The following is a 57,671-nucleotide window of genomic DNA, read 5'->3' on the forward strand; positions in this document are numbered from 1 at the left end:
TGCGGCTGGCCGGCAGCCGAGCCCACGTAGCCCTGCACCCGCAGGCGGTTGTTGCTGTCCTTGGAAATGTTGGTAATTACCGGGTAGTCGATGCCGCCGTTGGCCTGGCGGTAGGGCGGAATCTGGGTAGTAGGAGTGCCGGCCACGTCCAGCAGCCCGTCGTTGCCCGTTACCCCGTCGCCCTGGCCGTAGTTGGCGTCGCCCCCCACGCGGCCGTTGGGGCCGGTGAAGTCGATGGACAGCAGGCCGGCCGCCCCGGCAATGGAGCCGTCCCCGTTCAGGAAGAGGGCGTTCTGGCTGATCTGCACGTTGCGCTGGCCATAGTTGAGCACGATGCCCGACGACTGGTTGCGGGTTATTACGTTGCGGGTAATCAGGTCGGTGTTGGTGCTGTTAACGGTACCGTTGCGGGCCAGGTAGTGAATGCCCGAGCCCTCCAGGCGCGAGTTGGTGCCGCCCGTGCCATTGCCGCTGATGGTGTTGTTGCGGATGAGGTTGTTGCTGAGGCTGCCAATCTCCAGCTGAATACCGCTGCTGTTGCTGAGGTTGATCAGGTTGCCTTCAATAAGCAGCGGACCTGCCGCCCCGGCATCGCCGATGGAAAGCGCGTCACCCCCGGCCGTCACCTGGCCATTCTGCACAAACTCGTTGTTGCGGATAACAGCCCCGGTGGTGTTGCGGCCCACCGAGTACTTCAGACCCGAGTTGCCGGCGTAGCCAATCAGGTTATTCTGCACGGTGGCCGTGGGCGCGTTCAGAGCCAGTACCACGCCCGAGGTACGGGCTGTGGCGGGCAGCCCAACGGCCGTAGGCGTGATGCCCAGGGCATTGCCTTCCAGCAGAATGCCGTTGCCACTCATCTGAACGCTCGTAGCGGCCCCGTGCACCGACAAGCCGCGCAGGGTGCTGGAGTCGGCGGCCATAATCAGGGCGGTGCCCCCGGTCAGGGTTACGCCCAGCTCCACCTCGGGGCCGTTTACCTGGCTTAGCGGTAGGGCATCAGTGCCCACGGTACCGCCCGTGCCGAGCAGTACGGTATTGGAGTTGCCCACCAGCGTGGTTTGGGTGGTGCCATCGAGTACGGTGCCGGGCCCCGTGATGGAGGGCAGCGCCGAGGCCGGTGAGTACCGCGCCACACGCTGGCCGGTAGAGCCCGTGAGCTGATCCGTGAGACCCGCCCGCAGACCGGGGTGCGCCTGTCCGTCCGGAATCATGAACAGGGAGGTTTCGCGGCGGGCAGCGCGGCCTTGCTGCCGGAGTGTAGTGTTATCCAGGGCGTTGGCATTCAAGATAAACTGCCGCAACGAGCCCTGGCCCGCATCGTTGACGTTGGTAATGACGTCGAAGTTAAAGCCGAAATCTACCCCCGTAACGGCGGTAGTGCCCGTTACCGTCACGGGAGCTAGGCTGTGCGGCGTAAGGGAAGCCAGGGTATTGGCGCTGCCCACGGTGAATGATGATGTGGTATAGGTGGTGTACGAGCCCTGGGGTGGCGTCACAATAGCCACCTGAGTACCGTTCACCAGCACCTGTACGCTCTGGTTGTTGGTAGTGCGCTGGGTCGACTGAAACCGGATGGTGTAGGTACCCGGAGCCAGTACCAGAGTCTGCTGTGGGGCGCCCTGGTTTTGGATGAAGGCTACCTGGTCGCCCGCTCCGGCCGGAGCCGTGGAGTTGAAGCCGCTACCGTTGGCCGCAATACCCGAGCTATTGAGAAATTCCCAGTCACCACCACTGGTATTATAACTGAAGTTAGTGCCTAAGTCAGGGGTTTCGAAGCTATTGTTGAGCACCGCACCGGCCACGACAGCGTTGCTGCTGTTAAGCACTTGCACCTGGTCAATAAACGCGGTGTTGTCGCCGCTGGAGCTCACGCCTTGAAAACGCAGCAGTACTCCGCTGGCTGCGTTGGCGGGCCCGTCGGCCTGGGCAGGGTTTTCACCTCCCACCCGGTTGCCATCTGCCGCGCCGTTGCGCACTATAAAGGTCTGCACCGGTATCAGTGCTGCTGTGCTGCCTGTGCGCGTGGAGCGCACCGTGCTGCTGACTACCCGCACCTGGTAGGTGCCGGCCGCCAGACCGGTAAAGGAATACTGCCCCAAGCTGCCGGCGGCTGTGCTGGTGGTGGTAGAGGTCAGGAAGTTGCCAGCGGCATCGTAAAGCTCTACCGTGGCGGCCGTTGCCAAGGGTGTGGCCGAACCCGCACGGACGGCATTGGCCGCTGCCAGGCTGCGGCCGGCACCTCCGCCGTAGTTGAGGTCCTCAAACAGAGTGCCGCTGATGGATTGAGCCTTGCCAAAGGTAGGCGCAGCCAACAGTCCGGCCACGAGAAACAGGCGGAAATGTGTAGTCATATTAATGAAGCAAAAAGACCAGCCGTGATGGCAGGCTTCAGCTTACATGCCTCTGCACCACACTACCACGCGTCAAAGGTAGGGGGCGACCACAGAATCATTTGATTCTTTTTGGGAATATTCCGGTTTCAGGAGATTATCCGCCCGGCTTACTTCGCCCGGTGAATGATGGCCACACTCACCAAGATAATTACCATGCCCAGCAGGTGCCAGAGGTTGAAGTTTTCCCCGTCGAGTAAGCCCCAGCCCAGGGCCACCACGGGCACCAGGTAGGTGTTGGAAGAGGCAAACAGGGCCGTGGAGCTTTGAATAAGCTTGTTGAAGAGCACCATGGCTACGGCCGTGCTCATGGTGGCCAGCAAAGCAATGTAACCAAAGGCCGCCCAGGCTCCCGGCACGTGCTGCAGCTTGTGCACGAACTCCGTGCCCAGCAGCAGAAACGCCAGCGCCGGCCCCCCAATGAACAGCAGCAGCAACCCCGTCACAGCCAGTGCCGGAATGCCCTGGAAGTAGTGCTTGATTACATTCACGCTCACGCCGTAGCCCAGCGTGGCCAGCACAATGTAGAGGCCGTACCAGGCATTGCTTTCACCCGAGGGCGTGGCGTCGCCGCCGCTGCCGCCCAGCAGCATCAGTACCACCGTGCCCAGCAGCCCCAGCCCGATGCCCAGTACCCGCAGGCCCGTGAGCCGCTGCCCGAAAAAGGCCGCGCCCACCACCAGCGTAAACACGGCCGTGAGGGCGTTGAGCACGCCCGCCAACCCCGAGGCCAGCCGGGTTTCGGCGTAGGCAAACAGGAAGGCCGGAATGAGGGTGCCCACCACGCCGCTCAGCAGCAGCCACTTAAAACGGCTGCGGTCCACCCGGGCCACGTGCCGCAGCGCAAACGGCAGCAGCAGCAGGGCCGCCACGCTTACCCGCGCCGCCCCCAACTCCAGCGCCGAAAAAACCACCAGCCCCTTCTTCATCAGAATAAACGATGTGCCCCAGATGCTGGCCAGCACCAGCAGCAGCACCCAGGCCGAAGCCGGCGTGCGGTGGGGCGGGGGCGGAGCCACAGGGGGCACTTCGGGTGCGGCCGTCACGGCCGGGGCAGGAGTAGTGGTGGGCATAGGAGTGGGAAAGATGCAGGAAAGAGGACAAACAGATAAAAACTGTCATCCTGAGTGGAGCGAAGGGCCTTATCACGTTGAGACGATGGATGTAACAACGTGATAAGGCCCTTCGCTCCGCTCAGGATGACAACGGGATACTCAAAACAATACCTACCAGTGCTACCCTACCAGCATCGGCTCGGCGGCAATGATTTCGTCCATGATGGCGTGGATTTCCAACGGGTCGTTGCTGTCCACGAGGCGGGTGCGCCACTGGCGGGCACCTTCCAGGCCCCGGAAATACTGGGCGTAGTGGCGGCGCATTTCAAACACACCGGCCCGCGGGCCCTTCCACTCCAGGCTTTTCTCGAAGTGCATGCGGCAGGCCTGCACGCGCTCCTCCACGGTGGGCGGGGGCATCAGCTGGCCGGTGGCGGCGTAGTGCTTCACCTCCCGGAAAATCCAGGGGTAACCGATGGCCGCGCGGCCAATCATCACGCCATCCACGCCGTAGCGGTTTTTGTACTCCACAGCCTTCTGGGGCGAGTCGATGTCGCCGTTACCGAAGATGGGGATTTTGATGCGAGGGTTGTTCTTGATGCGGCCAATCAGGTCCCAATCGGCCTCGCCCTTGTACATCTGCACGCGGGTGCGGCCGTGTACCGTGAGGGCCTCAATACCAATATCCTGCAGGCGCTCGGCCACGTCCTCCACGTTCTTGGTGGAGTCGTCCCAGCCCAGGCGGGTTTTCACCGTTACAGGCAGGTGGGTGTTGCGCACCACGGCGGCCGTCATTTCCACCATCTTCGGGATGTCGCGCAGCAGGGCCGCGCCGGCTCCTCGGCAGGCCACCTGCTTCACGGGGCAGCCGTAGTTGATGTCGATGAGGTCGGGGCCGGCCTCGGTGCTGATACGGGCACATTCGCCCATTGTCTCCACGTCGGAGCCAAACAGCTGGATGCCGATGGGCCGCTCGTAATCGAACACGTCGAGCTTCTGGCGGCTTTTGGCAGCGGCCCGGATGAGGCCTTCCGAGGAAATAAACTCGGTGTACATCAAATCGGCCCCGCCCTGCTTGCACACGGCCCGGAACGGCGGGTCCGACACGTCCTCCATGGGCGCGAGCAGCAGCGGGAAATCGGGCAGAGCAATGTTACGGATGTGAACCACGGCAGGCTATTCTAGTATTTTGCGCAAATTTACGACAATAGGATTTAGTGCCTGGGGTATAGTGCCGGGTGCCTAGGTCGTTCAATAACTGCGCACCGTTGGTTTTGCCGGCCACTACGCACTAAAATCCAAGCACTAAGCACTAAAACGCCATGAAAGGTTTCGTTTCCAGTAAGCTGCACCCCCTGACCAACATCGGGCTGCTGCTGCTGCTGCTGCTGGCTACCTTCTGCGTGGGTAGTTTTCTGGTGATGGTGCTCAACTCCCTGTTGTTTGGAGTGGGCATGCAGGATATGGGCAACGTAACCCAGCGCCCGGCCGATTACCCCAACGGCTGGGCCGTATCCATGCTCAGCCAGGGCGTGCTGCTGCTGGGCGGATTGGGCGGCGCGGCCCTGGCCCTGGCGGCCCTCACCGGCAACAAGCTCACCGATTACTTTATACCCCGCCGCCCGGTGCCGCTGAGCTGGCCCGTGCTGGCCGGCCTCATTATTGTAGCCAGCCTGCCCGCCATGTCGGTGCTCATTGCCTGGAACGCCAGCTGGCACCTGCCGGAATGGGCCACGGCCAAAGAGGCCCAGGCCACGGCCATCCTGAAAACCCTCACTAACTTCTCCTCTCCGCTGCGCTTCTGGGTGGCCGTGCTGGTGATGGCCGTGGTGCCGGCCGTGAGCGAGGAGCTGTTTTTCCGGGGCGTGCTGCAGCGTAACCTGGTGCAGTGGCTGGGCCGTCACGGCGGCGTGTGGCTGGCGGCCATCATCTTCAGCGCCATTCACATGCAGTTTCAGGGGTTCGTGCCGCGGTTTGTGCTGGGGTTGGTACTGGGCTACTTGTATGAGTGGAGCCGTAACATTCTGGTGCCCATGGCGGCTCACTTCGCCCAGAATGCCTTTCAGCTGGTGCTGCTGTACGTGCAGCAGCGGCAGTGGACGGCCACCGAATTCGACCCAGATTCTACGGAGGTACTGCCCTGGTACTGGGTGCTGCTGTCGTTAGGGCTGTGCGCGGCCGGGCTGTGGTACCTCTACCAGCAAACCCAGGCTCCGCGCCCCGATGAGCTACCCACCGAAATGCACACCCTGGGCAGCCGTGGCGTGGCCGTGCGCCGCGCCGATGCCCCAACTCCTGCCGCCCGCACCCTCAGCCACGACGGCGTGGACGCTACTAAAGCCAGCTAGCTGCCCGTTTTGGTTGGCTTTCTCCCTACTCTCTCTTTTTATTTTCCGTTGACTACCTCTCCCGCCCCCACGCCCGCTACCACCGAACCGCCCGCCGATAAGCCCGGCATGTCCAATCTGTCCCAGCGCATCATCTTCGGGCTGATTGGGGCCGCCCTGCTGCTGGGCAGCGTGTGGTACAGCGCCTGGACGTTTGCCCTGTTCTTCGGGGCCGTGCAGATGCGCATGCTCTGGGAGTTCTACCGCATGATGCGGCAGGCGGGCTACAAGCCGGCCGCGCTGCTGGGCGGGGCTATAAGTGCGCTGATTTTTATTGGTGTGCTGGGAGTAGTGGTGGTGAATAATGTAAATGATTCCATTGGGCAGGGCATGCACTACTTGGTAGGTGATGCCCACTCAGCTGGTATCATTCTGACTGGTATTCTATTGCTACTACCTACCATCCTCATCCTGCGGGAAATGATGGCTTGGCCTCGTGAAAATCAGCAGCTTGCACCGTTTGCAAACGTGGGTGTGGCCCTGCTGGGCCTGCTGTACGTGAGCCTGCCCATGAGCCTGCTGAGCGTAGTCGCCTTCACCGAAACCGGCTATGATTACCGCCGCATCTTCGCGCTGCTGCTGCTGGTGTGGGCTTCCGATACGGGAGCTTACGCAGCCGGCAAAACCTTCGGCAAGCATAAGCTGGCTCCCAAAATCTCGCCTGGTAAAACCTGGGAAGGCGCTATCGGCGGCTTCGTGTTGACGCTGGTGGTGGGCTGGGGCCTAGGCTATTTGCTGCCTGAGCTGTCCCTGACCTACCGGCTGGTGGCGGCCGGCGCAGTGGCCGTGTTCGGGCCGCTGGGTGATTTGGCCGAGTCCATGCTCAAGCGTAGCGTGGGCGTGAAGGATTCCGGCCGCATCATGCCCGGGCACGGCGGTCTGCTCGACCGGTTCGATGCTTTCCTGTTTATTCTGCCGGTACTGGCGCTGCTGCAACTGCTGTTTGGTTAGGCCCCGGCAACGGGTAACCTGCTGACTATCGGGCGACTTTCCATCAAAAGTCGCCCGATTCTTTTATGGCAGAAAACCGGCGGCTGCATTGCGAAGAATAGCAGAAATAGAATAATTAAATACTAAACTTCCCGGTATTTCGCACGGAGTTTGCTACGCCGCTAACGCTGCCGCCGGCTGCTAATGACTCCAACGCAACGGCCGTGCCGCGTATGCAGTAAACCGCTTACCTTTGACCACCCAAAATTCCCGCTTCCGGCCGGCTTGCCCACCATTCCGGCCGAGGCGTTCATTTCCTCAACCCACCCCAACCCCACCTCCGTATGGCTGCCACCACGGTGTACAAAGAACCGGCTCCCCGCGTGGATGCTGAGAATCCCCTGGAATCGATGATGTCGCGCTTCAACGTGGCCACCGAAATCCTCGGCCTCGATGAAGAAACCTACGACGTACTGAAAGCGCCCGACAAGCAGATCATCGTGCACATTCCCGTGACGATGGACAACGGCAAAGTACGCGTGTTCGAAGGCTACCGCGTGGTGCACAACACCATTCTGGGCCCCTCGAAAGGCGGTATCCGCTACGATAAAAATGTGCACCTCGACGAGGTAAAGGCGCTGGCCGCCTGGATGACCTGGAAGTGCGCCGTGGTAGATATTCCCTACGGCGGTGCCAAAGGCGGTATCATCTGCGAGCCAACCAAAATGAGCGCCGGCGAAATCGAGCGTCTTACCCGGGGCTACACCCTGGCCATGAAGGACGTATTCGGCCCCGACCGTGACATTCCGGCTCCCGACATGGGTACCGGCCCCCGCGAAATGGCCTGGCTGATGGACGAATTCAGCAAAACTGTGGGTGCTACCTCGCCCGCCGTGGTAACCGGCAAGCCGCTGGTAATGGGAGGCTCGTTGGGCCGCACCGAGGCTACCGGCCGCGGCGTAATGGTGTCGGCACTGGCCGCCATGAAAAAACTGGGTATGGACCCCGCCCAGACCTCGGCCGCCGTGCAGGGCTTTGGCAACGTGGGCTCCTGGGCGGCTAAGCTGCTGAGCGAACAGGGCGTGAAAATCAAGTGCGTATCCGACGTGTCGGGCGCGTACTGGAACGAGAATGGCATCAACATCGATGAGGCTGTAGCCTACAAAAACGCCCACAGTGGCCGCCTCGACGGTTTCACCGGTGCGACCCTGATGGACAACGCCGACGACCTGCTGACTGCTGATGTGGACCTGCTGGTGCCCGCCGCCGTGGAGGACGTCATCACCGAGCACAACGCCCACGATATCAAAGCCAAGCTGATTGTGGAGGGTGCCAACGGCCCCACCTCGGCCTCCGCCGACCCCATTATCAACGAGAAAGGTATTATGGTGGTGCCCGACATCCTGGCCAACTCAGGCGGCGTGACGGTATCCTACTTCGAGTGGGTGCAGAACCGCCAGGGCTTCAAGTGGAGCGAGGAAATGGTAACCGAGCGCGCCGACCGCATCATGAACGATGCCTTCGAGAAAGTGTACGCTACCAGCCAGAAGTACAACATCCCGATGCGCATTGCCGCCTACGTGGTAGCCATCGATAAAGTAGCCCAGACCTACAAGTTCCGCGGTGGCTTCTAAAATCAGTAGAAAAGGAGTTAGGAGCTGGAGAATACGGGAATGTCTGAGTGAAGGACCGAGGTAGCAGCAGGAGCATTGCTGCACACTTTCTGCTCCTGAATTCTAACTCCTGCCGTCTGCCTCCTATCTCCTAACTCCTCCTTATATTTGCTTTTGAATAGCCCGGGCCGGTGGCTCGGGCTATCTTTATGCCTGTTGTGCCCGGTGCACAGTAGAGCAAACGCAGGGGCAGACGAGTACTTTTATTTTTGGAAAGTCGTCTGAATCAGCGAAATCAACGTAATCAGCGCAAATCTGCGATACATGAAGATCCACAAAGAAGGACGACGAATTCTGTTCTTTACCCTGTTGGCCCTGTTGGCTGCAAACCTGCTGCTGTTCCGCTATAATGCCGAAAACGATGGGGTGAACAAGGTGTTTGCCGGTATTTCCGTCATCGTGTTCCTCACGCTGCTGCAGTTTTTCCGCAGCCCGGCCCGCCGCCTCTTCACCCATGAGGACCTGGTTATTGCCCCGGCCGATGGGAAGGTGGTGGTAATTGAGGACGTGCACGAACCGGAATACTTCGACGACGTGCGCAAGCAGATCAGCATCTTCATGTCACCGATTAACGTGCACATCACCCGCAACCCCATTTCGGGTATCGTGCGCTACTTCAAGTACCACCCCGGCAACTACCTGGTGGCCTGGCACCCCAAAAGCAGCACCAAAAACGAGCGGACCACGGTGGTAGTAGAGTCGGAAGCCGGCCCGTTTGTGCTGTTCCGGCAGATTGCCGGGGCTATGGCTCGCCGCATTGTATGGTACGTGAACGAGGGCGACGAAGTAAGCCAAGGTGAGGAGTTCGGCTTCATCAAGTTCGGCTCACGCGTGGATATTTTTGTGCCCGTGGATACCGAAGTGAAAGTGCAGATTGGCGAGAAGGTGAAAGGTGGCCAGACCATTATTGCCCAGCTCAAAACCGACGCGCCCAGCCTATTCTAATCACGGATTTAGATGAATGTTGAGGAGTACGCGGATTCGTTCCGCTCTTAAACAGCAACGGCCGCTCCGGATATCCGGGGCGGCCGTTGCTGTTTAAGAGCGGATATCGGAGTTTCAGCTCACCGGCTGCGCTACCTCCGAGAGGCGGTAGTGCAGCAGCGTCATGCCATCGGGCCAGGTCTGGGTACGCAGCAGCTGCAGCGGCTGCGTGTGCTCCTGGTGGCGCCACAGCGGAATGCCGGCCCCGATCAGGCGCGGCACTACGAACAGCATCAACTCATCTACCAGCCCTTCGGCCAGCAGGGGCGAGGCCAGCGTGCTGCCCCCGATCAGCCAGATGGTGCCGCCGGGCTGCTGGCGCAGCTCCCGCACAAAGCGGGTCGGGTCGTCGGTGATAAACTGCACCGAGGGGTGAGCCGCTTCGTAGGGCGGGCGGCGGGTGAACACGTAGTTGGTGAGGGTAGGATAAGGCCACTCGCCGAAGGTGGTAATCTGCTCATAGGTGGCGCGGCCCAGCAGCGTGGCATCGGCGGTGGTCAGAAAGTCGGCGTAGCCATAATCCTCGCCGGGTGGCGGGGAAGGGAGCCACTCCACCGAGCCATCGGGCGAGGCGATGTACCCGTCGAGGCTGGTGGCAATGTAGAGAACAACTTTACGCATGTGAAAAGTGGTGGGATGGTTGGGTGGGAAAGAAGCGGAACGGTAAACGGTACCAGTCGAAACAGGTAGAAGCTGCATACGGCAGCCTAAGGCCATCGGACTGCGTGCGGTGGCCCCGGCCAGAGAAAACGGTGCCGCAGCTACGGGTAACTGCCTGACTACTTGGGTTTCTATAGCGGTGTAAAATACAACATCTTTCGCCCCCGCAAATACCCCAGGATTGCCTACTATTGGGGCATGGATGCTGCCACGTTGCTCACCACCATTCTGCAGTCCCGGAGTTCGGCAGACGTATTCAGCCGCCGCCGCTACCGCCAGCAGTACCTGGCGTACCTCAAGCTGCTGCACCCCGATGTGTGCGCCCTACCCGGAGCCGCCGATGCCGTAGCCCGCCTCAACAGGTACGCCGAACAGCTGAAAGCCCTGGACACGGTGGAAGACGATGCCGGCCTGATTCGGCGTCTCGATGAGCGCACCCTGCGGCTGGAAGGCGACCCTGACTTATTGAGGACTTCGGAGCAGCACTACCGCCGGCTCATGGCCCTTACCGATGATGCGGCCCGCAACTTTCAGCGCTACCTGCCCACTCGCCTGGAGTGGCAGCCGACCGGGTTGGTAGCCAGCGCACCGCACTATCTGCTCCCGCTCAGTGGCCTCACTCTCGCCCCCGAGCACGTGGCCTGGGTAATCAGCCGGGTGCTGGAGTTTACGGCCTGGCTGCACCAGATGGGGCTGTGCCACGCGGGCTTCAACCCAGAGTCGGTGTGCGTGGTGCCGGAAACCCACGGCATCGTGTGCCTCTCTTTTTATCACCTCACGCCGCTGGGTGCGCCGCTGCGCACGGTGTCGGGACGGTACCTGAACTGGTACCCGCCGGCCGTTTTCAGCCAGAAGCAGGCCAGCACATACCTCGATGTGGCGCTGGTGCAGCGCACGGCGCTCTACCTGCTCGGCGACCCTTCGGGCCACGGCGTAAAGCTGAAAAAAACCGTAGATGAGCGTCTGATTGACTTTCTGCTCACCCCGCATACCAACGCCCTGCATACCCTCCACGAATACCGGCAGCTGCTCACCCGGATTTTTGGGAAGCGCCAGTTTCACCCATTGGAAGTGTAGGCTTCTCCGAACGAAAACTCACTATTTCACCATCTCACTATTTCTCCTTATGGGCTACACTCGCTGGTCAGACGACGCGTACGAATACCTGCGCGACTCCCGCTCCAACTCGGGTACCGACGACATCTTCGCCAATAACCGCCTAGGCCGCGCCGATGCGCGCATGCTGCCTCACGGCGTGAAATTCCGGGAAAGCCGCGACTCCGACATTCACCCCGAATCGTTGGCGGTGGCCGTATTTCTGGACGTGACGGGCAGTATGGGCCGTATTCCGGAGGTGCTAGTGCGCGAGAAGCTGGGCGCGCTCATGAACACGCTTATCGACCACGGCGTGGCACATCCGCAGATTCTGTTCGGCGGTATCGGCGACCATATTTCCGACCAGTATCCGCTGCAGGTAGGGCAGTTTGAAAGCGGCACCGACGAGCTGGACCAGTGGCTGACCGGGCTGTATCTGGAAGGTGGCGGTGGCGGCCAGAGTATGGAGTCGTACACGCTGGCCTGGCTGTTCGGGGCCCGGCACACCTCACTCGACTGCTTTGAGAAGCGCGGGCAGAAGGGGTTCCTGTTCACCATCGGTGACGAAGCCTCCTGGCCCACGCTGGAGAAAAAAGCCCTGCAGGCCCTCATGGGCTACCCCGAAGCCACCGACCTCACCGACCGGCAGTTGCTGGAGGAAGTGCAGCGCAGCTACCACGTCTTTCACATCCACATCAACGAGGCCTCCTACAAAGACGACCCCAAGGTACTGGGCTATTGGAAGAAGCTGCTAGGTGAGCGGCTCCTCATCCTCAACGACTACAACGCCCTGGCCGAAACCATTGCCGCCACTGTGGCCGTCATTCATGGTGTGAAGCTGAGCCAGATACTATCTTCCTTCGATACGCAGACGGCCGGCACGGTGAAAGATGCGCTGGTTCACGTGAGCTCCGCCCTCACCACCACGCCCAAACCCGCTAGTGGGGGCAGCCTGCTCAGCCGGATTTTCAAGCTGTAAAAACGCCGCCGCCTGTCATCCTGAGCAGCGTGAAGGATGACAGGCGGCGGCACATCAACTACTCCGTTACTCCGCTACTCAGTTACTCTTTTCATGCCGGAAATACCCGTTTGGGTGGTGGTGGGCCTGGGCTTCGGCGACGAAGGCAAGGGTCTGGCCACCGATTATCTGTGCCGGGAGCTGCCTGGGGCATTAGTGGTGCGCTTCAACGGCGGGCCGCAGGCGGGTCACACGGTAGTAGCCGCCGATGGCCGGCGGCACGTGTTTTCCAGCTTCGGGGCCGGCACGCTGCGCGGCTGCCCCACCTACTGGTCGAGGTACTGCCCGGTGGCCCCGGGGCCGATGCTGCGCGAGTACGCGGCCCTGCGGGAGCTGGGCGTGCAGCCCCGCCTGCTGCTGGACGGCCGCTGCCCCGTCATCACACACTATGATGTGCTCTGGAATCGGGCGCAGGAAGCGGCCCGGGGTGCGGCCCGCCACGGCAGCTGCGGCCTGGGGTTCGGGGCCACCATCGAGCGGCAGGAAACTACTCCGCTCCGCCTGTATGCGCAGGATCTGGCGTTTCCGGAAGTGTACCAGCACAAGCTGCACCAGATTCGGGCGCACTACCGCAGCCGGTGCCAGCAGGAAACCAGCATCCCCTTCGACCAGCTCGACCACGACGCGGAAGACCAGCGCTTTGTCGACTACGCCCGGCAGCTGCAGGCGCTCCGGCAACAGGAGGCGGTAGAGCTGGTGCAGGAAGCTGAGGTATTGGCCCCGTTAGCGCCTTGGCCGGCGCTGGTGTTTGAGGGGGCGCAGGGCGTGCTGCTGGACCAGGAGTTTGGCTTATTTCCGCACGTGACGCGCAGCTACACCACTTCCCGCAATGCGCTGGAGCTGCTGGCCTGGCACCGGCCGGGGGCGGCGGCGCGGGTGCTGTACGTGTCGCGGGCCTACCACACCCGGCACGGGGCCGGCCCGCTGCCCCACGCCGACGTGCCGGTGCCGCTCATCCACCACGAGCAGGAAACCAACCAGTTCAACGACTACCAGGAACATTTCCGGCGGGCTCCGCTGTCGGTGAACCTGCTGAACTACGCGCTGCAGTGCGACGCAAATTTCTCCGCCGGCCTCGAAAAACACCTGCTCCTGACCTGCCTCGATCAGCTGCCCGATGGCCGGATTCCGGCTTGCGTGGAAGGGCAGCACCGGCCGTTGGCGGCCACTGAGCTGGGAGGTTTACTCGATGAAGGTCTGGCCAATTACGTGTTCAGCTATGGTCCCTGTGCCGACGACCTGCCGCCGCTGCCTACCTTTGCTGCCCGGTGACAAAACCGGCCGCTACCGGTTATACCCACCGGACGGTCCTGCGCCGTTATTCCTATTGCTTCTTTTCTCACTCGCATGGCCGAAGAACTGCACCTCGATACCACCCTCAGCAAAGCCGAGCAATACCGGCAACTACTGCCTCAGATTGAGGCCCTCACCACCGGCGAGCCGGACTTGGTAGCCAATCTGGCTAATACCGTAGCCGCCCTGCGCCAGGCCTTCGGGTTCTTCTGGGTGGGCTTCTATCTGGTGAAAAACGATGAGCTGGTACTGGGTCCGTTTCAGGGGCCCATTGCCTGCACCCGCATTCGGCATGGCAAAGGAGTATGCGGCGCCAGCTGGGCCCAGGCTGCCACGCTGGTGGTACCCGATGTGGAGCAGTTCCCCGGCCATATTGCCTGCAGCTCCGACTCCAAATCCGAAATAGTAGTGCCTGTGCTGAAAGATGGCCAGGTAGTGGCCGTGCTGGATGTAGACAGTGACCAACTCAACGACTTTGACGAAGCCGACCAACAGGCCCTGGAGCAGCTGATGCCCCTGGTGGCTTCCTGGTTCTAACCGGCCCGATATGGGCGCAGCAGGCCCGCCACTCTTCCGTCCGGAAGAGCGGCGGGCCTGCTTTTTATTCGAATGGTTGACAAAAACAGCTACCAGAGCCGGGTATCGTGGAGGCCGGGCGGCAAGGGCGGCAGCTCACTGAAACCCAGCACACACCAGCCTGCTGCAATGCCAAAGCAGCCGCCATTCAGCACGTAGCTGATCCAGCGCGTGGTTGTTCGGCCGCTGTACTGCTCATTTTCGGGCTCGTATTCGCGTAGCACCACCATATCCCCAACCCGGAAATACCGGTCGTTTTCACGGACATCGAAAGGCTTAGTGCCGTTTTCAACCGCCGCGAAGCAGGCGGGCCATACGTTCAGTTCGTGTGTGCCGGGCACTGACAGCACAGCAGTGGTATGAGGGGCAGTGTAGTGGTAGGGCATGATGTTGAAGGATAAGGCCGCCGGCAGGCAGCGGCAAGTAACAGCGTTGCACCTCCGCCAAGTGGAGACATGACAGGTAGTGCGCCACCACCCAGGTTGGCAATAGAAGATACGGTAGTCAGAGGTATCGTGTTATAAATGAGAGAAGTAAGCTACGGCTTGCGCTGCCGGGGATACAGGCTGCCCGATAGGGTACAGCCTGTATCCCCGGCAGCCTGGTCCGCACTGAGCTCAACAGCACTGCTACCGCCGAAGAGAGTTGCTTCACGGCCTATGATGTCATATCAGGACCCGGTCGCGCCAGGCGACGGATCTGGCGGGTAGCTTCCGTATCAGCAAGCCACAACGAAAAAGGCCAGACAATTCCGAAGAATCATCTGGCCTTTGTAGGTAGCGGGGACTGGACTCGAACCAGTGACCTTTGGGTTATGAGCCCAACGAGCTACCAACTGCTCCACCCCGCACTGTTTGGTAATACAAATGTACAAGCCTTTTTGACAAACGTAGCATTTGGGGGTGCAAAAATACTGAAATAGTTGGCTACTGACTGATTATCAGGAGTGAAAATTTTGGCTAAGGCGCTGAAAAAGAAGAGCGGGGTATAGAATTTAGGGTTTTTACCTCTTCCAAAAAATGCTTGTCGTAAGGTAAACCATTGTTTCGTTCTATTACCTGCAACCAACATCTGCATGACTACGCTTTTCCACACTTCCCTCCGTTGGGGCGCGGCCGCTCTGCTGGCCGGCACTACCCTGGCCGCCTGCAACACTGCCCAAACCAGCGAATCGGATTCCGCCACCACGGCCACGACAACTGATTCGATGGCCACTGCCCCGGCTGCTCCGGCTGGTCCTACTCCCATCCGGCCAACGGGTCCGGCCCCGGCCTGGGCTACGGGTATCAAGCCTGAAATGCAGGCCGTTATCGAAACCCTGGTCAGCCTGGGAGGTAAGCCTATTGAAACGCTTTCGGCCCAGGAAGCCCGGCAGCAGCCCACCCCGGCCGATGCCGTGATGAAGCTGATGCAGACCAACAACATGCCAATGCCACCCGTAACGGCCGATACCATGAGCCGGATGGTGATGCCCGGCGTGAAAGTGCGCATCTATACGCCCAAGGGTGCAACCGGAACGCTGCCGGTAGTAGTGTACTACCACGGCGGTGGCTGGGTAATTGCCAACCTGGATACGTATGATGCCTCGGTGCGCGGGCTGGTGGAAAAAACCGGGGCCATCTTTGTGTCGGTAGCCTACCGGCAGGCACCGGAGCACAAGTTTCCCACGGCGCACAACGACTCGTTTGCGGCATATCAATGGGTACTGCGCAATGCGGCTTCCTTTAAAGGTGACCCGCAGAATGTAGCCGTAGTGGGCGAAAGTGCCGGCGGCAACCTGGCTGCCAGCGTGAGCATGATGGCCCGCGACAAAAAGGTAACAATGCCCAAGCATGAGGTACTAGTGTATCCCATTGCGGGCTACGATATGAATACCCCTTCGTATCAGAAAAATGCTCAGGCCAAGCCCTTGAACAAGCCGATGATGGCATGGTTCTTCGACAAGTACCTGCGTAACGCCGCCGATGGCAAGAACCCGATGATTTCGCTGGTGAATGCCAACCTGAAAGGCCTGCCTCCCACCACCGTCATCACCGCCAGCCTTGACCCCCTGATGAGTGACGGACAAATGCTGGCTGACAAGCTGAAAGCTGCCGGCGTAGCAACCAAATACCAGAACTTTGACGGCGTAACTCACGAATTCTTCGGTATGGCACCACTGGTGCCCCAAGCTTCCGAAGCGCAGGATCTGGCGGCTGGTGAACTGAAAAATGCGCTGATGAAATAAGCTTCAAACCGTAGCTTGTTAAAAGCCAGAAGTGAGCCGTTCGTGCTGAAACCCCACTGGGGCATCGGCACGAACGGCTCACTTCTGGCTTTTAACAAGCTACCCCTTACGTTATAAATCCTAAAACCGGCTGGTTATACCGAAATGGATTTTGCCGGAGCTGAGTGAAAAGCCCTGCTGCTGACTACGGCCCAGCGCATACACAAACTGAAACTGGCCGGCTCCGGTCCGGAAGCTGAGGCCGGCCCCCACGCCCGTGGGCGAATCCTTCGGGTAGGGGTCGTTGGGAATGTCGCGGCGCAGGTAGGCCTGGTCAGCAAACAGGAACACGTACGTATCGGGGCCGGTGAACTGGCGGAACTCGGCCGTGCCTACGGCGTACTGGCTGGCGTAGAAGTTCAGCTCATTAAAGCCGCGCAGGGTAGCCAGGCCACCTAAACGGAACAAGTCATTCAGAAACAAGCGGTTATTAAGCAGGGCCTCGCCGCGCAGGCGGGTCAGTAGTACGCCCTGCCGGCCTACCTGGAAATAATACTCGGCCCGTAGCCCCAGCGTAATCTGGCGGGTGGTGAGCGGCACACCATCATAGAATCTCTCCTGCAGATCCGGGTTCTTGCTGATGCGCTTGGTGCCAATGGCACCCTGGGCACTGGCCAGCAGCCCTCGGCGCGGAAAGTACGGGTCGCTGAGCGTGTTCCAGGTATAGTTGAGGCCGTAGGAAGCGTAGCGGCTATCCACATTTTCGGGCAGGGCCGTGGCTTTCTTGAGCGAAGCCGAAATGAGCCGGGAGTTGCGCCACTCGGCAAACACGGCCAGCCGCCCGGCCAAAGCGGTAGGGTAAGCAAACTGCAGGCGAGGCCGGGTATTCAGGAACAGTGTATCCTGTTTCAGCAGGTTGAAAGAGCCGCTTAGCTCCAGGGGTGTCCCGAAAAAAGCCGGGTGCACGTATTGGCCGTCCAGCAACTGGGAGGTGGCGTCCAGTTTGCGCCATTGAATCCCCACGCCCTTGCCGCCCCCATTAATGTTGCGCAGGTTCAGGGTAACGTCGCCGGTTATCTGCACACGCTTCTGGCCAGCCAGTGGGTTGGAGTTGGGCAGCACCCCCACAATGGCATCAAACTGATTGGCGGTCCGGTCTTCGAGTAGAAAATATACCCGGGCGCGGCCCCGGGCAAACCGTACTTCGGGCTCGGCTTTCAGCTGCAGATACGGTAGCTGGCGCAGCCGGCGGGCGGCCTCCTCCACGCGCTGCTGGCTGTATGGCTGCTCAGGCTCCAGCTGCAGATAATCAATCAGGAAACGGGCGCGGGTTTTGGTTTTGCCGATGATCTGCAGCGAGTCGAATACCACGGGCGGGCCCCGGCGCAGCACTACGCGGCCGGTTACCTCGGTGCTGGTGAGGGCCACGGAATCCAGCTGCAGCGTGGCAAACGGGTAACCCTGGTTTTCGGCTTCGTGCAGAATGTTCTCTTGTAGGCGGGCCCACTCCTGCGGCCGCAGGGGCTGCTGCCGGAAGAGTTTGTCGCGGAAGCCGGCGCGGGTGAGCAGCCCGTCGCCGAGGTTGCCGTTGCGCAGCCGGGCCCATCGGAACGGCTCGCCCACAAACAGCTGCACCTGCAGCGTATCGTGGTGCCAGCGCAGCTCGTCGACGGAGGCAGTCAGGTACGCATCGGCCTGCAGGGCCAGCACCAGGCTGCGTACTTCGCGCAGGGCGGCCAGGGAGTCGGGTAGGGTAGTGCGGTACCGATAGGGCCGCAGCACAGCCCGGTCAGCGGCCTCCGTGCGGAGCTGCAGTGTTACCGGGTGCACCGGCCGTACCGGCGGCGGAGCCTTGCGGCGGGCCGAATCGGGCGGGGCAACGCTGGGAGCCGCTGAAACCGGGGGCGCGGCGGGGTTGAGCGGAGTAGTGCCCTGCGCCCTGGCCGCCGGGCGGAGCAACCCGCTCAGTAGTAGTATCCAACAGAAAACGAAGGCGCGGGCGTACATTTGCAGTCTGAAACGCGAAACCCCGCGTTTAATTTCCCGAAAGTAGCGTTTCCTGTTGCGGTGGCCGTTTGCCGGGGCCGGAAACCCGCTGCTGACACCCCTTCCCCATGGCCGGTCTGTATCTTCATATCCCGTTCTGTAAGCAGGCGTGTCATTACTGTGACTTCCACTTCAGTACCTCCATGGGCCTGAAGAGCCGGCTGGTGGATGCCCTGGTGCAGGAAATGGCGTTGCGCCACTCGTATCTGGGCTCTGAGGCTACGCTGAATACCATTTACTTCGGGGGCGGCACTCCTTCCCTGCTTACGGCGGCAGAGCTGGATACGCTTTTCACGGCCATTCACCGCCACTTCCGGGTGGCGCCCGATGCGGAAATTACCCTGGAAGCCAACCCCGACGACCTCACAGCCGACAAGGTGCGGGAGTTGGGGGCGTCCCCCATCAACCGGCTCAGCATCGGGCTGCAGAGCTTTCATGAGCCCCACCTGCGCCTGATGAACCGCGCCCACTCGGCTGAGGAGTCGGGGGCGGCGGTACGGCGGGCCCAGGAGGCCGGCTTCGAGAATATTTCGGTGGATTTGATTTACGGCGTGCCGGCCCCCGACCACCGCATCTGGGAGCAGGATATGGCGGCGGCCTTTGCGCTGCAGGTGCCCCACCTGAGCTGCTACGCCCTCACCGTGGAGCCCGATACGGTGTTTGGCCGGCAGCTGAAAAAGGGCAAGTTTCCGGCCATGCCCGATGAGTTTGTAGCCCGGCAGTTTGAGCTGCTGCTGCAGGAGCTACCGCGTCACGGTTACGAGCAGTACGAAATCAGCAACTTCTGCCGGCCCGGCCGCGAGTCCAGGCACAACTCGGCGTACTGGCGCGGGGTGCCGTACCTGGGGCTGGGGCCCAGTGCGCATTCCTTCAACGGCCACAGCCGGCAATACACCGTGGCCAATAACTCGCAGTACGTGACGGCGGTGCTGGACCAGGGGGAAGTGCCCGCTACCGTGGAGCACCTTTCGGCCCGCGACCAGGCCAACGAATACCTGATGACCAGCCTGCGCACAGCTCAGGGCTGCAACCTGGCCCATCTGCGCGACGCGCTGGGCGTGGATCTGCAGCAGGAAAAAGCCGGGTACCTGCAGCAGCTGCAGCAAACCGGCCTGGCTCAGCTGCAAAACAACCAGCTCCGGCTGACGGACGCCGGCAAGCTGCTGGCCGACCACATCACGCTGGAACTGTTTCAGAGCGAGTGAAACAACGCCGGCAGGAGGGCTTTGCGAAAGTAAACGCTCGGGGTATCGGCTTTTCTTCTTTCTTTGAAACAGCTAACCGGCTGTTGACTGCTGCATTGCTCGTCGTGCGGCACGCCGTGAAACAGCCGCTGTTTAGGCAACTCTATGAGTATGAGACGACTGATTGATGCCCTGGCCGACGATACGGATTTCTTTATAGAACAGGTCCGGATTACGGCCATTGTATTCGACAATTCCGACGACGTAACCATCTGGGCGACGACCTATTTCGACCAGGAAGCCCACTTTTTTCATCTGGGGCTGCCGTTTCAGCAACTGGATCTGCTGTTGCGCCTGGCCGGTAGCCGGGCCGAAGCGCTGCAGGAGGATGTGGCCGATGCTTTGGCTACCGTGCGCGACTGGCCCTGCCTGCTGGAATATAACAACGAGGCCAATCCGCCCGTGGCGCTGCCCAACGTGGCGCTCAAACTCTCCTGCACCTACCCCGCCGATTTGTTTGAGGATGAAGAGGATGCAGAAGAGGATGACACGTTCGATATCAGCATGAACGCTGACAGTGAGGAAGCGGAGGACTATGAATCCGGCCAGCCGCACAACATCTTCTACCTGGAAGACGTGTTCCTGCGCATCGAGCCGTGAGGCCGGAGTGATGAATTATGAGCGTTGAGTTATAAGTCAACTGTACTATATCAGCGGCTGTAAAGGCCCATAACTCAACTTTCACAAGTTATCATGCACACACTATGTTCTACCTGATTCCGGGTTTGGGGGCCGATGAGCGGGTATTTCAGCGGCTGCAGCCGTTGCTGCACGGCGAAACCTGCCTGCTTCCCTGGCTCACTCCGGAACCTAACGAGCAGTTGCCACACTATGCGGCCCGTATGGCCGCAGCCATTCCGGCGGAGGCCACCGGGTTTCTGGTAGGAGTATCGTTTGGGGGCGTGGTAGCCTTGGAAATCAGCCGGGTGCGGCCGGGCCTGCGGACGGTGCTCATCAGTAGTATTCCGGATGCCAGCTGCCTGCCTCCGCTGCTGCGGCTGGTGCGGGTTTCACGGCTGTACCGCGTGTTTCCGCCGCAGTGGCTGAAGCTGTTCCCCCGGGCCGGGCAATGGTACTTCGGGGTGCGGAATGGGCCGGAATACCGGTTGTTTAAGCAGATTCTGCGGGATATGGAACCGAAGTACACCCGCTGGGCTGTGGCCAGCCTGCTGCACTGGGACAGTACCAACGTGGGCCGCAGCATTCAGATTCTGGGTACCCATGACCGGGTATTTCCGCCCGGCCCCACGCCCGTGGAGTACCTCATTCCCGGCGGCGGCCACTTCATGGTGCTCAGTCACGCTGAGGAAATCAGCCGGATTCTGAATAAGCTTGCTGATGAGAAGTAAAACGACCTGCCAGACTTAGTATGCAGGTATTAATCAGCAGGCTACGAAAACGTCATTCCGAGCGAAGCCGAGGAATCTCGCGTGCTGACGTCAGGATTACTTCTACAACGTCAGCACGCGAGATTCCTCGGCTTCGCTCGGAATGACGTTCTTTTACCTTACCACCTACCACCTCACCAACATGCTCGCCACCTATCCATACCAGGGCCGCACATTTTCCTTCGACCCGGCTGCGCCGCTGGATATTTCACTGCCCTTAGCTCCCGGCGAGCAGCAGGTGAACTGCTTCTGGGCCGAGCCGGTGCAGTTCGAGGTGATTCGGGTGGGCAGCTTTGTGGGAAGTGTGGCCTTAGGCGGTAGCACCAACTACCAGCGGGTGCATCTCACGCCCCACGGCAACGGTACGCATACGGAGTGCTACGGCCATATTTCGGCGGAGCCCACAGCCACCCTGAACCGCTGCCTGCGGCGGTTTCTGTTTGTGGCCCGGTTGGTATCGGTGCAGGCCCGCCCCCAGCCCAACGGCGACGAGGTGGTGCTGCTGAATGATGTGCGCCGGGAACTGGACGGCGGCTCCGAGGCAGCCATACGGCCCGAGGCGGTGATACTGCGCACCCTGCCTAACCACCGCGCCAAGCGCACCCGGCACTATTCCGGCACCAACCCCACGTACCTGGAGCCTGCGTTGGCAGAGTATCTGGCTGATAATCACATAGAGCACCTGCTGCTTGATCTGCCCAGTGTGGACCGGGAAGAGGACGGCGGGCAGCTGCTGGCCCATCACGCGTTCTGGCAATATCCCCAGGCTACTCGTCAGGGGGCCACTATTACGGAGCTGATTTTTGTGCCCGATGAAGTAGAAGACGGGCTGTATCTGCTGAACCTGCAGGTAACCAGTCTGGAGCTGGATGCCAGCCCCAGCAAACCGATACTCTACGCACTCCGGCAGGCCTAGAGGGTGGCGTACCGCTCCCACAAAAAAAGCCGTTGATACAGCAACGTATCAACGGCTTTTTGCTGCGGCTCCAGGGCCGTGTATTGGCTAGTTCAGCCACACGGTCAGGAGCATTTCAAAGCGGTGCGGGCCGTAGGCGTTGTAGTAGGGGGCTTCGCCTTCAAAACCCAGCACGTGCACCAGGGGCATGCCCTCAGTGCGCGAGTCTACCACGCGCACGGGATACAGGCGGCCTTCCTCGGGCCAGTCGCCCACATGGTTGTAGGGGCGTTGGCCGGCATCTACACAACGGGCATAATCAACAAAAGGAGCGTGGCGGGTAGCTTCCGCCAGCGTCAGGTTGGCAACTTCGTATTTGGGCATGATGGGCTGTTCTACAAAAAAACTGCTGGGATGATTCCCGGCAGGCGCGAAAAGTTGTCAGCTTCAGGCGCTTAAATCAGTTCTAGAGTTTGAATTGCAGACTCACTTTCACCCCAAAGGTACGGGCCCCGGGCGAGTTTCGATACGTGAGGCGGTGCAGGAAATCAACGCGCGCCACCCGCAGAATGTTCTCTACGCCGTAGCCAATTTCAGCGTACGGCAGCCGGCCTAGGCTGCGGAAGGCGGGTAATGGTCCCCCATTCACGGGGTCTTCCTGGGGGATAATACGGCGGTTGGCCTGGCTAACGCCGCCCCACAACACATTGCTGGTGGCTACCAGGCGCCAGTTGAGCTGCTTGATGGCGGGCAGGGAGTTGAGCAGGAATCCATCAAACTGGTTTTCAACCCGCAAGGCCACATACCGGTCACTCACAAACTCAAAGTAGCGCATCAGGTTGAAGGCCCCGGCATTGTAAAATGGCGACTGGTTACCCAGGTGGGTTTTAAGCACTGGGTAGGGCACCGTGCTCGGAATGTAGCCCGCGTCGAGGCGGTAATCGAGGCGGCCCAGCTGGCCCAGGCGCAGGCTCTGGTCGATGAGCAGGTTGAGCTTATGGTAGCGGAAATCGGAGCTGAGCACCTTATCTACCCCCAACGTGTAACGCACCGTAAACACCGGCCAGCGCTTCAGGCCGATGGCGGTGCGGCGGTTCTGGTTGTTCTGCACCAGCACCTCGTCGCGGGCATAGCGTGATTCCACCACAATTTCCGACAGATCAAACTGGTCATTTGTGGGGGCACCGGGCTCAAACTCGCGGGTGTAGTAAGCAAACGGGTACAGCGGCCGGAACTGCTGGTGCCGCAGTATCACCCGCTGCGTGAAGCCCCGGAACAGGTCCGACTGCAGGCTGAGGGTGGTCAGGTCACGCATCAGGGGGCGGCTGCCACTGATGTTGCCCAGGCGGGCCGAGGCTTCAAACAGCGGATTGTCGAGGGCGTAGTCGTTGTCCAGTAGGGCCACCTGGTCCAGGTCGTGGCGGTGCTCGAAGTTGGTTACCGTCCAGTGGCGGCGGTCCAGTACCCGCTGCACGCGCAGGCCATATTTGAAGCGCCCGTCGCGGGTGCCATAGGCCAGATACGTGCGCAGCAGCCAGTCGCGGCTCCACTCGGGGATAGTCCGGAAGCCGGCCCGCAGACGGTGCCCCTCAATGTTGTTGAAGCTATAGGTGGCCAGCAGCGGCCCCAGGTCCACCTTGCCCGTGCGGTAGTAGCCGTTCACGGCAATATCGGCCAGCTCCAGCACGGAGCGCACGGCCGGCAGCTGACGCACGGTATCCAGCACCAGCATCGTGGCCTTCTCCTGCTGGCTCAGCGTATCGGGGCGGTGCTGCTCGAAAAAGCCCTTGGGTACCTCAAACGCATCGGCCGCCGTCTCCAGGGGACGGTCGTAGAACGGCAGCGGCTTGGGCTGATTCGCCTGAAAGTTGGAGTTGATGATAGTGAGCCGGGCCAGGATGCCGGTACTGCCTTTGGTGGGCTTGATGCCGATAACCACGCGCGTCTGGCGGGGCAGCCATTGGCCGGCCGGGGTTGGGGCCATTTCCTGCCGTACCCGCACCTGCTCAATAAAGTTGAGGTTGGCCTCCGGGCTAACCGCAAGGTCCAGCTGTTTCAGCGCGTACGTGTCGGTGGTAATCCAGATGGTGCCCACGAAGGCCAGATCCTGGGGGCGGCGGGGCTGCACCCCAATGCGGTAGCAGAAGTCGGAGCCTACCAGCACGGAGTCCTGCAACTCATACTCATAGGTGAACTTCCAGCCGTCGGCAATGGGTGAAATAAAGTCCTTTCCCAACAACTGCTGCCAGTTGCGGTAAAAGTCCCAATCCTGAAACGATGAGCCCATAATCTGCGACACCACCGAGCCCTCCCGGGGCGTGGCGCCGCGCATCTGATTGCGCTGCACTTCCTCCCGCTTGCGCAGCGGGTCGTTAAGCTGGTAGAAGTGGGAGAGCACCTCGGAGGCGAAAATGGGTACAACGGCCTTGCCGTTGGCGTCGCGGGCAATACCTAGGCTGTCGGCCACCTGCGTAAGCTGGCGCAGGGCTTTGCGCCGGCTCACCACATCGGGCAGGTTGTTGAGGGCCACTTCGGTGCGGCTGTAGCTGTCGAACTCGAAGGCCGTGAGGGTGCGCTTATCGTTGCGGGGCTTCTGCTGCTGCACCCGCCGCAGAATGCGGTACGCGGGATTCTCACGGGGCCGTACCACTACCTCGCCCAACGACACGGAGCCGCTGCCCAGCGTGAAGTTGACGGTTTGCGGACCGGCCGTACCCGTTACCCGCTTTTTTTGGGTGGCAAAGCCAATTGCCGATGCCGCCAGGGTATCTACCGGCTCTGGTACGGTTAGCTGGTAGCGGCCGGCCTCGTCGGCGGTAGCGCCCTGGCTGGTGCCCCGTACAAAGATGGAGGCAAACGGAACCGGCTTACCAGTGCCCGCTTCAGTTACCCGCCCGCTGAACACGATGCGCTGGGCCCGGGCTGCCGGAACGCCGACGAGCAGAAGCAGCAACAGCAGCGGGTAAAATGGGCGCATAGCGGGAACAATCGGAATGGGGCGCAGTAGGGCAAACTATCTGCAGTAAGATACCGAGCGGGAACCGGAAAACCGAACGGGCCCGCGGCTACTAGCCGGTTGCGCTTACTTCGGGCATTCTTCGCGGGTGAGGGTTTCGTTGATGTTGATAGCCGCCGCGCTGCCCTCGGCCGCCGCCAGCAAGGCTTGCTGGGTGCCGGGCGTGGTGTCGCCGGCAGCATAGAGGCCAGGTACGGATGTCTGCTGTTTTTTATCCACCCACACCGCGCCTTTGCTGTTGCGGCGGCAGCCCAGCTGCTCAGCCAGGGTGGTGCGTTGGTGCTGGTGAGCATGAATGAATACGGCCGTGCGGGCCAGCTTCTCACCCGATTCAAACACAATGTGCCGCAGTTCACCGGCTTTGGTGCCTTCCAGACGGATTACGGGCTCTTCCCGCACCTGAATTTTCTGCCGCCGCAGGCGTCGGCGGGCGTTGGCCGTGAGGTAGGCGGGGTCTTCCACGCAGGCCACCACATCGGGGCTCCAGCGGCTGACCAGAAGAGCCAGTCCGGTAACCAATTTGGCCCGCCCGTACACAGCCAGGGGCTGGTTGCGCACTTCCCAGCCATGACAGTACGGGCAATGCAGTACGCCACGTCCCCATAAGTCGCGCATGCCATCAATGGGGGGCAATTCGTCCTCTACGCCGGTAGCCAGCAATACCTTACGGGCGGTAAACATACGGGTATGGCCGGTTTCTGCCTCTACGGTCAACTGAAAATACCCGGTCAGTTCCCGGATGCCGGTAACTCTGCCTGCCGCAAATTCCACGGAATCATAAGGCAGCAGCTGTTCCCGACCCAGGCGCAGCAGCTCGGCGGGCTTGGTGCCGTCGCGCGTCAGGAACCCCTGCACAGCGGGGGAGGGGGCATTGCGGGGTGGGCCGCCATCCAGCACCAATACCTGGCGCAGACACCGCCCCAGCACCAGCGCCGCGCTCAGGCCGGCCGCGCCGGCTCCTACAATAGCAACGTCAACATCAGTAAGGGGGCGGCTGGGTACGCGGTGGCGAACAGGATTCATCAGGAGGGGAGGTTAGGTCAGAGGAGTCTATACCACGAAAGGCTGCAACGGGTTAGGGCATCTAGGCAACAGGCGCAAAACAAACGGCCCCTTCTCCCGGAGGAGAAGGGGCCGTTCAGATTCAGTTGGCGTAATGTAAAAGGTTACTATTCCATCACCAGGCGTTGGTTGAAGGCCTGACCGTTACCCGTTACCTGAATGATATAGATACCAGCCGGTAGCGACGAAACGCGCAGCGGCTGCTCGGTGCCGCCGGCCTGTTGGAAGGTCCGGATGGTCCGGCCCATCAGGTCCGTTACCAATACCTGGTAGGTGCCGGGAGCGGCAGCCGTCAGGTCTAGGCGGGCATCCTGCTGGCTGGTAGCAGGGCTGGGATACACGTTGGCCACAGCTGCAGTAGCCGAGAAGCTTACCGTTTGCACGGTGCTCAGTGCTTCGGTGCCATCCGTATCTACCTGGCGCAGGCGGTAGTACGCTGTGCCACGAGTGGCCTTGGTAGCCACTTTGGCGTCGGTTACGGCGTAAGCCGTACCTGTTGATTTGGTGCCCTGGCCTTTCACCTGCTGCACCGGCTCAAACGACTGGCCATTGAAGCTGCGCTCCACTACAAAGTGGTCGTTGTTCACCTCCTGCGCCGTAGCCCACTTCAGCACAACATACTGACCGGTTGCCTGCGCCGTGAAGCTGGTGAGCGTGACGGGTAGGGGACGGTTCTGTTGAACCACAATGTTACCAGAAAACTCTGATGTGGTGCTGTTCAATGTAGCCGTGGCCGTGAGGCGAATATCAGTGCCGGTGAGAGCAGCACGTTGTGTTGGGGAAAGGTTGGCAAATGGGATGGTAAAGTAGAAGCGGCTGGCATTGGTTTCGCTACCCTGATTCAGTCCACTTACCGTCATATTGCTGTAGGAACTGGTCTTGGCATCTGCATCCGCCACGCTATTCATCGTTCCTCCTTCCATCAAGGAAGTGATGAATGTCTTCCCTTGGCCAAAAGCTGCTGTAGTACGGTCTGCCACAAACAGTTCGATTGTACTACCCGCGGGAGCATACCCACTCAGGATTAAATTACCGTTTGTGGTATTATTGACAGTCGCCTGAGTAATAATAGGGAAGTTAAGCAGGCCGTTCGCACCGCTGGTCGTCGTCTTACCAGAAGCATTGGGCGACGCTCCGTCGCCGTTAGCGTTGGCGGCAGGTGCTGAAAGGTCAATGCCCAGGTCTCCGTTCGTGGAGAAGCTATTTTGGGTAAACAAGTTGGTGCTGGACCCACTTGCAGCTACAATACCATCGCCAGTATTGTTGTTAACAGTGTTGCTGCTGAACGTATTACCAGAACCATTCTGAATACTAATACCAGCATCATCGGAGCTGGCACCACTACCGTTGCTGATGATTGTGTTATTGCTGACTGTGTTGCCGGTGTTGTCAGTATTCGTTAGCACCATGCCGAAGCCTCTATTACTGCTCAGCGTATTACCACTAATCGTGTTATTGGAAGCTCCAACTAAGCTAATACCAGCGGCATCGTAGATAGTCGTCCCGTTGGTAGTGGTGACATTGCTTCGCAGCACATTGTTGCTCACTATTACATCAGTGGCACCACCTTGCAGGCGGATACCACCAGAAGCATTATTAAGTGCTGTTATATCAGTCACAACAGTACCGGCGGCGGCAGCCCCGTCAATTGTTACGCCGGCTCCATCAGAGAAAGTCGGAGTTCCGGTGGTTGTTACCGAGCCACGTGCGCCCGTTAGATTCACCGAAGCAATGCGCGAGCTTGCACCCGTTACATACAAGCCTTTGAGCGAATTGAAGTTGATGGTTACCTCTGGTCCAGTTGTTTCACCACCAACAGTTGTGGAAGCCGCTACTTTGTTGCCGGTCAGAGCCGCCTGCAGTGTACCATCAATTGCCATGGATTCGTCGGTGATATTGGGCAACGCGGTGGCAGGAGTAAATGTAAAACCAGTTGCTGCATTGTACCCGCTTGGTGCATTGGCAATACCCCCGCGTAGACCGTTGTTATTAGTAGTACCATCATTCATCATGAAAATGGCATACTCATACCCATCTAAGAGAGTCACACCGGATACTGAACTCTTCTGCGACAAGTTCTCATTAGTCAGCGTGTTGCTGTTCAGAATGAATTGCCGCAGGGAACCTGCTCCGGTATCGTTGGTATTAACAACTGTGCTGAAGTTGAAGCCAAAGTCAACACCTAGTAAAGCTGGTGAAGTTGAATTGTTACTGGCAGGAGTACGAACAGTGACAAGAGACTGAATTTCTCCTCCCAAGGCGTTAGTTGCACGAAGCTGCGTAATGCTTTGACCGTTCGTACCATTTACTGTGCCATTATTAGCTTGAACGTCAACCCGTAGTGGGTTAGCCCCACCAATCTGGTTTTGAGTAGTAGCGCCATAAATGTAGGTTTGAACGCCTGCCAGACCAGCAGCGGCAGTATAGCCGGGGCGGTTGCTGCCTACAGTTGAATTCACTACTCGTACTTGATACTGGGTGTTTGCGTTGAGCGCAGTAGTACCATTGGTAGTACTGAAAGCGTAATTGCCAGCTGCGTCCGTCGTTGTGAACGTGAGGAAAGCACCTGTGTTGCTATACAGTTCCACTCGTACACCTTCTACACCAATACCACCACTAGCGATTTGCGTACGGCCTACGCCACCACCGTAGTTAATGTCTTCAAATACCGTCCCGGAGATGGAAGGTGAAAAATAGATAGGCGTAGGGGTAGGAGTATCATCATTTGCGACGGTTGGCAAAGATGGACCATCCGTTGAACGGTCGGTAGCAACCAATTGGCCTGGGGCAGAGATGAAGCCAGCGGTATTTTGGGCGTAACCTGTGCTATTGGCAGTAGTGGTGCTGGAGGCGTATGCCGTATTGGTAACCCCGGCCGGAATATTACCAGCAGCGCTGTAATTTACGCGAACTGTAAAGGTAATGGTGGCAGCCTGGCCAGCCGTGAGGGATTGAGTCCCCGTGAGCAGTGCACCAGTAACTGTACCGGCGGCTCCTCCAACTCCGGTATAGCTAGGGTTAATGGCTAAGTTGAATACCGGGTTTGAGTTAGTAGGGTCAGCAGTGATAACCGGCGCAGCCTGAAAAGTAAGCGAGTTAATCGACTGATTCGTTACGGACGAAAAGGTGGTGTTTGCTCGTACAGTGTTGGCAGTGCCACTCCACAGAAAATCATTAATCTGTACGTTAGCATCCGTAGCAGTGCTGGTATTTTTTACCCGTATGGCAAATGCTACATCAAACGTAGTAGCATTTACTCGCGAGATGTTAGTAACCTCCTTCACCACATCAATCCGCTGGTCGGGGTTGATGCAACTAGCCCCGTCGCTTACGCTGGCCGGGTCAATATTGCTGATCAGTGTATATGCACCGTTGGTTAGGTTCACTTGATAAAATCCACCGGAGTTGGCAGTGCCTACAGTCCCATTAGTGTATACAAACAGGTTACCAGCAACGTCGAAAAAGGACGTGCCCACAGGGTCGGCATTGGTAGCTGTGGCCTTGATAGGATTTACAAGAGCCCGACCTGCGGTAGAAACAGCATCTACTCTCCACAGCGTACCATTCTGAAAAACCGCATACAACAGGTTGTCAGTTGGGTTAAGAGCAAGGTCGTAAAAAGTTAGGTTGACGGTAGCTGTGTTGCCAGCATTGTACAATCGTAAAGCTGTAGCCGCTAGCTGAGCCGTACCAGTAGCTGCTAGGTTGAAACGGTAAATGTTATAGTCAGCTGTGCCGGTTGAATTCTGACTAGAAACGTAGTAGTTACCGTTCTTGTCAATGGTACCTGAAGCTACCTGAATATTCGGCATACCAGTAACAGTACCTAAGTTCCTAATACCTCCCTGGCCAATTTTATACAATTGAATGCTACTAGGAAGCGTACCAGAAGTACCAGTTGTGCTTAGCGCATACAAGTAGCCATCCTGCGGGTTGTAAGCCAAGCCATTAAGTAGCACGCCTAAGTTATTGCTCGTGCCGTTGTTTGTTACGTTGATGGCAGTTGTGGTGTATGTGGCGGCCGAGCGGTTTACACGGAACAAACTCGAAGTAGTGCCAACCTGTCGGATCTGGTAAAAGGTACCATCACATGAGAAGGCAGTTCCTTCATTCTGGGCGACCAATTGCATTGGAAGCAGTATCCATGCGAGCAGAAACGCGAGGATGCGTAAAGTTTTAGGCATACAGATGAACAGAAGTGAGTGTCATTTTGAACTTTTTCCCAACAAGTGGAAAAAAGGCACCCAAAGGTACATACTTCACGAAGTCAGTGCATGTCATTCGTAGGGTAAAAAGATGTATTCAACAAGTTAGTAGCCATGTTTATATCAAGTAGCTGAATCATACAAAAAAGCCCGGTGCTCCTAATTTGGAACACCGGGCTTTTATCTTTGGCTCTACGTTGACTACTCAACCTTCGTCAGTCGTCGAATGACTGATTGACCGTTGCCTTCTACTCGTACCACGTAATTGCCTTGGGGCAGGCCCTGCACGTCGAGAGAGTGGGTGGCTCCCCCTTCAGCCTGCAGGGTACGTACCAGACGGCCGGCCATGTCCGTAATCGTCACCTGGTAGGTGCCGGCCGCAATTCCCGACAGGTCCAGACGCGCATCCTGCGTGCCGGAAGCCGGGTTGGGGTATACCTCCACGCTCATGCGGGCCGTCGTCGTGAAGCTCACCGTCTGCACGGCGCTCAGGGCCTGGGTGCCGTCGGTGTCCACCTGGCGCAGGCGGTAGTACACTACCCGGCCCTGGGCTTTGGCGGCCACCTGGGCATCCACTTCGCTATAGCGGGTGGTGGCCGACGTAGTGCCCTGGCCTTTCACCTGCTGGAGCATCTCAAACGACTGGCCGTCGAAGCTGCGCTCCAGCACGAAGTGGTCGTTGTTGACTTCCTGAGTTGTGGTCCAGCTTAGTTTGGCATTCTGTCCCGAGGCCTGAGCGGTAAAGCTCACCAGTGTTACGGGTAGCGGACTGGCACCAATCGGAATGGTTACGCTCTGGGTTGTAACACCGCCGTAGATGTCGGTAGTCGTGATGCTGACCGTGTACGAGCCTTGCTTGAGGAGCAGGCGGTTGGCCACGTACACCTGACCGGTCGCCGGATTCAGGGCCAGCCCTACTGCGCTGAGCGTGTTCTGGTCGGCCGGTGAAATAGTGGCATTGGTGCCCGTGGTGGGCAGGCCATTGGCCACCGAAGCATTTGCCAGCGCACCGGTAGTGGCATCGTAAATAGTGCCCGTGCTGCTGTACACAGCTCCGTTAGGATCCACTACATACGCCAGCACATCGTTGTTCTGGTATTGGTTGCTGCCGCCTTTCGTCGGCGTTTTAGCATACACCGAGCCATTATCCGATGCTACTGGAATAGTGTATACCGCCGTGTTGCTGGATACGGCGTTATCGTTATCAGTAGCCGTGTAGTCGAAGAAGGCGTTGCCGATGAACGAGCTAACCGGCTTAAAGGACAGCTTGGAAGCATCCGCCAGCAGCACAACCTGACCTTCCATAGCCGCTACGCCGTTCACGTACAGGGTACCCTGAGTAGTGGTGTTTGGCAGGTTAGTCAGCGTGAATGACCTAATAGTGCCGTCTGCATCCGTCGCGGCCAGCGTGGATATAGGCTGAGCAACCGTGGCACTGTTACCATCGGGAGCCGTTACGCTGTTCACTACGTTCCGGGCCACAGGGGCCTGGTTGGCGATGTTCGTCGTGAAGGGGTCCGTGTTGTTGGCCGTTACGCCGCCTTCTGCCGTGGTCGTGCTTACGTTGGCTACTAGGCGGTACGAAGCCGTAGGGAAGGTAAAGCTGATGGTGTTGGTAACCGCCTGCGCAGTACCTGAGTTCAGGGTGGTGATGGTGGGGAAGGTGACTACGCCCGAGTTGCTGTCGTAGGTACCACCACCCGATACTACCACGCCCGTTAGGCCCGTGGGCAGTTGTACCGTCTGCTGTACGTTGCTGGCTGGCGAGGTACCGTTGTTGCGGGTAATTACCGTGTAGGAAACCGTGCTGCCGGCTGCTGCCGTGCCCACGCCATCAAGTACCGTCTGTACATCGGCCAGCGTGGTGATGGCCACACTGTTCTGGTTGATGTTGTTGGCCGGCACGTTGTCCGTGTTATCCGATGACGTGCTGGCAACTGCCAGTACCGGACCGGCACCGGGCGCATTCACGCTGAAGGTGTAGGTGAGCGATGAACCGCTGGCCAATGAAACGTTAGCCGTGTTCGACGTTACAAGAACCACACCGGAATTGGTGCTGTAGGAAGCACCGGCCGGGCCCGTGAAACCGGTCAGGTCGCCAGGCAGAGCTACGCGCGTCCGCACATCCGTGGCCGTAGCCGTACCGTTGTTGGTTACGATTACCGTGTACGTGATGGGCGAACCCGCCGTGTACGTGCTGGCATCGGAGCTGATGGTTACGGCCAAGTCGCTGGTAGCCGTGGTCGGCTGGTTCACGACGACGTTCGACTGTACCACGTTGTTGCCCAGGTTCAGGTCGTTCGTTGCGCCCGAGACGTTGGCCACTGCGGTTACCGTCAGGCGTTTTGCCTCCGGAGCCTGGAAGCTGATGGTGTTGGTAACAGTGCCATTAGGACCAGCGGGTACTTCGGTGCGGGTTGCGAAAGTTACCACACCGGTAGCCGCGTCGTAGGTACCGCCACCCGAAACCGTTACACCCGACAGGCCCGTGGGGAGTTGTACTGTGGTAGTAACCGAGGCCGCTGGTGATTCACCATTGTTCGCCGTTGTAACCGAGTACACCACTGGCATACCCACTACAATGGGGCTGGCAGGAGATGCCAGGAATACCTGCACATCCGAGGAGCGCTGGCTGGTAGTGGTAACGGTAGCCGTATTGTTGGCTACGTTTGTTTCCGGCGTACCAGTAGCTACCGACGACATCACGCTGATCTGTGCTTCGGTCGGCATGCTGAAGCTGATGGTGTTCTGCACCTGCGTGCCGGCGTTTACCGTACCCAGGTCGAAAGTAACCTCGCCAGTCGCATTGTTGTAAGTGCCTCCGCCCGTAATGGTTACGTTGGCCGTGCCCAGGTAGGCCGGAATGCGCACCACCTGAGTAGTACCGGCAGCGGCAGCTGCACCATTATTAGCAACCGTTGCATTATAGGTTACCAGCTGGTTTGCCACAGCCGTGGTCGGGCCCGATACCGTGGTCAGCAGGTCGGTGCGCGGCGTTACCGTCACCGAAACTTCTGTCTGGTTGTTGCCGGGTACCGGGTCGATGGTGGTGCCGGCAATGGCCGACGTTGCCAGTACCGTGCCGGCAGCCGGAGCCGTAACGTTGAACGTAAAGCTCGAGGAGAAACCGCTGGCCATGGTGGCCGTTACGGCAGCCGGAGTAACTTCACCGGTAGTTGCGTTGTACGAGTAGCCCGAGGGCAGACCCGTAACCGTCAGGCCCGGAGCCAGCAGGATGCGCAGGCTGGTATTGGTGGCCGATGAAGGACCATTGTTACCATACGTAACCGTGTAGGTGTACACATCACCCGGAGCCGGCGAGGCCGTTGACGCGGTGATGGTCGAGAACAGGTTGGCCTGGTTGGTCGTGCCGGCGGCGTTTACCGTCAGCGAGGCCGTAGCCTGGTTGTTGGTCGTGGGCGTTTCGTTGCCGGTGCCGGAAATGTTGGCAACGGCCGAAACAGTGCCGGCGGCCGGAGCTACGAAGCTGATAACGTGGTTCACATTCTGCCCGTTCGGCAGGGTGGCCAGCGTCGGGAACGTAACAAGGCCGTTGGCGGCATCATACGTGCCGTTGTCAGACACATAGACGTTGGTGAGGTTGCGGGGCAGCGTCACCGTCTGGGCCACGCCCGTTGCCAGGCCCGTACCCAGGTTCAGCGACGTAACACTGAAGGTTACCGGCTGACCCGTAACAACCGTGGCCGGGCCGCTGATGCGGGTGGTCAGGTCGTAAGTGGGCGTCACAGCCACGGAAGCCGATATCAGATTGTTCGTCAGTACCGTTTCGTTGCTGGCAGTAGTCACCTGGGCAGTACCCACGATGGGGCCACTGGCCGGAGCCGTAAACGTAATGCCGTAGGAGTTGGAGGCGCCCAGTGCAAGCGTACCGTTGCTTAGCAGCGTCACCAGACCGGTCGTGTTATTGTACGAGCCGCCGTTGGAGAAAGCAACCGTACCCAGACCAGCCGGCAGCTGAAGGGTTTGTGTTACGCCCGTAGCCGGGGTGTTACCTGCGGTGTTGACGTTGGTAGTTGTTACGGTGAAGGTAACCGACTGACCCGCCGTAACCGTGCTGGCGCTGGTGCTGATGGTAGTAGCAACATCGGCCAACGCCCGGACTGTTACCGCAATGTTGGCCTGGTTGGATACCGCCCCCGACGTACCATTGATGGTATACGGAATAACGGCGGTGCCCGTGAAGCCGTTTACCGGCGTGAAGGTTACCAAACCAGTGTTATCTACCGTGAAAGTGCCCTGACCCGCTACGGTTTTCGTAGTCTGAATACCGGCTGTGTTGGGGTCGAGGTCAACGGTAGCTGCATCCTTTGGGCCCGTGTCGTTGGTGGCCACGTTGAAGGATACGGCCGTGTTAGGTGCCGTGAAGCTCTGATCGTTTACCGCAACCGGAGAGTTAGCCACTGTCAGGTTGTAAGTGGCCGTGTTGGAGGTAGTGCCGCTGTTATCAGTAGCCAAGTACGTAAAGCTGGCCGCCGCACCGCCGTTAGTACCAAAGCCGGAAACCGGGTCGAAGCGCAGGTTGCCGGCGCTGGCGGCCGGAATTACCTGACCAGCCGTTACGGCCGTCAGAGTGGAGCCGGAAAGCAGGTACAGCACCCCCGCCGAAGCCGAGGGCAGCGTTACGATGGTATAGCTGTCAATCTGGCCATCGGGGTCAGTAGCACTCAGGGCGGCAATTGCCGTGGGGCCGTTGTTATCCGGAATGGCTGGCGTGTTGGTGATGTTGCTGGCAACCGGCGGCTGCGAAGCGCTGGCGCACAACACGGAGTTCGGTACAATCTGACGAGATACACCGGCACCGGCGCTGGCATATTCCAGCGTCAGGACGTTCTGACCGGCATTTTCCCCATAAATGACCAGCAGGTTGTGCACACCTGCCGACAAAGTGAGGGTAACCGTGCGTTCCTGTGCCACGTGCAGTCCACCGTTGTTGATGGTCGCATTGGCCGTAGTAGGAGCCAGGGCTGCCCCATCCAGCCACAGGTAGGCGGCATCATCGGAGTTCAGATAGAACGTGTAGGAGCCGGCAGTAGCAATATTAAGGCTGCCGCGGTAGCGGGCCGTAAACGCTTCCGGGTTGCTGGCCGAGCCGCCCGCCGTGGGCGTCAGGTTGCCCCAGCTGGAGTTAGCCGGGAAGTTCAGCGTAGCATCGTAGCGGGCCAGGCCAGCCGTTTTGCCGTCCAGAAACGCCAGATTATCATTGAAGTACCCGCTGAAATACTCAGCGTACAGTCCGCTGCTGCGGGTTGGGCCATACTGTGCACCGGCGCAGCCATTAGTGGGCAGCGTTACCACCGTCGTTACGTTGGCATTAGCCAAGCTACCGTTGTTGTTAGTAGCAGTAAGATCAGTAGTAGAAGCTGTGCTGCTGGCTTTACCTGTAATGGTAGTATTATAGTTCGGAGCCGGGAAGACAATGCGGAAAGTAGGAGCTGCGCCGCTATTTACCGTTGTGCTGGGGAAAGTTACCAGACCGTTGTCATTATTATAGCTGCCACCGTCGGGCAGGTTCGTGGCCGTCAGGTTGAGGCCGCTCAGCAGTTGTACCGTGGGCACCACAGCAGTAGCCGTCGACGGGCCGTTGTTGGTAACCTGCGCCGTGTACGTAATGGAAGTGCCGGGCGCTACGGCCGTCTGAGAGGTGCTCAGGGTAGTAGCAATATCGGCTACCGGCGTAACGGCTGTAGTTGTGCTGGCCGTATTAACCCCTGTATCGGCACCTTGGTCAGTGCTGGTAGTGGTGGTAGTAGTAGCGGTAATGCTGGCAACCGGCAGCGGAGTAACCGTAAAGGTGTAGCTAACTGAATTGCCGGAAGCGAATGAGCCGCCTGGGTAAGTAATGGTCCAGCCGGTAGTCTGGCTGCCGGTTACAGTGCCACTGCCCGAGGTAACGGCCGACGCCGTATTAGCCGGAATAGTAACTACGCGGGTAGCCGTGTTAGCCGCGTCGGGGCCGTTGTTGGCATACGTCACCGTGTAGTTACCCGATACTTGCCCGGCCTGCAGCGTGGCCGGAGGCGTAATAGAGGTAGCCACATCAGCTTCAGCGCACCAGCCAAACGAGTTGAACCCGATAATCTGTCCGCCGGGGTCTGGCTGGGTGGTTTGCCCGTTGCGGTAAGTAATAACTACCTTATTAATAGCTACCGGAAACGTAATGACCACGTTACTGAGTAGACCAGTGCTATTACCGATGCCGGTAATTTCATTGGTGCCAGCTGCGTAGGTGTTCACGCCGTTGTCGGCCAGGTCAATATCGGCGGCAGTCAGCGTGTAAATAGTGTTGTTGGCCTGATAACCCTCCACCTTCACAATGTCCGTCCAGCCTGAGCCGTTGGTTGTGCCCGCCAGTTTATCAATATCATTGATGGCAAACGTGAAGCCTTTTACTGTCCGACTGAGTGTAAACGTCAGCACCACGTTGTTCGTCGTACTGGCGTTGGTGGTGTAGTCCGTGGTCAGGTTCAGGGCCTTTCCCCCAAAGGCATTCACTACCGAAAGCGACGACTCGGTGGCGGCTACCGAAGAGGTAAAACCTGAGGTGATAGTGGTACCGGCAGCCGTCAGGCTGCGGCTGATTTTCCAGTCCTCACCGGTGGTCTGGGCCCGGAAGTTTACCGAGTTACCGTCCGTGCAGGTGCTTTTGGCAACCGGAATGGAATACGTATTGGGCGAAATATCCGTGCTGGTGGCATCTTGGGCAGAATATGTGAAAACTACCGATCCGAATACCGTGGCTACCGGGTCAAAAGAGAGGTTCCCAATCTGAGCGACGGGAATTACCTGATTCACGCTCACCGGGCTGCCGTTTAGGGCCAGGGTACCCTGGGTGGCGGTATTGGGAATGGAGTTGATTACATAGCCCGTAATGGTCCCATTATTGTCTGTGCCTGCAAGTGAGGGGGCTAGTATAGTAGCCGCTGCGCCGCTGGAAATGACATCGTTCACGACATCTGCGGTAACGGGACCACCCACCTGAAACCGGTACGTAGCCGTACCCGACAGATTGTTGGCCGCGTCATACGCCCGGAACGTGAAGGAGGTAGTGCCAAGCGTGGCAGTGGTAGCGGCCGCAAACCGCAGAAACTGAGCCTGAGCCGTCGAATAGTTTGTATTAATCGCCGCATTGATATAGCCACTCAGCTGGGCGTTGGCAATCTGCAGAGTGCCTTGGGCCGCTGGAGGCAACGTAACGAGACGAAAGCCCGATAAATCACCATCGGAATCTGTTCCGGATAGGCCGGGACTTAAATTCGTATTCGTCGCCGTGTTGGGTACTACCGTAGTCGACGTAATGTCCGTCACTACCGGGTTAGCCAGCGGGCGCAGCGCAGCCGGCTGCTTGGTAGTCGGCTTTGTAAAAGGCGGCATGATAGCCTGATAAGAGGGCTGCCACACGGAGCCATCAACAGCATCCGGATAAGGATGCACAAGCTGTGCCCAGCCAGCCGAGCTGCCCAAGCCAATCCAAGCTAGTAGCGAAATGGCTAATCGTAAGCATGTTCTCATTGAAAAAAAGTATGGTGAATGCGAAGAGTGTGAATACTATACCTGGAGATTATCACTTGCTACAAAGCTAGACTGGACACTGCGCGGGTCTTTTTAATCTCGCTGAACTGACCTATTGTGTAGGTAAACTGTGGGTTTTTGATTGTGAAAATCGATTGACTAACATCTTGGGAAGAGATTCATTATCAGCTAGTATGCTCTGAATGAAATAGGTTACGGGATTTTCTGTTTCGTTGGATTTACTCGTGATGTTATGAAAATATGATTGTTGAAATTTAACAGTGTGGTTTTGGTGTATTATGTTAAAAGTGAGTTGTTTGAATGGTTTAATGAGGTGCCAGGTTCAGGTTCTCAGTATGCCAATGAACGCATAACACCAACGCCCGGCTTCTTTCACAAGAAGCCGGGCGTTGGTGTTATTTTCAAAATAATTCCCTATTACTCCGCTTTCGTCAGGCGCTTGGTAAAGCTCTGGCCCTGACCCTGCACCTGCACTAAATAGGTGCCTTGCGGCAGATCAACTACTTCCAGGTTCTGCCGGGTACCACCCGCACCGGCAACTGAACGTACAGTGCGGCCCGCCATGTCAGTAATAGTTACGGTATACTGGCCGGTCGGTAGCTCGGTCAGGTCCAGGAACGTGTCAGTCTGATTCGTAGCCGGATTGGGGTACACGTTCACCTCCGCGCGGACTGTGCTGGCAAATGCTACCGTTTGCACGGTGCTCAGGCTAAAGGTGCCATCCGCATCTACTTGGCGCAGACGGTAGTACACAGTGCCAGAGGCTTTGCGGCCTATGCCAGCATCAGTGAAGGTGTAAGCGGTAGCCGTGGAGGTAGTACCCTGGCCTTTCACCTGCTGAACGGCTTCAAACTCCTGGCCATTGAGGCTGCGCTCTACCACAAAATGGTCGTTGTTTACCTCTTGCGCCGTACGCCAGCTCAGCTGGGCATCGGCAGCTACGGCTTTCACCGTGAAGCTGACCAGGGTAACGGGTAGCGGTGCCATGCCAATGGTGAAGGTAACCGGCTGGGTGTTGGTGCCGCCGTACACATCGGTAGTCGTTACCTGAATGGTGTAGGTTCCGGCTTTGAGCTTGGTGCGGTCCTGCACCGAAATCAGACCGGTTACGGCGTCCAGCTGCAGGCCCAGCGTGCTGAGCTGGGTAGTGCCCGCCGCATTGGTAGCCGCAGTGGCCAGGCCGTTGGCCGCTACGGAGCCATCGGAGCTGTATTTGCCACCATTCACGTCGAATACTAAGGCAATGGGGTCGTTGTTCTGGTAAGAGGTAGCCACCGTGCCGCCTTTTACCGGCGAGTTGGTGTACACCGAGTTAATGTCTTGCCCAACCGGAACCGTGTACAGCGCGGCCGTGGAAGTGACATTGCCATTATCAGTAGCCGTGAAAGTGAAGAACACGTTGCCTACGTAGCCAGCGGCCGGGTCGAATGAGAGCAGGGCGGCATCAGCGGCCGGAATAGTCTGGCCTATTGTTACCGGGTTGCCAGCGTAATACAACACACCCTGAGCCGCAGTGGGCAGGCTGGTGATGGTGAAGGACGAAACCGTGCCATCGGCATCCCGGCCCTGCAGCGCCGACAGCGGTATTGCACCAGCCGAGTTGCCCACGGGAGTACGCTGGGCATTAACCACCGCAACGGCCGTGGGAGGCTGGTTGGTCATGGCCGTGTTCTGGGTAGAGCTATTGTTGCCGCTGTTGGTTTCGGCAGTGGTAGTGGTAACCGTACCAATAGCCGCAAAAGCCGTAGTCGGGGCCGTGAAGCTGATGGTATTGGTTACCGCATTGGCCGAGCCCGGTTGCAGTGCGCCAATGGCCGGGAAGGTCACCAATCCAGAGCCGATGTTATAGGTGCCACCACCTGATACAACAACATTACTCAGGCCGCCGGGCAGTTGCACGGTCTGCTGTACGCCCGCCGCCGCCGACGGGCCGTTGTTGAGCGTCACCACGTTGTACGTAGCCGAAGCGCCGGGGCTGATGCTGACGGGACCAGTCACAGTGGTTATCACATCGGCCTGCGGAGTTACCGTAATGGTGCTGGAGGCCGAGTTGTTAGCGGTATCGGTTTCCGTCTGGTCGGCGCTGGTAAAAGCCAGAGCCGTGAACGAGCCACTGGCTGGCGCATTCACCGTGACGGTGTACGTGGCGGCGCCCCCCGCAGCCAGTGTAGCACTTGTTGGGAGAGTTACTACGCCGGTAGTGCTGTTGTACGTAGCGCCTGTGGGCAATACTATCCCCGTCAGGCCGGCGGGCAGGTATAGTACCGGCTGCACATTGGTAGCTGCTGTGGCGCTGCCGGCGCTGTTGGTAGCGGTTACGGTGAAGACAACCGGCTGACCGGGCGTACGGGTAATGGTATTGGCCGAAACCGTGGTTACCACATCCACCGTCTGGGCCGTAGGAGCCGTAATCGTAGTGGTAGCCGTAGCAGAGTTGTTGGTCGTTACTTCCTCATTATCAGCTGCTGTGTTAGCCGCTACCAGCAGTTGCGTAGTGGTCGGGGCCGTGAAGCTGATGGTATTGGTTACGGAGCCCGCCGGCTGCGAGGCAATGGTGGGGAAGGTCACCAGGCCGGTAACACTGCTGTACGAGCCCCCGCCCGATACCGTCACGCCCGTCAGGCCCGTAGGCAGCTGCACCGTGGTAACGGCATTTTGTGCTACCGATGTGCCGTTGTTGGTGGTCGTAACCGAATACACCACCGGGTTGCCGGCTACCACGGTACCGGGACCCGTCAGGCTCACGGCCAGATCGGCTACCGGAGTTACAGAAGTGGTTGCCGCCGAGCGGTTGTTGGCGGTAACCGCCTCGGCCGTTGCCGTAGCCACCGACGCCACGTTGCTCAGTGGGCCGCCGGCCGGTGCAGTGTACGTAATAGTATTGGTAAGCGAAGCGCCGGGCAACTGTGAGGCAATAGTAGGGAAGGTAACTACTCCGGTTACGCTGTTGTAAGTGCCACCACCCGATACCATCACGCCCGTCAGGCCCGCCGGAATCTGTACCGTTTGCTGCACGCTGACGGCGGCGGTGTTGCCGACATTGGCGGTAGTAACGGTGTAGGTAACCGCCTGGCCGGCAGTAGCAGCCGCCGGGCCGGTAAGCGTGGTTGCTACGTCCGTCACAGGGGCTATCCGCACGTTGGTCGTGGAGATGTTGTTGGCAGGCATAGGGTCCGGCGTGCCCGAGGCCACACTGGCCCCGGCCAGTAGGTTACCGGCCGCCGGCGCATTCACCGTTACTGTGTAGGAAGTGCTACTGCCCGCGTTCTGAGTGCCGATGGCCGGGAAGGTTACCACGCCGGTTGCGCTGTTGTAAGTGCCCCCGCCCGAAACCGTTACGCCCGTCAGACCGGCTGGCAACGAAACGGCAGTTACCACATTGATAGCCGGATTCAGTCCGTCGTTGCCCTGCGTGATGGTATAGGTTACCGGCCCGCCCGGGGCCACCGAGGCCGCCGATGAAGTAATGGTGGTAAACAAGTTGGCACTGGTGGCCGGGGCTGCCGTAACGGCGGTAGCCGCTGCCGTAGCCGAGTTATTGCCCGGGTTGGAGTCGCCGACAGTGGGGGTTACGCTGGCCGTGGCCGTGAAGCCGGTAGCCGGTGCCAGGAAGCTGATGGTATTATTCTGGCTGGCACCGCTGGTCAGGGTAGCAATAGCCGGGAAAGTTACCACCCCACTGCCGCTGTCGTAAGTGCCATTATTGCTTACGTACACGCCCGTGAGGTTCGTGGGCAGCTGCACCGTTTGCGTAGCGCCCGCCGCCACCGACGGCCCGTTGTTCTGAGTGATAACGCTGAAAGTAGTCAGCGTACCCGCTACCGTGGTAGTCGGACCGGTGATGCGCGTCACCAGATCAAATACCGGCGTAAGGGCAATGGTAGCCGAAGCCGTGTTGTTGGCCGTCTGGCCCAGCTCCACATCGGGCGTGGAAATACTGGCCGTAGCCGTTACGCCGCTGCCCGTCGTTGGAGCCGTAAACAGAATCTGGAAGCTGTTCGAGGTACCGCTGGCCAGGGTGGGGAGCGTGGGGAAAGTTACGAGGCCGGTAGCGGCATCGTAGGAGCCGCCATCCGGCAACGACACGCCTGTGAGGCCGGCCGGCAGCTGCACCTGGCGGATTACGCTGGTAGCCGTGTTGGGGCCGTTATTGGTGAATGTAGCGGTAAACTGTCCCTGCGTACCCGCATTAATTGGGCTGGCTGCCGTGGTCAGGGTTACGGCCACATCGGCTACAGCCTGCACATCCAGCGCCAGAGTAAACTGGTCGGGGGCGGTGTTGGCTCCCTGGCCGGTGGTGGTGCTGGTGGTGCTGCGCAGCGTAGCAGCGCCGGGGGTAGTAGGTGCCGTAAAGCTGAACTGATACGCGTTGGCAGTACTGGCCGCCAGGGTAGCCGCCGTTCCGAAGTCAATAACCCGGGTAGTGGCGTTGTAGGTTGCCCCGTTCGGAATAACCACGTTGGTAGCTCCGGCGGGCAGCGTAACCGTTTGGGCTACCGTGCTGGCACTGCTCAGGCCAGTGTTGCTGAACGACACCGTGTACGTACCAGAGGGCTGCCCTGCCAACAGGCTGGTCGGACCATTGATGACGGTCGTTACGTCGGCTACGGGGTTTACCACCACCGTGCCGCTGGCCGAGTTATTGGCCGTATTGCCCCCTTCACTGGCATCTCCACTGATAACGGCTGCCGCCGTAACCGAGGTAGCATTAGCCGGCGCAGTAAAGGTGATAGTCGAGTTCTGCGAAGCCCCATTGGCCAGTGAGGCCAGAGAGGTGTAGGTTACCACACCGGTAGTGGCATTGTACGTGCCCCCGTTAGAGGCCGTCACGCCCGTAAGACCGGCCGGCAGCTGCACCTGGCGCACCACGTTGTTGGAGGCATCGGGGCCATTGTTGGTGAACACCACGTCGAACCGGCCCTGAGTACCGGCCGTAATGGGCGTGGTCTGCGGAGTAACCGTAGTTGCCAGGTCGGCCTGGGCGCAGAAGCTCAGGCTGTTGATACCGATGGTAGCCGTACGGGATGCGGTGAAAAGGGCATTCGTATTGGAAAACACGATTTCCAGCCGCCGGACCGGGGTAGTAAACCGAACCGTAGCGGTGCCGTTGGGTGAGCCGGCCGCTACGGCTGCTGTGCCCTGCACCGTATTGGCGGAAGTAAATGAAACCGAAGAGCCTAACGTGAAATTAGCCGTCGACAAGCTGGCTGCCGTCCCGGCGGTGGTGGTGGTATATCCATTGAACTGCACCGCTTCCGTGAGTTGCGTGCCGGTATCAATGTCCTGTAGCGCCAGTGTGAGGTTGTCAACCGGCCGGCTAAACAATAGCGTGGCCGTGGCCGTGCGGGTTGCTGTATTGGTGGTTAGCTGCCATACCAAACTCTGCCCCGATAAATTGCCATCCGTGCCGACACTGAATACATCAGCGACTGTATTCTGGGCGTAGCTGTAGGTGTAGCTGGTGCCGCCCAGCGTCTCGGTGCCGGTTTTGCGGCTACCCGTTGTGGCGGAGGTATAATCCAGCGTGCTTACCTGGTTACAGTCACTTACCGTGAGGTTGCGGGTGGCCGTGTTGTTGGCTGTAGCCCCATTCTCGTTGCCGGGCGTGCTGGTGTTAGCCGTCAGCGTGTAAGCACCGGTAGCCGAAGGCACCGTAAAGCTGAACGTGAACGACGAAGGGCTGCCACTGGCCACCGAAGCGGCCGTGCCGAAGTCGATGGTGCGGGTCGCCGCATCGTAGTTAGCGCCCAATGGAATCGTGACATTGGTAGCACCAGCTGGTAGAGTCACTGTGCGAGTTACCTGCTGAGCCGCGTCGGGGCCGTTGTTGCCGTACTCCACCGTGTAACTGACGGTGTTGCCAACGTTGGCGGCCACCGGGCCGGCCGTAAAGCGGGTGTACACATCCACCACCGAGCACCACGAGAGGGAGTTAATGCCGATAACCTGTCCGCCAGGGTCCGCCACGGGCTCTGTGTTGCGGTACGTAAGGCGCAGGCGTACAATAGCCTGCGGAAATGTTACTACCACGTTGCTGTTGGGCCCGAAGTTGTTGGAGTTGCCCTGGCCCGTAATCAGGTTCGTGGCTGAAAAGTTATTGGAGCCGTTCGGGGCCAGGGCCACATCTGCAGAGGAAAGGGTAATAATCTGTCCGCTGGCTGTGTAGCCATCCAATTGCACCTGGTCGCGCCAGGTGTTATTCACCTGGTCAATATCCGCCAGGGCAATGGAGAAGTTATCCAGGGGCCGGCTGAAGGATAAGTCGATGGAAGACGCCGTATTAGACGATGACGTGTAGTCAGTCGACCACAGCAGAGACTTGCCAGGCAGGGCCTGGTTGTCTTCTACCTGCAACGTTGTCTGGCCGCTGGGGGCCGTGTAATTGCTGGCCGTAATCGTCACCCCTTCCACCAGCACCGATTGGGTAGTCTGGAAGTTCTGACCATCGGGCTGGTTGGCGAAGTTGAGGGTGCTGGCCTGGCCGCAGGTAGCCTTGGCTACGGGAATTCCGTAGCTGGCGCTGCTACCACTGGTGCCGTTGGCATTGCGCGCGCGGTAGTTGAACACCACTGTACCAAAAAAGCCCGCCGCCGGATCGAAAGTCAGCTGCGCGGCCTGTGCGGCAGGAACCACTTGTCCAACCGTTATGGCGGTACCATTCAGGGCCAGTACGCCCTGGGCAGCAGTCGGCAGACTCAGAATAACGTAATCGGTGGCGGCAATGCTGCCGGGCTCCACCGACAGCGGCTCCGTAAGGGTAGTGGCCGGGGCGCCGGCCGGTACAATCTGAGAAATCAGCGCGGCCGCTACTGGCGTCTGCTCCACGTTGATGGTAAAGGTGGCCGACGAAGAGGATAGCTCCCCATTGCTGTTGCGGGCGCGCCACAAAAACGAGGTAGTGCCCGTCGCATTGGCCGTCGGGCGAATCAGGACCTGATTGTAATCCGCCAGCAACTCTTCATCCGGCGCAACTGTGATTTGCTTAATGGCACCGCTGGATGAGTTATATACATACAGCTCGGCCACCGTAGCCGACGGCACCGAAAAGAACCGGTAGGCGGTGATAGGAAAGCCGCCGTTGTTAGTAACGTTCAGGTTGATAATGTAATACAGACCGGTAGTGCCCCCAATAGTAACCGTCTGGTTGGCTACAGTAGGGGCGGCATTGGGCCGACCGGCATCCTTGCTGTCCAATACCTTGGTGGTAACGGCTTGAACCGGAATGATTTCCGGTCGCAATTGCCGGAAAGTCGGGGGCTGCAGGTCGCTGATGCTAGGCATTACCGCTGGTAGCGACGAGGATGGCACTACCCGTTGAGCCTGCACGTCGGGTGATACCAGACCAGCTGCCAATAGCAGTGAGGTCCAGAGACGTAAAGCTTTCTTCATGAAGTATATAGAGTAGGTTGAAAAAGCACTTTCGTTAGCTGTCGTGCCTTGAACAGTCACGGTGAGCCGAATTTTCACGCGGTGAGAAATACCTGAAGTCAGCTCTGTTTGAACTACGTTTCCGACAAAAAACACCTAACGCTGTGTGAACCTACGCAAGGATCAGGGGCTTTAGTTCAACCATCTAATAATGAAATACATGCATTCTTTAATTGGGAAAATGGTCCTTTTTTTATCAATTTGGGAATGCTTTTGAAAGCATAGGGTAGTATGCGTTTCGTTATAAATCTATTGCTGTCTGACAGAGAAATAATTGAGTTTCGACAGAGGCTTGAGTAAGGTATGTGAACCAGCAGACACGCATCTGTTAGGCTGTATTTTCCCAGAACAGGAAAAGAGAAAAATTTTGTCCTACTACTCAATCAGCATTCTAAACGCCAGCCCGGGGGCCTCTGATTGCCTGTAGTGAAAAGAGTAGTTCCTGAAAAAAAATGAGCCGCCTTCCTTTCGGAAGACGGCTCATGGGCCCGGTGTACAGGAAACCTAGCAGCAGGTTAATATGTCTGGTTGCGGCCGCTTTGGTTTACCAGTTGCTGCACTTCTTTATTAAAGCCAGCTTCCTGGCGCAACTCCTCCAGCGGAATGTGGAAACGATACTTCCAGAAGTGGGTAGGGTTGGCCGGCACGTTAATCTGCTCCTCCAGTGGATCCTGGCGACGCAGACGGGCATCCATAGCCATTAGGTCCTGCAGCGGGAAGATGGCCCACATAGCGGGCGAATACAGGTGCTGCACCGTTACCTCGCGGGCTACCCACGGCTCACAGTATTGTGGTGCCTGCTCGCCCCAGTGGCCCAGAATGGTTTCAAAGAACTTCTGAGTCTGCTCCCGGTCCTCTTCCCACCAGCCGCGCACGGTGCTCATATCGTGCGAGCCGGGGCTCACCACGCTCAGGTACGGTGCCGCGTCGGGGTGGCCGAACTCCACAGTGGGGTCGGAGGGCATACGCTGGATGTTGAGGCCCAGAATACCGAGGGCTTTCATCACACCCGGCACCGACTCGGGCACCATGCCCAGGTCCTCGCCGCAGATGAGCATATCGGTAGCCCAGCGCACGGCGGGCAGTTTCACCAGGCCCTGGCGACGCCAGAAGTCCTCGTGGCGGCGGAAGAAGAAGTCGATGTACACCTCGTGCATGCGGGGGCGGGTCTGCTCGTCCAGCTCTTTAAAGGAGCGGCTCAGGTACACCGTAATGCGGGGGTGGTAGAAGTCGGCACGCAGGTCGTCGGGCACGAACAGTACCTCGTTGGCCAGCTTGTAGAGGCCGGTGCGCAGCCAGGTGTAGTGCTCAGTGTTGGCAGGGTCCTGCTGGATTTTTTCAGCAAATACAGCTTCCATCTGGCGCTGGGTGCGCACGTGCTCCTTCAGGCGGATGACGCCGTGGCCGGCATCTTCCATGAATTCGTCGAACACGCTCTGGGCCTGGCCGTGGAAGATTTCCTGCAGAATATGCCAGCGGATATAGGGCTCACACATGCGGCCGTAGTCAAACCAGCCTACACGCTGTTCAATTTCGTGGCGGTGCAACGGCAAAGCAGGCGAGAAGTGCCCGAGCAGGCCCTCTACCGAGTGACCCGGAATCTCCCAGATGCGGAAGAAGCCCAGGATGTGGTCGATGCGCAGGGCATCGAAGTAGCGGGCCAGGTGGCCCATGCGCTGCTGCCACCACTCGTAGCCGTCCTCGGCCATCCGTTCCCAGTTATAGGTCGGGAAGCGCCAGTTCTGACCCGTCACCGAGAAATCGTCAGGTGGGGCACCGGCCTGTTGGTGCATGTGGTAGAGCTCGGGCTGAGTCCAGGCATCTACCGAGTGACGGTAAATACCGATAGGCAGGTCACCTTTCACCACCACGCCGTGCTGGCGGGCATAGTCCACGGCATCCAGCAGCTGCCGGTCGAGGTGGAACTGGGTGAACAGGTGCACGCCAAACTCATCAAACTCGGGGTTGTCTTCGCGCACCAGCTCGGCGGCCACGGCAGGCGAGCGGAATTCCTCGGGCCACTGCGAGAAGTCGGCGGTGCCGAACCGGTCACGCAGACCGCAGAAGGCCGCGTACGGTATCAGCCACGACTTCTGCTCGTCGCGGAACAACTGGTACATGGGGTCAGCCAGCAGGTTGGCTTTCTCCTGCTGGTAGAGCTGCTTGATGAACTTCCACTTGGTGTTCATCACCGGCTCGTAGTCCACGAAATCCTTGGCGTTGAACTCCTCGCGCAGGCGGGCCAGCTCCTCGCGGGCGGCTTCATCCTTGAGCTCGGCCACAGCATCGAGGTTCAGGTACTGCGGGTGCAGGGCAAACACCGAAATGGCAGCGTAGGGGTAGCTATCCACCCAGGTATGCGTAGCAACGGTGTCGTTGATGGGCAGCACCTGCACCAGCTTGAGGCCGGTAGCCACGGCCCAATCCACCAGCAGCTTGATGTCGGGGAACTCGCCTACGCCCAGGCCCTGGCGGCTGCGCAGGGCAAACACCGGCAGCGCCACGCCGGCTCCGCGCCAGTTGCCGGTAGGGTAGCGGAACTGGTCGTCGGCCTTCACACGCAACGTGCGCTTGTCCTGGCTGGCCGTAATCAGCCGGTCTTCGCCAGCTTCCAGCTGCAGAATCTGCTTGGTGCGCGGGTCCCAGATACCGTATTTGTATTGAGCAGTCTGCTCCGGGTTTTCCAGGGCCACATCGGCCGTCCAGGTCGGGTAGTCGGCATCCGACAACACCACGGCTTTTTTGGCATCCCAGGCACCCAAAGCGGAGTCAGAACCCAGTACGCAGAGCCGATGGTCGGAATCTACGCGCGGAGCCGAAAGCTGAAAGCGCACCACTGAGCCAGCCAGCCGGGCCGGTTTGGCAGCCGGAGCGGGGGCTGTGGTACGGCGCATCAGGGCCTTGGTGAAGGCGGCGGTATGCAGCTCGTTTTCGGGCAGGGCCGGGGCGCGCCAGTAGTCTTCCAGCACTACGCGGGTAAACTGGCCCGCGTCGGAGTTTAGTGCCCGGTTCGGACCCCATTCCCAGTGCTTGCCGCCGTCCCGGTCGTCGAGCAGCACGTATTTATACTCTACGGTACCCAACTGGTCGTCGGGCAGGCTGATTTCCTGGGTCCAGATACCGGAGTCAGGTTGGTAATGCAGGCTCAGGGCTTGGTCGAGGTTCCACTGGCCCAGGCTGGGCAGCGAGCCGCAAACTACCAGGCGCTGGCCCCAGGCCGTGCGGAAGGGTAGCGTAAAGCGAAGAATCATTGGGGGCTGACGGATAAAATGGGCCCGAAGATACTGCTTAATAGGGTAAAACGGCACCGGTCAGGCCCGTATAATGGGATAAAAAGGGGGTAAAATCGGGTGCTTTTTTTCAAAGCTAATGCCCGATTGACAGGTAGTTGGTGCCGGGTTGATTTTCGGTTTGTTGCCGCAAAGTGAGTGCTTAGTAACCAACTGTCCGGGGTAACGCAGGAGGTAGTGCTCATCAGTGGACTACTCACCCGTACGCCGGTACTTCTTCTGGCGGGCGCGCAGGGCTTTGGAGGTTTGCTTGCCGGTACTCTGCAGCGTAATGAGCAGATTCTTCTCGGTGAGGGGGCTGCGAATTTCTACCCGCTGTGGTTCATGGGCCGGAAAGCTGACCAATAGTACCACGGGCTCATTGGCGGGCAGCGTCAGCAAGAAAGAACCTTCGGAGTTGGCACTGGCCGAAATCAGCTTCCGGCCTTCCACGCCCACCGCCGCGCCGGCCAGCGGCTGCCCGGTGCTGCTGACCACCTGGCCGGTTAGTTGCACACTGGCTGGGGCCGAGGGAGTAGTTGGATTCTGCTGTGCCCAGCCGGGCCGGGCCAGCAGTAGCGTCAGAATCAGTAGAAACAGAGCAGGCCGGCAAAGGGCGGGGCGGAGGCGAGTGGGATATAGCATGGGGAATGGAGCAACGAGGTGAGTGAGGAGAAGAAGCGGTGATATGGTCGAAAACTACAACTCTGCCGCACACGATGGATAAGCTCGTCGGTAAGCAGCTGGTTTTTGTGGCTGTATGGCACAGGCTGGTTGTTAAAATGCAAAGGGGCCAACCTGCTCCCCGATTTTCCCGTTTGGCTGACTGAGTTTCATTTACACACCTCGCCTTTTGCCAGTTACTCTACGTCGTATTTTATATGGCCTGCTGGGCCTGATTGGGCTGGTGCTGCTGTTAGTAGCTGGCTTATACGTATACGTGCAAACGCCGTCTGGGCAGGATTTTGTGGCCCGCAAGGCCGAAAATTACCTGCGCGATAAGCTGCAGACGGAAGTACGCATCGGGAAGTTTCGCTCCGATTTTAAGCACACCATCAGCTTTGATGGGGTATATCTGGAAGACCAGAAGGGCGATACGCTGCTTTCCGTGGGCCACCTGGGAGTGGACTTGGGTATCTGGGATCTGCTCAACTCACAGGTGAACCTGAAAAGTCTGGAGCTGAACGACGGCCGGCTGGCCATCAAGCGCACCGAGCCCGACAGCATCAGCAACTACGACTTTATTCTGAAAGCCTTTGCCACCGGTGACACCAGCGCCGTGGCCACCACGCCGGCCGATACTACCGGGGCGGGCTTCAAATACAACATCGGCGACCTGCGCCTGACCAACATCCTGCTTACCTACAACGACCAGGTGGACGGTATGAACGTGCGCACCCGGGTGGGCGAGCTGGCCGTGAGCATGGATGAGGTAGACGTGGATGGCTCGACCTATAAAGTAGATCAGGCTGCGCTGCGCAATACCGGCGTTACCATTGTGCAGACCAAGGTGCCGCCGGATACCCCCCAGGATACGGCCGCCCTGCAGCTGGAATTCGGGCTGAACCGGGCCCAGCTCCAGAACGTGAGCCTGAGTTACAAGAACGACCCTTCGGCCCAGTTCATCAGCACCCGCATCGGCGAGGCCGACGTAACGGCCGATAACATCGACCTGAAAAACAGCCGGGTAGCGCTGAACACGCTCAAACTCAAGAATACCACCTTCGCCTACGCCCAGAACGAAAACGTGCCGGTGGAGCAGCGCGTGGTGAACCCCGCCGAAGCCGTGCGCGACCTGAATGCTTCGGTGGAAAACGCCACCGGTCAGGAAGCCAGCTGGGTAGTGACGCTGAAGCAGTCGGACATCAGCGGGGTGGACGTGGCCTTCGACAACTTCAACGAGCCCCGGCAGAAGACGCGCATCAAGGGGATGGACTACAACCACCTGAAGTTCACGAACCTCACGCTTAATACTGAGAACCTGCGTTACTCGGCCGACAGCACCACTGGCCGCATTACCCAGCTGGCCGGGCAGGAGCAAAGCGGCTTCGCCGTAACCCGCGCCGCCGCCGATGTGCTCTACGACGACCACCGCATCCAGCTCAATAACCTCGACCTGGTTACGCCTCACAGCCATTTGCGCCGCCGCATCGGTATTGGCTATAAAGACCTGGCTGGTATTGCCGACGACCTGCCCAACCTGCGCCTGAACGGCGACCTGCGTGAGGCCCGCCTGGGCTTCCGCGACGTGCTGTATATCACGCCCAGCCTGATTGATACGCCCCCGTTCAGCAGCGGCCCCAACCAGTCGTTCCTGATTTCGGGGCTGGTGAGCGGGCGGCTGGGTGATGTGCGGGTGCAGAACCTGGACTTCGTGGGCTTCCGCAACTCCATCGTGCGCGGCTCGGGCCGCATTCAGGGCCTGCCCAACACCGACGACCGGCTGATTTTGGATCTGAACCTGGGCTACGTGCGCACCACCGAAAACGACCTGCGCAGCCTGCTGCCCAAGGGCACGCTGCCGGAGCTGGGCATCAACCCCAATGCCCCCATGACCATGAGCGGGCAGGTGAAAGGCCGCATCAGCAACCTGGCCCTGAACAACATCAACTTCCAGGGCCTGCAGGGCACCCGCATCCGCACCACCGGCCGCTTGGTGGGTTTGCCCAACACCGACCGCCGCCTGTTCGTGGATTTCAATATCAAGGAGTTCACCTCTACCGCCGCCGATATTCGGGGGATTCTGCCGGCCGGCACCATTCCGGCAGGCTACAACCTGCCGCCGCGCATTTCGGCCACCGGCACGTTCCGGGGCCGGCCCACGGCGCTGGTGTTTGATACCGATCTGAAGGCCCGCACCACCTACGGCAACCTGGCCGCCAAGGTGAACGTGGGCGAAGGCCCCGTGGGCCAGGAGCCGGTGCGGGCTGTGTTCAGCACCCAGGGCCTCAACGTGGGCAAGTTTCTGAACGACCCCACCATTGGTAAGGTAACCGCCAACGGCACCCTCACCGGCCGCGGTGGCCTCGACCCCAACCAGCTGCGGGGCCAGCTGAAAGCCAACGTGCAACAGGCCACCTACAACGGCTACACCTACCGCGGCATCACGGCCAACGTGGACATCGACCGGAACCGCTACGTGGTGGAGGCCAGCAGCAAGGACGACCCCAACCTGAACCTGGACGTGCTGGCTAGCATCGACCTGCGCAACGCCGCCAATCCCACCTACACCGTGGGCCGCCTGAACCTGCGCGGGGCCAACCTTACGGCCCTCGGCTTCTACTCGGGCGGCGACCTGCGCGTGCAGGGCGACCTGACGGCCAACCTCAGCGGTTCCGATTTGAACACTCTGAACGGCACGTTCTCGGGCCGCCGCATCGTGATTGTGAGCAACAACCAGCCGTTTGCGCTGGATTCGGTGAGTGGGCGCATTGTGCAGCGTACGGGCCGCACCGAGGTGGATTTTGCCAGCTCGGTAGCCGACGTGACTTTGCGCGGCAACACCCGTCTGGGCGACATTGCCACGGCGTTGCAGCAGCACATTGATAGGTATTTTGACTTGCCCGGCGTGCAGTTCCGGCCCGGCGGTGAGTACCGGCAGTTCTCGTTCGAGGCCAACGTGAAGCAGCCCCGCCTGATTCAGCAGCTGGTACCCGACCTCAAGCGCCTTACGCCCTTTAAGCTCACCGGCAGCTACGACAGCCGCCAGGCCAATCTGCGCCTGAACACGGCCATCCGCCGCATTGTGTATATGGGCTACGCCCTGGACTCGTTGAAGCTCAACGTCAGCTCCGACCCGCAGAAGTTGGACTACGCCCTGGGTTTGCGGCAGGTGAGCCAGGATACGACGCTGACCATTCCGAACCCCAGTCTTACGGGCAGCATTCAGAACAACGAAATCGGGACGCGCCTGCGCATTGCCGAGTCGGACAGCGCCGAGCGGCTGAACCTGGCCGGGGCGCTGCGGGTGCTCAGCCAGGGCCAGGCCTACGTGTTCCGCTTCGACCCCAAACTGATGCTGGACCAGAAGCAGTGGGATACGCCCCAGGACAATGAGCTGCGTTACACCACCGGCACCGGGGCCATCTTCGCCCGCAACGTGAGCTTCTCGCGCAACCAGCGCCGCCTCAGCCTCGAAACCCTCACCGGGCCCCAATTCCCGCTGCAGGTGAACATGCAGAACCTCGAAATCAACGCTCTGGGCCGGGCCGCCGGCTTCCAGGACTCGCTGATTGCGGGCACGCTGAACGGACAGGCCGTGGCCTACAGCCTGGGCCAGCCCAAGCAGGCTTTCACGGCCAATGCCACCCTGGCCGGCTTCGCCTACAACAAGGCCGTTATCGGCGACGTGGCCGTGCAGGCTACCAACCCCGAGCTCGACCGCTTCAACGTGGATGCCCGCCTCACCAACCAGCAGGGCATGGACGTGCGCGCCGTGGGCTACTACATGGCCACCCCGCCCTCGCCCATTCAGTTCGACGTGAACGTGAACCGGCTGGATCTGAAAATCATCGAGCCCTTCTCCCTGGGCCAGCTCCAGCAGATGGGCGGCGGTGTAACCGGGCAGCTGGCCGTAACGGGCACGGTGAGCAAGCCCGACATTAACGGCACGCTCACCACCACCCCCGACGCTACCTTCACGCTCAGCCAGCTGGGCGCGCCCTTCTTCCTGAAGTCGCAGGAAATAGAGTTTACTAACCGGGGCATCAGCTTCGACGACTTTGCCGTGACCGACTCGCTGGGCAGCCAGGCCATCATCAACGGGCAGGTGCTGACTACCGATTACGTGTCGGATTTCCGCTTCAACCTGCAAGCCACCACCGAAAACTTCCTGGCCGTGCAAAGCTCCCGCCGCGAGAACAACCTGTTCTGGGGCAAGCTGTTCGTGGATTCCGATTCTCGCATTACCGGCTCCCTGAACCTGCCGGTGGTGCGCACCCGGGCCCGCGTGGCCGATGGCTCCAACCTGTTCGTGGGCATCCCCACCGACGACCCGGTGAAAGTGGAGCGCGACGGTATTGTGGAGTTCATCGACAAGAGTGCGCCCATCGATACCATGCTGGCCCGGCAGCTGGCTCTGGATACCGTTCAGACGGCCGGCAGCTACGACATTCAGGCCGTGGTAACGGTAACCGACAACACGCCCTTCACCATTGTGGTGGATGAGGCCTCGGGCGACAACCTGAAGGTGCAGGCCAACGGCACGCTCAACACGGCCATCGACCCCGCCGGTACCATCACCCTCACCGGCCGCCTCGACGTGACCAAGGGCAAGTACCAGATGTCGCTCTACGACCTGGCTTCGCGGGAATTCGATATTGCACCGGGCTCCTCCATTACCTGGAGCGGCGACCCGTATAACGGGCAGGCTAACGTAACGGCCCTCTACAACGTGCGCGCCGCCCCCGCCGAGCTGATTTCGGCCCAGGGTACTACCGATGAAACCCTGAACGCGCTGGGCCGCAACGCCCTGCCGTTTGTAGTGGACCTCAAAGTAACCGGCGAGCTGCTCAAGCCCATCATCGGGTTCGATATCCGGCTGCCTGAAGAGGCGCGCTCCGATTTGCGCGGCCCTATTGAGGCCCGCCTCACCCAGCTGCGCCAGCCTTCCCAGGAAAGCGAGCTGAACAAGCAGGTGTTCTCGCTGCTTGTGCTGGGCCGCTTCCTGGCCGATGACCCCTTCCGCAGCAGCAGTGGCAATCTAGTGGCCCAGCAGCTGCGCGGCTCGGCCAGTCAGGTGCTTACCCAGCAGCTCAACAACCTCACCGGCTCCTACCTCTCCAACCTGGGCGTGGAGCTGGGTGTGAACTCCTACGCCGACTTCAGCAGCGGCCAGGAGAAAACCCGCACCGACTTGAACGTGGCCGTGCGCCGCCAGCTGCTCAACAACCGCCTCACCGTGCGCTTGGGTACCGATGTGCCCCTGGGCGGCGGCAACCAGGCCAGCACCGGCCAGAATGGGGCCGGCGTAAGCGCCTTTGCCGGTGACGTGAGCGTGGAGTACAACGTGCTGGCCAATGGCCGCATCCGCCTACGAGCCTTCCGCAACAACGCCTACGGCGACATTGACGGGCAGTTTGTACGCACCGGCGCCTCGCTCATCTTCCAGCGCGACTACCAGACCCTGGCCGACCTGTTCAAGGGCATTGATAACAACGTGAAGGAGGAAGTGAAGCTGGAAAGCCGCCGCCGCCGCCAGGACCGCCGCGCCGGCCGCGACTCCACCAACGCCGCTCCCAACACCCGCCCCGATTCCCTGCGTCAGCGCCCCACGACCCGGCCCGACTCGGCCCGGCGCGCCACCCGTCCGGTTTCCCGCCCCGATTCTACCCGGCGGTAACCTCACCCCCCGGCCCCCGGTTCGCTTGATGCGCGAAGCATCGGGAAGAGGGGGAAGCCTAACGATTATCTGTTCTGAACATCTACCGCATGCTTTTCTCTCGACCTACCTCTTTATCAACCATGAGAACTGCCGATATCAATCGTCAGGCTCCCCCTCTCCCCGAGGAGAGGGGGCCGGGGGGTGAGGTCCGGCGGTGGCTGGCGCTGGGCAGCATGCTGCTGCTGGCGGCCTGCTCGGGTACCAAGTTCATTCCGGAAGGCAGCAAGCTCTACACAGGCAGCACAGTGAAGGTGAAATCGGCCAGCCCTATTCCCAAGGAAGCCGAGCTGACTACGGAGCTGACGGGCGTGATTACGCCCAAGCCCAATGCCTCCTTCCTGGGGCTGCGGCCCAAGCTGTACTTCTGGCACATGGGCGAGGGCAAAACCAAGGGCCTGGGCCACTGGCTGGCCAACAAATATGGCGAGAAGCCCGTGCTACTGAGCCAAGTGGATACCCAGAAGGTGAAAGGGCTGATGGTGAATCGCCTCTACAACAACGGCTACTTCCAGCCGGTGGTGCACAGCAAAGTGCAGGTGAAGGGTCAGGCCGCTTCCGTTGATTACACGGCCACGGTGGGCCGGCCCTACACCATCAAGGAAATTCACTTCCCCGAAGGCGACTCCCTGCTGCCCCGGGCCGTGCGTGCCACCCAGGCGGCCTCGCTGCTGAAAGTGGGTGACCCGTACAGCCTGCAAACCTTCACCAACGAGCGACTCCGCATCGACCAGGCCGTGAAGAACCAGGGGTTCTACTACTTCAACCCCGATTACATTCTGTTTCAGGTTGACAGCACCCTGAACAATCAGGTGAACGTGTACCTGAAAATCAAGGGCAAGACGCCGGAGCAGGCGGCCAAGCCGTATGTGCTCAATCGGGTGCGGCTCAACACCGATTACACCCTGAATGATACGACAGTAAGCGAGCGGCCCATCCGGTACCAAGGGTACATCTACTACCCCGATGAGAAGATATTCAAGGCAAAGGCCATTACCAACGCCGTATTTCTGTACCCCGACAGCCTGTACCGCCGCCGCCGCCAGGACCAGACGCTGAGCCGCCTGATGAGCCTGGGAACCTTCAAGTACGTGGATATCGGCTTCCGACCCGCCCGCCAGAAGGCTGACTCGGCCGGCTACGGCTTCCTGAACTCCTACGTGCGCATGACCCAGTTGCCCAAGAAAAGCCTGCGGGCCGAGGTGCTGCTGGTGAGCAAATCCAACGGTTTCACGGGTCCCGGTTTCCAGGTGCAGTTCCGCAACCGCTCGGCGCTGCGCGGGGCCGAGCAGCTGCTGGTGAACATAACCGGTACCTTCGAAAACCAGACGCAGAGCAACGCCAACACCATCGGCCTTACCAGCTATGAGCTGGGGGCCACTGCGCAGCTGGTAGTACCCCGCCTTATCACCCCGCCCTTTGATATCCGGCTGAAAAACTCCGACTTCCAGCCGCGCACTACGTTTGGGGCCGGGGCCAAAACGGTTACCCGCCTCGATGCCTTCACTCAGCAGGCATTTAACCTGAATTACGGCTATACCTGGAAAAACCGCCTCACCAACGAGCATGAGCTGCGCCCTATTGACGTGCAGTACCTGCGCCTGAGCAATACCAGTCGGGCATTCGACTCCTTACTCACGGCCCGGCCTTTTCTGGCTAACTCGTTTCGGCAGCAGTTTATCCTGGCCAGCTCCTACCGTTATACCTATAACGAGCAAACTCTGGAGCAGCGTCGCAACCAGGTGTATTTCAGCGGAGGCATTGAGGTAGCCGGTAACCTGGCTTACTTAATCAGCTCCCGAACCGGGCAGCCCCGCATTACCAACGAGGATGGCAGCCAGGCGTACACCCTGCTCAGCCAGCAATTTGCCCAGTACACCAAGGTGGACCTGGAGTTCCGCAACTACTTCCGCACCAGCGCCAACCCCAGCAGCGGCAACAAGCTGGCTACCCGGCTGTTGATTGGGGCGGGCCTGCCCTACCAGAACTCCCGGGTGCTGCCTTACCTGAAACAGTACGGTATTGGCGGCCCCAACAGCGTGCGGGCCTTTGCCGCTCGGGGCCTGGGGCCGGGAACCTACCGCGCGCCCATTGCCTCCGAAAACAGCTCGTTCTACGACCAGGTGGGCGATATGCGCATTGAGGCCAATGCCGAATACCGCCAGGATCTGTTCCCCTACGTGAAAGGAGCTTTGTTCGTGGATGCCGGCAATATCTGGCTGATCAACCAGGACCCCAGCCGCATTACGGTGGATAAGGATGGCAACCCCGACGGCAAAAACGGGCAGTTCTCGCCCAGCAGCTTCCTGAAAGAGCTGGCCGTAGGGGCCGGGGCCGGTATTCGTATTGATGTGCAGTTCTTCGTTATCCGCTTCGATTACGCCTATCCGCTGCGGGTGCCTTACACCAACAATGAGGTAGTGCGCCCCAGCCTCAACCAGTCCTTCAACAAGCAGGACCTGGGAGTAGGTCGTCTGAACATTGCTATTGGCTACCCATTCTAATAGCGCCAACATAAAAAAGCCCGACTACACTGCTGTAGTCGGGCTTTTTTATGTTGGTCTGTACCGGCTGTTTACGCCTCCGCCGCCATGCGTACTTCTACCGGCGCACCTACCGTTTTGTGGGCGGGTACCACGGTTACTACCACGTACTTGGAGGTAGGCGTGTTGCTGGTTTTGGCTACGCTGCCTACCGGTACCAGCGGGTTGGCCTCGGGGAAGTAAGCCGCTACGTTGCCCTTCGGAATATCGTAGGGTACGGTAATGAACTTCTCCACTGTCCGCTTTTCGCCTTTGAAGTGGCTGGTAATGTCGATGAGGTCCTTAGCCTTGAGGCCCCGGTCGGCCATGTCCTGCTCGTTCATGAACAGCACCCGCCGCTCGCCGTACACGCCCCGGTATCGGTCGTTGTAGTCG

30 protein-coding genes and 1 tRNA gene (1 of these 31 running past the window's edge) are annotated in these 57,671 nt (G+C 59.5%); 15 read left to right on the forward strand and 16 right to left on the reverse strand.

Translation table 11 applies throughout. The features are described from left to right. The 3 genes from EI291_RS00005 to dusB all read right to left on the reverse strand — a co-directional run. Nucleotides 1-2,354: right-handed parallel beta-helix repeat-containing protein (locus tag EI291_RS00005; protein ID WP_148103357.1), on the reverse strand; the 2,354-nt coding region annotated here is incomplete at its 3' end. Between the two features lie 149 nt (nucleotides 2,355-2,503). Next, complete coding sequence (locus tag EI291_RS00010) at nucleotides 2,504-3,466, reverse strand: DMT family transporter (RefSeq protein ID WP_125417222.1); 963 nt, start codon at nucleotides 3,464-3,466, stop codon at nucleotides 2,504-2,506. A 162-nt stretch (nucleotides 3,467-3,628) separates the two neighbouring features. Then, nucleotides 3,629-4,618 (reverse strand): tRNA dihydrouridine synthase DusB, encoded by a 990-nt coding sequence (dusB, locus tag EI291_RS00015; RefSeq protein WP_125417223.1) that lies wholly within the window; start codon nucleotides 4,616-4,618, stop codon nucleotides 3,629-3,631. A gap of 152 nt (nucleotides 4,619-4,770) precedes the next feature. On the opposite strand from dusB, the gene EI291_RS00020 reads away from it, so the two are divergent. From EI291_RS00020 to EI291_RS00035, 4 genes are all read left to right on the forward strand, one after another. Next, nucleotides 4,771-5,796: a CPBP family intramembrane glutamic endopeptidase gene (locus EI291_RS00020; protein ID WP_125417224.1), complete on the forward strand. Its 1,026-nt coding sequence runs from the start codon at nucleotides 4,771-4,773 to the stop codon at nucleotides 5,794-5,796. 48 nt (nucleotides 5,797-5,844) lie between these two features. Then, nucleotides 5,845-6,786, forward strand: coding sequence for a phosphatidate cytidylyltransferase (locus EI291_RS00025; protein ID WP_125417225.1), 942 nt, complete (start codon nucleotides 5,845-5,847; stop codon nucleotides 6,784-6,786). Nucleotides 6,787-7,109: 323 nt separating this feature from the next. Beyond that, nucleotides 7,110-8,399, forward strand: a complete 1,290-nt coding sequence (locus tag EI291_RS00030) for a Glu/Leu/Phe/Val family dehydrogenase (protein WP_125417226.1) — start codon at nucleotides 7,110-7,112, stop codon at nucleotides 8,397-8,399. A 303-nt stretch (nucleotides 8,400-8,702) separates the two neighbouring features. Beyond that, nucleotides 8,703-9,383, forward strand: coding sequence for a phosphatidylserine decarboxylase family protein (locus EI291_RS00035; protein WP_125417227.1), 681 nt, complete (start codon nucleotides 8,703-8,705; stop codon nucleotides 9,381-9,383). Nucleotides 9,384-9,497: 114 nt separating this feature from the next. Here EI291_RS00035 and EI291_RS00040 read toward each other — a convergent pair whose 3' ends face one another. Continuing rightward, entirely contained in the window at nucleotides 9,498-10,043 is a 546-nt protein-coding gene (locus EI291_RS00040; protein ID WP_170172433.1) for a dihydrofolate reductase family protein, read from the reverse strand. Between the two features lie 237 nt (nucleotides 10,044-10,280). On the opposite strand from EI291_RS00040, the gene EI291_RS00045 reads away from it, so the two are divergent. The 4 genes from EI291_RS00045 to EI291_RS00060 all read left to right on the forward strand — a co-directional run bounded on the left by EI291_RS00045 (nucleotide 10,281) and on the right by EI291_RS00060 (nucleotide 14,025). Beyond that, complete coding sequence (locus EI291_RS00045; RefSeq protein WP_125417229.1) at nucleotides 10,281-11,159, forward strand: hypothetical protein; 879 nt, start codon at nucleotides 10,281-10,283, stop codon at nucleotides 11,157-11,159. 49 nt (nucleotides 11,160-11,208) lie between these two features. After that, entirely contained in the window at nucleotides 11,209-12,156 is a 948-nt protein-coding gene (locus EI291_RS00050; protein ID WP_125417230.1) for a hypothetical protein, read from the forward strand. A 93-nt stretch (nucleotides 12,157-12,249) separates the two neighbouring features. Then, on the forward strand, nucleotides 12,250-13,467 hold the full coding sequence (locus tag EI291_RS00055) for an adenylosuccinate synthetase (protein ID WP_170172434.1): 1,218 nt from the start codon (nucleotides 12,250-12,252) through the stop codon (nucleotides 13,465-13,467). A 75-nt stretch (nucleotides 13,468-13,542) separates the two neighbouring features. Beyond that, on the forward strand, nucleotides 13,543-14,025 hold the full coding sequence (locus EI291_RS00060; protein WP_125417232.1) for a GAF domain-containing protein: 483 nt from the start codon (nucleotides 13,543-13,545) through the stop codon (nucleotides 14,023-14,025). A gap of 89 nt (nucleotides 14,026-14,114) precedes the next feature. Here the strand turns inward: EI291_RS00060 and EI291_RS00065 are convergent, their stop codons facing one another. Both EI291_RS00065 and EI291_RS00070 read right to left on the reverse strand, forming a co-directional pair. Next, nucleotides 14,115-14,450: an ASCH/PUA domain-containing protein gene (locus tag EI291_RS00065; RefSeq protein WP_125417233.1), complete on the reverse strand. Its 336-nt coding sequence runs from the start codon at nucleotides 14,448-14,450 to the stop codon at nucleotides 14,115-14,117. 391 nt (nucleotides 14,451-14,841) lie between these two features. Continuing rightward, nucleotides 14,842-14,914, reverse strand: a tRNA-Met gene (locus EI291_RS00070). Between the two features lie 225 nt (nucleotides 14,915-15,139). On the opposite strand from EI291_RS00070, the gene EI291_RS00075 reads away from it, so the two are divergent. Continuing rightward, on the forward strand, nucleotides 15,140-16,291 hold the full coding sequence (locus tag EI291_RS00075) for an alpha/beta hydrolase (protein ID WP_125417234.1): 1,152 nt from the start codon (nucleotides 15,140-15,142) through the stop codon (nucleotides 16,289-16,291). A gap of 120 nt (nucleotides 16,292-16,411) precedes the next feature. On the opposite strand, the gene EI291_RS00080 is transcribed toward EI291_RS00075, so the two are convergent. After that, entirely contained in the window at nucleotides 16,412-18,277 is a 1,866-nt protein-coding gene (locus EI291_RS00080) for a BamA/TamA family outer membrane protein (protein WP_125417235.1), read from the reverse strand. A gap of 107 nt (nucleotides 18,278-18,384) precedes the next feature. On the opposite strand from EI291_RS00080, the gene hemW reads away from it, so the two are divergent. The 4 genes from hemW to EI291_RS00100 all read left to right on the forward strand — a co-directional run bounded on the left by hemW (nucleotide 18,385) and on the right by EI291_RS00100 (nucleotide 21,864). Next, nucleotides 18,385-19,521, forward strand: a complete 1,137-nt coding sequence (gene hemW, locus EI291_RS00085) for a radical SAM family heme chaperone HemW (RefSeq protein WP_125417236.1) — start codon at nucleotides 18,385-18,387, stop codon at nucleotides 19,519-19,521. A gap of 150 nt (nucleotides 19,522-19,671) precedes the next feature. Continuing rightward, complete coding sequence (locus EI291_RS00090; RefSeq protein WP_125417237.1) at nucleotides 19,672-20,160, forward strand: hypothetical protein; 489 nt, start codon at nucleotides 19,672-19,674, stop codon at nucleotides 20,158-20,160. 104 nt (nucleotides 20,161-20,264) lie between these two features. Then, the gene (locus tag EI291_RS00095; RefSeq protein WP_125417238.1) at nucleotides 20,265-20,909 is read left to right on the forward strand and encodes an alpha/beta hydrolase; all 645 of its coding nucleotides are present in this window, start codon (nucleotides 20,265-20,267) and stop codon (nucleotides 20,907-20,909) included. Between the two features lie 142 nt (nucleotides 20,910-21,051). After that, a complete protein-coding gene (locus EI291_RS00100; protein WP_317127635.1) occupies nucleotides 21,052-21,864 on the forward strand; it encodes a cyclase family protein in 813 nt (270 codons plus the stop codon). 87 nt (nucleotides 21,865-21,951) lie between these two features. Here EI291_RS00100 and EI291_RS00105 read toward each other — a convergent pair whose 3' ends face one another. From EI291_RS00105 to EI291_RS00140, 8 genes are all read right to left on the reverse strand, one after another. Continuing rightward, nucleotides 21,952-22,227 (reverse strand): hypothetical protein, encoded by a 276-nt coding sequence (locus tag EI291_RS00105; protein WP_125417239.1) that lies wholly within the window; start codon nucleotides 22,225-22,227, stop codon nucleotides 21,952-21,954. A gap of 82 nt (nucleotides 22,228-22,309) precedes the next feature. Continuing rightward, nucleotides 22,310-24,820 (reverse strand): DUF5686 and carboxypeptidase-like regulatory domain-containing protein, encoded by a 2,511-nt coding sequence (locus EI291_RS00110; protein ID WP_125417240.1) that lies wholly within the window; start codon nucleotides 24,818-24,820, stop codon nucleotides 22,310-22,312. A gap of 105 nt (nucleotides 24,821-24,925) precedes the next feature. Next, a complete protein-coding gene (locus EI291_RS00115) occupies nucleotides 24,926-25,882 on the reverse strand; it encodes an NAD(P)/FAD-dependent oxidoreductase (RefSeq protein WP_125417241.1) in 957 nt (318 codons plus the stop codon). Between the two features lie 146 nt (nucleotides 25,883-26,028). Beyond that, a complete protein-coding gene (locus tag EI291_RS00120; RefSeq protein WP_125417242.1) occupies nucleotides 26,029-30,105 on the reverse strand; it encodes a beta strand repeat-containing protein in 4,077 nt (1,358 codons plus the stop codon). Between the two features lie 222 nt (nucleotides 30,106-30,327). After that, nucleotides 30,328-37,518, reverse strand: coding sequence for a T9SS type A sorting domain-containing protein (locus tag EI291_RS00125; protein ID WP_170172435.1), 7,191 nt, complete (start codon nucleotides 37,516-37,518; stop codon nucleotides 30,328-30,330). A gap of 576 nt (nucleotides 37,519-38,094) precedes the next feature. Continuing rightward, nucleotides 38,095-45,066 (reverse strand): T9SS type A sorting domain-containing protein, encoded by a 6,972-nt coding sequence (locus EI291_RS00130; protein ID WP_125417244.1) that lies wholly within the window; start codon nucleotides 45,064-45,066, stop codon nucleotides 38,095-38,097. Between the two features lie 554 nt (nucleotides 45,067-45,620). Next, a complete protein-coding gene (locus tag EI291_RS00135; protein WP_125417245.1) occupies nucleotides 45,621-48,356 on the reverse strand; it encodes a 4-alpha-glucanotransferase in 2,736 nt (911 codons plus the stop codon). 231 nt (nucleotides 48,357-48,587) lie between these two features. Continuing rightward, complete coding sequence (locus tag EI291_RS00140) at nucleotides 48,588-49,019, reverse strand: carboxypeptidase-like regulatory domain-containing protein (RefSeq protein WP_125417246.1); 432 nt, start codon at nucleotides 49,017-49,019, stop codon at nucleotides 48,588-48,590. Between the two features lie 208 nt (nucleotides 49,020-49,227). Between EI291_RS00140 and EI291_RS00145 the strand changes: the two genes are divergently transcribed. Further along, nucleotides 49,228-54,714, forward strand: a complete 5,487-nt coding sequence (locus EI291_RS00145) for a translocation/assembly module TamB domain-containing protein (protein ID WP_125417247.1) — start codon at nucleotides 49,228-49,230, stop codon at nucleotides 54,712-54,714. A gap of 122 nt (nucleotides 54,715-54,836) precedes the next feature. Beyond that, a complete protein-coding gene (gene tamL / locus EI291_RS00150) occupies nucleotides 54,837-57,257 on the forward strand; it encodes a translocation and assembly module lipoprotein TamL (protein WP_170172436.1) in 2,421 nt (806 codons plus the stop codon). Nucleotides 57,258-57,328: 71 nt separating this feature from the next. Here tamL and EI291_RS00155 read toward each other — a convergent pair whose 3' ends face one another. Then, nucleotides 57,329-57,671: the 3' end of an FdhF/YdeP family oxidoreductase gene (locus EI291_RS00155; RefSeq protein WP_125417249.1), read on the reverse strand. Its footprint extends 2,207 nt past the window's final position; the window shows 343 of its 2,550 coding nt (coding positions 2,208-2,550); the start codon falls outside the window, past its right edge; it ends in the stop codon at nucleotides 57,329-57,331.

This window comes from Hymenobacter rigui (assembly GCF_003944715.1).
Taxonomy (GTDB): domain Bacteria; phylum Bacteroidota; class Bacteroidia; order Cytophagales; family Hymenobacteraceae; genus Hymenobacter; species Hymenobacter rigui.

Bases quoted from the DNA above. Each gene is read 5' to 3' on its own strand.
- EI291_RS00010 (WP_125417222.1), bottom strand. From the start codon at position 3,466: ATGCCCACCACTACTCCTGCCCCGGCCGTGACGGCCGCACCCGAAGTG.
- EI291_RS00020 (WP_125417224.1), top strand. From the start codon at position 4,771: ATGAAAGGTTTCGTTTCCAGTAAGCTGCACCCCCTGACCAACATCGGG.
- EI291_RS00030 (WP_125417226.1), top strand. From the start codon at position 7,110: ATGGCTGCCACCACGGTGTACAAAGAACCGGCTCCCCGCGTGGATGCT.
- EI291_RS00035 (WP_125417227.1), top strand. From the start codon at position 8,703: ATGAAGATCCACAAAGAAGGACGACGAATTCTGTTCTTTACCCTGTTG.
- EI291_RS00040 (WP_170172433.1), bottom strand. From the start codon at position 10,043: ATGCGTAAAGTTGTTCTCTACATTGCCACCAGCCTCGACGGGTACATC.
- EI291_RS00045 (WP_125417229.1), top strand. From the start codon at position 10,281: ATGGATGCTGCCACGTTGCTCACCACCATTCTGCAGTCCCGGAGTTCG.
- EI291_RS00050 (WP_125417230.1), top strand. From the start codon at position 11,209: ATGGGCTACACTCGCTGGTCAGACGACGCGTACGAATACCTGCGCGAC.
- EI291_RS00055 (WP_170172434.1), top strand. From the start codon at position 12,250: ATGCCGGAAATACCCGTTTGGGTGGTGGTGGGCCTGGGCTTCGGCGAC.
- EI291_RS00060 (WP_125417232.1), top strand. From the start codon at position 13,543: ATGGCCGAAGAACTGCACCTCGATACCACCCTCAGCAAAGCCGAGCAA.
- EI291_RS00065 (WP_125417233.1), bottom strand. From the start codon at position 14,450: ATGCCCTACCACTACACTGCCCCTCATACCACTGCTGTGCTGTCAGTG.
- EI291_RS00075 (WP_125417234.1), top strand. From the start codon at position 15,140: ATGACTACGCTTTTCCACACTTCCCTCCGTTGGGGCGCGGCCGCTCTG.
- EI291_RS00080 (WP_125417235.1), bottom strand. From the start codon at position 18,277: ATGTACGCCCGCGCCTTCGTTTTCTGTTGGATACTACTACTGAGCGGG.
- hemW (WP_125417236.1), top strand. From the start codon at position 18,385: ATGGCCGGTCTGTATCTTCATATCCCGTTCTGTAAGCAGGCGTGTCAT.
- EI291_RS00090 (WP_125417237.1), top strand. From the start codon at position 19,672: ATGAGACGACTGATTGATGCCCTGGCCGACGATACGGATTTCTTTATA.
- EI291_RS00095 (WP_125417238.1), top strand. From the start codon at position 20,265: ATGTTCTACCTGATTCCGGGTTTGGGGGCCGATGAGCGGGTATTTCAG.
- EI291_RS00100 (WP_317127635.1), top strand. From the start codon at position 21,052: ATGACGTTCTTTTACCTTACCACCTACCACCTCACCAACATGCTCGCC.
- EI291_RS00105 (WP_125417239.1), bottom strand. From the start codon at position 22,227: ATGCCCAAATACGAAGTTGCCAACCTGACGCTGGCGGAAGCTACCCGC.
- EI291_RS00110 (WP_125417240.1), bottom strand. From the start codon at position 24,820: ATGCGCCCATTTTACCCGCTGCTGTTGCTGCTTCTGCTCGTCGGCGTT.
- EI291_RS00115 (WP_125417241.1), bottom strand. From the start codon at position 25,882: ATGAATCCTGTTCGCCACCGCGTACCCAGCCGCCCCCTTACTGATGTT.
- EI291_RS00120 (WP_125417242.1), bottom strand. From the start codon at position 30,105: ATGCCTAAAACTTTACGCATCCTCGCGTTTCTGCTCGCATGGATACTG.
- EI291_RS00125 (WP_170172435.1), bottom strand. From the start codon at position 37,518: ATGCCGCCTTTTACAAAGCCGACTACCAAGCAGCCGGCTGCGCTGCGC.
- EI291_RS00130 (WP_125417244.1), bottom strand. From the start codon at position 45,066: ATGAAGAAAGCTTTACGTCTCTGGACCTCACTGCTATTGGCAGCTGGT.
- EI291_RS00135 (WP_125417245.1), bottom strand. From the start codon at position 48,356: ATGATTCTTCGCTTTACGCTACCCTTCCGCACGGCCTGGGGCCAGCGC.
- EI291_RS00140 (WP_125417246.1), bottom strand. From the start codon at position 49,019: ATGCTATATCCCACTCGCCTCCGCCCCGCCCTTTGCCGGCCTGCTCTG.
- tamL (WP_170172436.1), top strand. From the start codon at position 54,837: ATGAGAACTGCCGATATCAATCGTCAGGCTCCCCCTCTCCCCGAGGAG.